We start from the raw sequence: 56078 nt of genomic DNA, 5'->3' as shown, positions 1-56078 counted from the left end.
TCCGTGTCGAAGTGCGCCACCTCGACAACCTCATCGTCGTGCCGGAAGAACGTCTCGTGGTGCAGGCGGCCGTGCAGGAAACCGCTGTACTCCTCGACCACGGACACCCGGCCCTGGCCATCGAACCCGAGTCGCAGGACGTCCACATCCACCGAGGGGCGGGCCTCCAGCCGACGCCCGGGCCTGAGCAGGGCCCGCTCGAAGCGCAGCGGGCGCAGATCGAGGCCCGGCCAGGTGTACCAGTCCCAGACCTCCACGAGTGCGGTCGCTGCCCGCTTCCGGGGCTCGTACTCGTTGGCGAGCTGCGCGAACCGCGCCGCGGCATCAGGCATGCCGAGGATCGTACGACTCACCTCGCCGGGCCCGACCCGACGCGTACATCCGGGTCTGCCACGGTCCGCGCGGCGTGCCTGCCCCCACCCCTCTGCGGGATGTCGTCCCTCGGCCGAGGGACGACATCCGGCCACGCCGGTTCGTAGGGTGGGTGCCCTCGGGAGGGGGAGAGATGGCAGCGACAGGTACGCCCGTGGTGTTCGTCCATGGCATGTTCCTGCACGCCGCATCCTGGGCCAGCTGGGTCGAGCTGTTCCGGACGGCGGGATATGAACCGCTCAATCCAGGCTGGCCGGGTGAGCCGAGCACAGTCGCAGAAGCGCGGCACGAGCCGGACCGGGTCGCTGGCATCGGCATCGACGACATCGTCGCGCACTACGCACAGGTCATCGGCACGCTCGGCGAACGACCGGTCGTCATCGGCCACTCGACCGGCGGCCTGGTGGCGCAGCGCCTCCTCGATCAGGACCTCGCGGTGGCGGCGGTGGCGCTGCAACCTCCACCCATCAGAGGTGTGGCGAACCGCGCGCCGTCGAGCATTCCGGTGGGCTGGCCCCTGCTGCGCAACCCGGCCAACCGGCTACGGGCGATATCGCTGACCGATCGGCAGTTCCGCTACAGCCACGGCAACGCGCTCACCACACTCGAATCCGACCGGTTGTACCGGCAGTGGGTCATCCCCTCACCCGGCAGGCCGGTCTTCGAGCTGGTGTCCGCGAACCTCTCCCGACGCTCACCAGCCACGATCGACGTTGCCAACCCGGCCCGGGGACCACTGCTCATGGTGGCCGGCGGTAGGGACCACAGTGCGCCCGCGGCCGTCGTCAGGGCCACGGTCAAGCGGTACCGCGTCTCCTCGGCGGTCACCGACTACCAGGAGTTTCCCGACCGCGGGCACTCGATGCCGATCGACGGCGGCTGGCGTGCGGTCGCCGACGCCACACTGGCCTGGATGCGACGCCACCTCCGGTGACCGCCATGTCTCCGGCGGGGTCACAGCCGTTCAGACGAGCCACTGACCGGCACGCATCAGGTCCCGACCGGCAAGTTCGTTCTCCTCCCGCCACGCCTGAATCCGGCGAGGCGTCACTCGCAAGTACGCGTAGGGGGTTGTGCCGACCCGAGCGTCCCAGAGCTTCGCGGCGAAGGCGTCGGCCAGATCGACCGGTACGGTCACGCGCGAGAACGTCTCGACGGTGCCATCGATGAGTACCACGTCGCGGGTCGTGCCTACCGACATCCGCACTCGTCCCGAGGCACGCAGATTGCGCGCGGTCGGGCTGGACTCGGTTGTGGCCAGGGTGAGGGTCACGCCGTCCCAGAGGAAGGAGAGCGGCACCAGGTGGGCGTTGCCGTCCCGGTCGGCTGAGGCGACCCACGCGTCCAGGTCGCGGTCGAGGCGGGCGAGGGTGTCCTGCTTGCGCTGCTGTGGAGTGCGCGGTGCGTCGGCTGCCACGTCTGAAATCCTCCCATCGTGCGTGCGGCCCCCGGCGGTCCCGGTGCCGAGCCACCGCACATCGTCCGGCATCGGTGCGCCTGGGTACCGCCGGCCCCGCTCTGATCACTCCAGCCCGGCCAGCCAGGCGTCGCGGTGTGCGTCGAGGTAGTCGGCAGTTGCCAGCCAGTAGGGACCGTCCTCGGTCCAGATCCTGGCCCACGGCTGGCGCTGGTGGCGGGCGCCCTCGCGCAGCAGGTCGTACATGGCTCTGGCGCGGCGGCCCAACAGGACGGCCAGCGCCGGACGGGATGCGTCATCGAGGCCGTAGCCGTCGACGAACGCCCGCAGCCGTGCCGCGGACTGCGGCACCGGCCGGTCTGCGCGGAGGCCGGCCATGCTCTGGACCGCGTACGCGAGGTCCCACAGTCGCGAGCCTGGCGCGGCCCCGTCCCAGTCGATCAGCACCCACCCCCGATCCGACCTGACCAGGTTCCATGGTGCTACGTCGTTGTGGCAGATCATCTCTTCCCGGTCCGGCGGGATGACCTGGTTCCAGCTCGCGCCGGCCGGCGGTACGAAGCTGGCCAGCGCCTCGTGCAGGTGCGCCAGCAGCCGCCCGATCGAGCGCAGTTCCGTGGCGGGGTAGGTGCCGGACTCAGCACCCATCTCGCCCGGGACGTATTCCAGCACCTGCCTGCCCTGCTCGTCCCGGCCCAGCGGGCGAGGGCACGCGGTGAACCCGACGGCGTGCAGGTGGTCGAGCAGCAGGTCGACCATGTCCGTCCAGGGTCCGACGGGCCGTCGAACCGTGTCGCCGACTCGCACGACCCCGCTAGTGACGTTCCCCCGCAACACCTCTTCGCGGTTACTCACCCCGAGATTCTGCCCGGACAGTTGCGGATGTGGACGCCGGCCGAGGCGCGGTTGCTCACCGTTCCGCCTGCGCCGCGGGCTGGGGGTGCCGCTGCCAGGGATCTCCGGTCGCGCCGGCGGCGAGGTGTTCCTCATAGCTGGCCACCTTGCCGTTGACGAGATCGAGGCAGTCGCTCAGCTGCGCGAGCTGCTCGGTGATGTGCCGCTGGTGATCGCGGAGCAGTTCGAGCCGTTCGGCCTCGTTGCCGCTGCCCTCGCGAACGAGTTGGGCCAGGCGGCTGATCGTCGCGAGCGGCATCCCGGAGGCCCGGAACTTCACGCAGTTCGCCAACCACTGCAGATCCCAGGCGCTGTAGACACGCCTGCCGGATCCGTCCCGCCGCACCTCGCTGGCCAGCAGACCCTTGCGCTCGTAGAGCCGTAGCGTGTGCACGCTCAACCCGGTGCGCTGCGCCACCTGTCCGATGCTGAGGTCCCGGTCCGACACAGCCTCGACCGTAGCCGGTAGCCCCGCAGTCCGTTGACCTAGACCACGGTCCAGCACCTAGCGTCGCCGGCATGACCAGCGAGACTACCCACCCCAAATTCGGTGCCCACAGTACGACCGGAGACGTCCTCGACGGAGTCGACCTCACCGGCAGGACCGCCGTCGTCACGGGCGGCTACTCGGGCCTCGGTCTCGCCACCACCCGCGCGCTCACCCGGGCGGGGGCTCGCGTCGTCGTCCCCGCCCGCCGGCCGGACGCGGCGCGGCAGGCGCTCGCCGGCGTGGCCGGGGTCGAGGTCGACCAGGTCGACCTCGCCGACCTCGCCTCCGTCCGCGCGTTCGCCGAGCGGTTTCTGCGCAGTCATTCCGTCCTCGACATCCTGGTCGCGGGAGCAGGGGTCATGGCGTGCCCGGAGACGCGGGTGGGACCCGGCTGGGAGGCGCAGTTCGCGATCAACCACCTCGGTCACTACGCACTGGTGAACCTGCTGTGGCCGGCGCTCGTCGCCTCCGATGCTGCCCGTGTGGTCTCGGTCGCCTCCGGCCGCGACCCCTCATGGCGGATCCGGTGGGACGACGTGCAGTTCGAGCGCGGCTACGACAAGTGGGAGGCCTACACCCAGTCGAAGCTCGCGAACATCCTGTTCGCCCGCCACCTCGGCCTGCTCGGCGGACCGCACCGGGTCCGCGCCTTCTCCGTCAACCCGGGCTACATCCAGACCCCGCTGCAACGACACCTCACGGTCGAGGAGATGGTCGCCGCCGGCTGGATCGACGCGGACGGGACTCCCGCGCCGGGCCTGTTCAAGACCGTCGAGCAGGGCGCGGCGACCCAGGTCTGGGCCGCCACCTCACCTCACCTCGACGGGTACGGCGGCGACTACTGCGCGGACTGCCAGGTCACCGACGGCAGCCCCGACGACAGCAGTACGGCGGCCCGGCTCTGGGCGCTCTCGGCCGACCTGACCGGCCTCGATCTCATCGACCGCGCCTGACCCGTCCCGCCTGCTCGCGCCTCTACCGCAAGGGGAGCTTCCTCCCGGAGTCTGTCGGCGATGCGCCTACTCAGCGGTCGCCAGCTGGTGCGCCAGCCGATCCCGGCCGCTCCTGATCAGCTCCCCGTACTCGTCATCGCCAAGCGCGCCGATCCCCGCCTCGGCATGCTGGAGGTGTTCGCGGGCACGGCCGAGGTCGCCGAGCTTGCGATAGCAATCCGCCAGGTTGAGATGCAACGACGGGTACAGGGCCGCCACGGACATCGGCACGCCGGCCCGCGCGACTCGCGCTTCGGTGAGCAGGTCGGCCGCCACGAGCGCTCGCTGGTCCCAGACCAACTCCTGGTGGGCGTCGTCCTGCACGTCGGCCATCGAGTGTGCGAGGACGCAGACGTGCAGGGGGTCGCCTCCCTCGCCGCCGATGTCGTCCCAGATCTCTGCGAACAGGTCACGAGCGGCTGCACGCTGGCCGTGCTGGTGATGCAACTGCACGCCCTCGTTGATGCGGGTGAGCGTTTCATCGGTGCTCATCAGCCGGTCCTTCCCCGCTCACGTCGCGACCATGGCACGGATCGTACCCGCGCGGGTCGCGGGCCACCGTACTGCCGGACGCGCTGTGGCCATCCCGAGCTGACCCCGCGTGGCCAGGGTGGATGCCCGTTCGATGGAGATCACGCTGGCGGATCATCGCGGTAGCGCCGCCCGTTGTCGGGAATCGGATCGCGCACGTCCATGTAAGCCTTACTTTCACAAACTTCGATGTCCTGGCCCTGGCTCGACGGGGAGCGTCGGTGCGCCGCGGACGGTGGTGGGAGGAGACTTCATGCGCGGACGCAGATGGGCGACCCTGGTGGTGGCGGTGACGCTCGCACTGGGTGGGCTGGTCGGGACCGGCGCCACTCCGGCTGCGGCGGACCCGCAGGGCGGCACGCTGCGCAATGTCTACTCCGACGGCCAGTTCTGCAACAGCTATGGCAGCGAGGGCGCCCGGACCGGCCTGTGGAGCTGGTACTACTGCGAGTACCGGCAGTACGGCCCCAACGCGCCCGGCTTCTACTTCCTCTGGACCTTCACCTACTAGTGCCCGGTCGGACATTCTTGCGTGGCACGCATATTTGCGTGCCACGCAAGAAGTGCTGCCAAGGTGGCGTGTCGGGGCTGCGGGAGCGCAAGAAGGCCGAGACGCGGGCGGCGCTCACCCAGGCCGCGCTGGAGCAGTTCACCCGCGGCCGGCCGGAATGAGAGGCCGCTACCTTCCGGCTGTCCGCCACCCAGACGCAGCTCAGGGGTTGCGGCGTAGTTCGCGCAACACCCCGTGCCGGCGTACGGCCCACACCAGCCGCCGGACGCTCGGATGCCGTACGAACAGCACCGCCACCTGCCGGATCAGGCCGAACCGGTTGTCGCTCACCTGGTTGTCGATCGCCTGCCAGATCAGCTCGCGTACCTTGGCGTTGTCCAGCACGGCGCGCATCTCACGCCGCACCGCGGGATCCTCGGCCGCCGAGGCGATGGCGGCAGCCTGACCGGGCCGGTCCGCAAGCGGCTCCACCGCCGCCGCGACGAGCGGCCGGCGTACCTCGTCCTGCTCCAGCAGCAGCAGTACGGCTTCCCGAATCTCGGTCGTGTCCAGGGCGGACCGCAGCAGGTTCAACAGGCTGCGCTCGACCTCGTGGTCGTGGTCCGCGACGGACAGCGTGGCCAGCAGCAGTGCCACCTCGTCGAGATCGATGAGGTGGCGCAGCCCGCTGCGGAACTCGGGCAGCTCCCAGGCGACCTGGAGGGCCTTGACGAGATTGCGGTTCATGAACCATCCGCTACCCGAAAGCAACAGCCGGCGAAACCCCGCGACCGGTCCGCTCACGGTCCGTGGCGGAGACTTCCTGACATGAGTCGTGTGTCGGTGGATCAGCAGGGTCTGCGGCGGGTCGTCCGGGAATTCGGCCGAGCAGATCGCCGGACCGGTAAACCTCGTGGGCCGACGCGGTGTCTTGCTGGTTGACGAGGCCCGGGAGGTCGGATGAGTGATTCGCGTGGGGCGGAGTTCGATGACTTCGTGCGCACCCGGTCGGTGGTGTTGCTGCGGGTTGCCTTTCTCTTGACCGGGGATCGGCACGCCGCCGAGGACCTGCTCCAGGAGGTGCTGGAGCAGGTGTACGTGCGCTGGCGTCGGGTGCAGAGCAGCCCGGAGGCGTACGCGCGACGTGCGCTGGTCAATCGGTCCATCAATCGGTGGCGTTGGCGTGCCCGGCGTCCGGAACGGGCGCTCGGTGACCACGACGGCGTCGCCCGGGACCACGCCGACGCCGTCGCGGTTCGCGAGCTGGTCGTCGGGGCGCTGCGGGCGTTGCCGGCCCGGCAGCGGGCCGCGGTGGTGCTCCGTTACCTGGAGGATCTGCCGGTCGCCGACGTCGCGGCGGCGATGGGGTGCTCCGCGGGCGCGGTGAAGAGTCACGCGTCGCGCGGGCTGGCACGGCTGCGGGCGGCGCTGGCGGAATCGGGTCTCGCCATGCCCATCACGGAAACCAGGAGTGCGCGATGACAACTAACGACAGTGACGTGCGCGAGATCCTGCGTCGCGCGACGGATGACCTGGTCGTCCCGGCGGAGTTGCCGGCCGCGGCGCGCCGGGGTGGGCGGCGGAGGGTGGCACGCCGCCGGGCCGTGGTGGCGGCTCTCTGCGTGGCCGTGGTGGCCCTCCCCGTGGTCGGCGGGCTCCGACTGGCCGGCGACGGGGGTGAGGCGCCGGCCGCCGCGCCGCTGTTCGACGAGCCCACACGCGGTGACCTGGCCGCCGACGACGGGTACCTGCGGCAGGTCCGCGAGGCGTGGGAACGCCAGCTGGGGCAGATGGGTGAGGGGGCGCGCGGCGAACCGCACGTTGTCTGGGCCGGTAACACACCCGCTGGCCCGGCCGCCTACGTCGCCGGGGACACCACGAACGACACATCGGTGGGGTTCGTCGAACCCACCGCCGACGGCCCGCGCATCGACACCCTGACCCGGGTCGACGATTCCGGAACGGATGGCCTCGAGCAGGCGGCGCTGCTCGGCTCGCAGCGCGACGTGCTGCTCGTGCTCGACTTCGGGCAACAGGTGGAGTTCTCGGCGGACCTGCGGTATCTGCCCGACGGCAAGATCGAGCGGACCTTCACTCCGGTGGACTTCCGGGACGGCGCGGCGGTGCTGTCGGTGCCGCCGCAGCGCACGAAGCTCACCATCGCGCTCGCCCGGACGCCGGTCAGCCGGGCGAACGCGATTCACATCAACAACACGGAACTGATCCTCACGCCGGACAGCCAGGACCGGCCGGCGTCACCGCTGCTCCGCCACACGTTGCCCGGCACCGAGCAGGTGTGGGGAATCGATCCGGCTGCCGAAGAGGTGAGCGCGCCAACCGAAGCCATCGCCGACTACCTCGACCCGGTGGGCGTGCACACGCACAACGGATCACCGCGTCTGACGGTCTACGGAGCAACCCCCGACGGCCGGCGGCTCCTCGTGGAAACCATCCAGTACGACGACGATCCGACCCGCGTCATCGCCCTGCTCGCCGGCAGAAACCTGCCCTTCGAGGCGGTCGCCAGCACGACCGTGAACTGGCAGGCGCCGCTGCCGGTGCGGCTACGACTGCCCGACGACCAGGGCATTCTGGTCGCCGCCGAGGGGTCGGCGTTGAGCTATCGGGTCGGCGACGGTCAGTGGCAGGACGTCGGCCGTAACGCGGCACTCGTACCCGCTGCGGCCACCGACGTCCGTGTCACCGGCGCCGACGGCACCACGACCAGCGTCCCCGTCGGCTCCTGATCCACTGGCATGGCTTCGGTGAAGCCGGGGTGTCCGTCGAGCCCGGACACCCCGGTTTCAGGAAGATCGAGGCGCTGTTCGGATGCACATCCAGGTCAGGGGCGGTTGTGCACGAACCACGCGTCGCCGGCCGCCAGGGCAACGGCGACCTCCCACCGGCTCAACTCGAGGTTCGGGGCGAGCGCCTTGAGTTGACCGGCGGCGGCCCACGCGTCGTCGCCCGGCGTCGGGCGACGACCCACCTGGAACTGGAGCATGGTGCCCCACGACGCGACCAGACGGGCTTCCCACCGGTGCCGCCACTGCGCCAGCACCTCGGCGAGTTCCTGTCGGTCCTCCAGGGTCAGCGCACCGAAGAAGTCCACCCAGTACGCGCAAGCGCGGACGTCGGTGGTCGGCAGCAACATGAGCAGAACGCTGTCCGGCGTGTACCAGTAGTCGAACTGCGTCACCAACCGCACGCTGTCCAGCACCTGGGCATGCAGGTCGGTGTCGGTGAGCAGCCGCTCGTACAGCGTCCGTTCCAGCTCGGGGACCGGAGTCGGCAGCACCACATCCGACACCAGGGCCATCAGGTCGACACCGGCCGCGCCGCGCGCGTGGTGCTCCACCCCGCCCTCGCCGGCCACGTGGTCCTCGCTGTGGCGGCGGTATGCCAGCCAGGGTTCGGAGGACCGCGCGGCCTCGACGAACGCGCGCAGCTCCGACCCCGACGGACCCCGCTCGGGCTCCTGCCGAATTGTCATCTCGTCGTCGACGTCGTCGCTGACCAGGACCGGCAGCCGTCCGATGACCGGCACCAGTGCGTCGGCTGCCTGCCACGCCTCCCGCAGGCGCTCGGGGTCGACGTCGGCGACGAGGACGCTGCCCGACGGGCCGTGCCCGATCGGCAGGCCGGCAAGTGGCGTGCCGGCGAATGCCGCTTCGATCTGGTCGAGGTCGATGTGCACGGCGAGAGTATCCCCGATCCGATGGGGCGCGGATGGCCCTGGCATTCCCCGGTCGCGCGCCTGTTCCGAGCGCGGAGATCCGGTCAGAGGAGCCGGCCGTCGTGGGCGAGCAGGGCTATCTGGGTACGGTTGTCGAGATCCAGCTTGGTCAGGATGTGCGAGACGTGGGCCTTCACCGTCGTCACGCTCATCAGCAGTTCGCCGGCGATCTCGGCGTTGGCGCGTCCCTGCGCGATGGCCAGCACGACGTCGCGTTCCCGGGGCGTGAGCAGGGCCAACCGCTCGCGCGCCCGCTCCTGGGACGCGGCCCCGGACGCGACCCGCTGCATGAGGCGGCGCGTCACGCCCGGAGACAGCATCGGGTTGCCGGCGGCGACCGCGCGGACCGCCTGGCTGATCTGTTCCGGCGGGGTGTCCTTGAGCAGGAAGCCGCTGGCCCCGGCGCGGAGGGCCCGCACCACGTGCTCGTCGGTGTCGAACGTGGTGAGCACGATGATCTCGGGTGGCCGGTGGCGGCGACGCAGGCGCTGGGTGGCGGTGATGCCGTTGACGCCGGGCATCCTGATGTCCATCAGCACCACGTCGGGTGTATGCCTGTCCACCGCGGTGATCGCCGTGGCGCCGTCGGCGGCCTCGCCCACGACGACGATCCCGTCGGCGCCGTCGAGCATCAGCGTGAGCATTCCCCGGACGAGGGGATCGTCGTCGACGATGACGACCCGGATCGGGCCCGTCACGTCGGCCACGGCAGCCACGCGGTGAGGTGAAAACGCCCTGCGGCGTCGACGTGGTGCGTCACGCGACCACCGGTGAGCGCGGCCCGTTCGGCCAGTCCGATCAGGCCGGTGCCAACGCTGCCGGTGGCACCGCTGGCGGGCGTGGTCGGGTTGCTCACCGCGATGCGCAGACCGGAGCCGGGCGCGCCGCCGAGCACCAGCCGGACCGGTTGGCCGGCCGCGTGCTTGCGGGCGTTGGTCAGTGCCTCCTGGGCGATCCGGTACGCGGTGCGGCCCACCGCCGGGGGAATCTCGACCGGCGGGCCGAGCGGGTCGTCGACCTCGATCTGTTGCCCGGCGGCCCGCGCCTCGTCGAGCAGGCGCGGCAGGTCGGCAAGGGTCTGCCCGGGTGGCGCGTCGGTCGGCGACTCGACGTCGTCGCTGCGCAGCAGCGTGATGACCTCGCGCAGCTCGTCGAGGGCGTGCTGCGCGCTGGCCCGGATCACCCCGGCGGCGGCGCTGAGCCGCTCGGGCGCGGCATCCGGCCGGTACTCCATCGCGCCGGCGGCCGCCGCCAGCAGGGACAACCGGTGGGCCAGCACGTCGTGCATCTCCCGCGCGATCCGGCTGCGCTCGGCCGCCCGCGCCTCGACGACCCGTCGTTCCTGCTCCTGCTCGGCCCGCCGGGCCCGATCCCGCAGCGCTGCCAGCAGGGCGTGCCGGGCCTGCGCCCAGGTGCCCCAGCCGAGCAGGGCCGCGTACGCGATCGCCATCAGCAGCAGCCGCCAGCCGTACGGCAGGCTGGGCACCGGCCGCCAGAGCGCCTGCGCCGCCTCGCCCGCCACGCCGACCGCCGCTGTCGTCGCTGCCTGCCGAAACGGCCGGTTGCGGGCGGTGAACAGCACCGCGAAGCTGGCCACCGGCGTGGCCACCGGAGAGAGCGCGACGAGCAGGCCGGCCAGCACGCCACCGATCTCCGGTCGGCGGACGACCACCGGCACGAGGGTCAGCGCGGCCACCGCCAGCGCGACGTCGGTGCCGACCAGAGCGGTGGAGCTGGAACGGACGGCGGACCACAGCATGGTCGCGACGAGGACGCCGATCGCCACGGTCGTCACGCCCACCGGGAGGAAACGCCACCTCCTCGGCTGCGCTACCTCGCACGTCGCCGCATCCATTCGCGCAGGCTACTGGGCTCGCGGCGGGGCGGACCACCTCCTTTGGTAGTACGCCCCACCGCCGGCGGACGTACCCGCCGCGGCGTCCGGACCGACGTGTCCGGCCGACCCCGCTCCACACACTCGGAGCATGACGAACAATGTGCTCCCGCGACGAGCCACGGTGGTGGCCGGCGCGGTCCTGGTGGCGGCGGCCGAGTTCGCGCTCCTGCACTCGGTGGCGGGCGTCGACCTGACGGTCAGGTCTGGCAGTTCGACCCGGCAGATCACCGTGGCCGCGGTCGTCGTGGCCGCCGCGGTCGCGGCGCTGGCCGGTTGGGCGCTGCTCGCGGTACTGGAACGCCGGACCAACCGTCCCCGGGTCTGGTGGACCTCGGTCGCAGTCGCGGTCCTGCTGCTGTCGCTCGTGGTCGGGCCGCCGAGTGGCGTCGGCGGGGAAGCGATGGCGATCCTCGCGCTGCTGCACCTGAGCGTCGGCGTCGTTGTCATCCTCGGCCTGTCCCGGCCGCGCCCGGAAGGGCTGGACCGATGACCGCGCTGCTGAGTAGGCGACGGCGGCGCTTTTTGATCATGATGGCGGTCGTCGGCGCGGGGAGTGGGTGACCCGTCCGCCCGACGACGCGGGCGCGTGCTCAGACGATGCGACGGAGCGCGGTCTCCACGGCGTCGATCAGCGGATCACCTTCGGTCCGTGGGTGCCGTGCGAGGCCGAACTCGACGTCCGGCAGGACGGGCAGGGCATCGGCGTCCCGGCAGATCATGACCGGTTCGAGGTTCGCGGGCATGAGCGCCGCGACGGCGAGCCCGGCCCGTACCGCGGCGAGCACTCCGACCAGGCTGTTGCTCTCGAACGCGACCCGCCAGCGCCGGTCGGCGCGCTCCAGCGTGTCCAGCACGGACGTACGCCAGGAGCAGGGGTTGGAGAACAACACCACCGGCAGCGGATCGGCGGCCACGTCCACACCCTGCCCGGTCGCCCAGACCAGCGGGGACCGCACCGTCCAGCGGGGCGGCCCGGGGATGTCCGGCAACGCGTCGAGGACGAGTTGGACCCGGCCGGCGTCGTAGGCCTCCCGCATGGCGGAGTTGGAACAGCTGAGCACCTCCAGCGTCGCGCCGGGGTGCAGCCGGGCGAGGTCGGCGAGGGCCTGTGGAAGCTGGGACGCGGCGAGGTCTTCGAGTAGCCCGACGCCACAGTGACCGGTGAGCGTACGTCCGGTTTCGGCGAGTGCCTGTGCGGAGAGCGCGAGGATGCGTTCGGCGTACGGCAGGAGTTCCTCCCCGGCCCGGGTCGGCGAGACGCCAGACGACGACCGGTGCAGCAGCGGACGGCCGACGACGCTCTCGAGCTTGCGCAATTGCTGGCTGAGACCGGGCTGGGTATGCCCGATCGCGGTCGCGGCGCGGCTGATGCTGCCCTCCCGCACGGCGGCGACGAACGACCGCAGCAGAGCCGTCTCCAGATCCCTGGCCATAAGGATTCATTATGCCGGCCGCAACAAACTGACGTCTTCTTATGGCGTGTGGAGCGAATTAGCGTCAGTCGGGTGACCGGATACCGGCAGGTGCTCGCCGTGCCAGGAATGGCACCGCTGCTGGGCGTCTCGCTGCTCGCCCGCACCGCGATAACTGCTGATGTGATGGCACTGACGATCTTTGTCGTCCTGGACCTGGAGCTGAGCTACGCGGCAGCGGGTGGAGTTGCCGCGGCCCTGACCGCCGGAGTGGCGCTCGGCGGGCCGCTGCTCGGCCGCGTCGTCGACTCACGGGGCCCGCGCCTCGTCCTGCTGGTGACGGTCACCGTGCAGGTCGTGTTCTGGCTGGGCGTGCCGGTCCTGCCGTACGAGTTCCTGCTGGTCGCCAGCCTGGTGGCGGGCCTGCTGATGGTGCCGGCCCAGGCGGTGGGCAGGCAGGCGATAGCCGCGATGACGACGGCGGAGCAGCGCCGACCCGCGTTCGCGCTGGAATCGGTGCAGGGCGAGCTGTCGTACATCGTGGGGCCGGCGGTGGTGATCCTGGGCGCGGCCACGATGTCCCCCGACGTGGTGGCGTGGGGGGTCGGTGCGGCGATCCTGGCCGGCGGGGTCGGCCTCGCCCTGCTCAATCCACCGATGCACGCCGAGGACGAGGCGGCCGCCGCAGCCGGGGCGCGACCCTCGCGCCGGCAGTGGCTGCGCGCCCCGATGATCGCCGCGCTGACGATGGCGTTCGGCGCCACGACGCTGCTCAGCGGCGTCGACCTCGCCATCGTCGCCACGCTGCGGGACGTCGGTCAGGTGTCCTGGGCCGCCGTGGTCGTGGTGGTGTTCGGCGTCTCGTCCGTCATCGGTGGACTGATCTACGGCACGCTGACCCGACCGCTGCCCACGTGGCTGCTGCTCGGCCTGCTCGGGCTCGTGACGGTCCCGGTCGGGCTCGCCCACGACTGGCGCTGGATGTGCGTGGCCGTCGTAGCCAGCGGGCTCCTCACCGCGCCGACCCTCTCCACGGTGGCCGACGCGGTGAGCCGACTCGCGCCACCTGGTGTGCGGGGCGAGGTGACGGGTCTGCAGTCGTCGGCGCAGAGCGCCGGTTTCGCCCTCGGCTCCCCACTCGTCGGCCTGGCGATCGACCTGACCGTGCCGGCGGGCGGGTTCACGACGGCCGGGCTCGCCGGCCTGGCCGCCGCACTGACCGGGTACGTCCTGTCCCGCCGCCCGTCCGTGCGAACCGCGGATCCAGTCGATCTCAGGTCTGTTGTCCGCGACTGAGTCCGGCTGGCCATCGGGCCGGCGCGTTCCTGAGGGACACCAGCGGCACGGACGCCTCGGGTCAGGATCGCGTCCGGAACGGGGCGAGCACGGCACGGATCTGGTCGGCCGCGCCCCAGTCGTCGTCGAACTGGGCCAGTACGGCGAGGTGTTGTCGCAGCTGGACGATCGGCATCCGGTCCCGCCAGCCGTCGTCGAGCGCGGTCCGGTCCGCGTAGACCTCGAAGAACCGTCGCGCCTCGGGCGGGGGAGAGGTGGACCAGACGTGGGCGAGGTCGACCTCGGCCCACATGTAGGACACCGCCGGGTCGATCAGCGCGGGCCGCCCGTCCGCGGTGGCCAGGATGTTCTGGGTCCACAGGTCGCCGTGCGTCAGGCACGCGGGCCGGTCCGGCAGGAGGTCGGGCAGCCGGTGACAGAGGCGTTCCAGTGCCGCCCGGTCTCCGGCGTCGAGCGCCGACTCCACCCGGGGCTCCCCGAGCCACCGGAGCAGTCGGTGCTCCGCGAAGAACGCGTGGCCGTCGTCCTGCCACGTGTTGACCTGGCGGCGGCGGCCCAGCCAGTTGTCGTGGTGCCAACCGAAGCGGGGATGGGCCGTGGTCAGGTGCATGTCGGCGAGCAGGTGTGCGAGCCGTTCCCAGAAGACCTCGCTGTGCGGCCTCGGGTGCAGCACCGACAACACGAGCAGTCCCCGGTCCGCCAGGAGCACCTCCGGTGTCGGTACGCCGCCAAGCTCGCGCAGCACGGCCAGCCCTTCGGCCTCAGCCCGGAAGACCCCGTCGGCGGGCGTGTCGGCGAACGCCTTGACGAACACCGGCGGCGCGTCCCGGCGGGTGGCTATGCCCGCGACCGCCGCCACCCCGCCGGTCACCGGCTCCACCGTGACGACCTCCATCCCGGCCGCGAGCAGGCGGTCCAGCAGGATCGTCGTCGAGAGCATCGGGCGCACTCCTCAGGGTCGGTGTGTTCAGGTCACCACACCCTAGGTGGCGGCGAACCGTCCTCCGGGTAGCCCGTCGTGGCGCCGGCTTGATTACATCGCCTGACGTCAATACATTGTCGGTGGGCGCCGCCGAGGTCCGGGTGACCGGGCCGTCGGCGACTGACAGGTCCGTCCCGAGCCGGGCACCGCGGTCGTACGCACCGACCAGCCGTTGTGGCGCGTCGCCGCGCCGCACCCAGGGCGCGTTGGCGCGCCGCCTCCGTCCAGGACGCGTGTCGCCACACCGCCACCCACCAGCTCGATGGCAGAAGGACCTCTCATGACGATTCTCCGCGCCCGCCCCGGTCCGACCCTGGCGGTCGTCGCCGCACTGGCGGCCGTGACCGCGACCGGAACGGCCCTGCTCACCAGCCCGGCCGCAGCCGCCCAGGGCTGCCGGGTCGACTACACACCCAACCAGTGGCCCGGCGGATTCACCGCCAACGTGAAGGTGTCTCCCGGCGACACCGCCGTCTCCAGTTGGACCGTCACCTGGACGTACGCCGGGGACGAACGCATCACGAACGGCTGGAACGCCACGGTCAGCCAGTCGGGCGCGACGGTGACCGCCCGCAACATGTCGTACAACGGCAGCATCCCGGCCGCCGGGACCACCGAGTTCGGCGTGCAGGGCACGTACGGCTCCAGTGGCGGCGCGCCGACCGGGTTCAGTCTGAACGGCGTACCGTGCAACGGCACCGGGCCGACCCCGACCGGCGTGCCCACCACGACGGTGCCGACCACGCCGCCCCCCACGAGCGCGCCGCCGACCACGCCGCCGCCCACCAGCGCGCCGCCGACCACGCCGCCGCCCACCAGCGCTCCGCCCACGACGCCGCCGCCCACCACCCCGCCGCCGACCGGGTGCGCCGGGGCGCTGCTCTGCGACGGCTTCGAGAACCAGACCGGCTCGACGCCGTCCGGCGACTGGACCGTGGTGAACCCGGACTGTTCCGGCGCCGGCACGGCCACCATCGACACGGCCACCACCCACAGCGGCAACCGGGCGGTCCGGATCAACGGCGCGGCCGGCTACTGCAACCACGTCTTCATCAGATCCACCAAGAATCTCGGCAGCCTGGGCAGTGTCCGGTACGGCCGCATCTGGGTACGGCACACCACCGCCCAGCCCACCGAACACACAACGATGATGGCGATGACCGACGCCGCGGACGGCAACAAGGACCTGCGGATCGGCGGCCAGAACGGTGCCCTGCAGTGGAACCGCGCCTCCGACGACGCGACCCTGCCCGAGCAGAGCCCGGCGGGGGTGGCGCAGAGCGTTCCGCTACCCACCAACCGGTGGGCCTGCCTGGAGTTCATGGTGGACGGCTCGGCTGGTCAGCTTCGGACCTGGCTGGACGGCACCGCAATCGCCGGCCTCACCGCTGACGGCGTACCAACGCACGACATCGACGGCCAGTGGTACAACCGGACCTGGCGGCCGCAGCTCACCGACCTCAAGCTGGGCTGGGAGAGCTACGGCGGCGGGGCCGACACCCTCTGGTACGACGACGTCGCGGTCGGGTCCAGCCGGATCGGCTGCTGACCCTTCGGTTCGGGTGAACCAGCATGGCGTGGCCACGGAAGGTTGGCCACGCCATGGTGGCTCATGTCCCGTCGCGGCGTGCGAGCGTCCACCGCCGAACAGGGGTCACTGAACCGCCGCCCGCGGTTCACGCCTCGTGGTCAGCCGCGTCGGCCTGCCCACAACGGGCTGTCCACGTAGTGGTTGTCGTAGTGGTCCTGGGTCTCGCCGACGTCCTGCCAGGTGGCTTCGCCCCGGTGCACCTTGTCGAGGAGTCGGTAGTAGTCGAACCGGGGCTTGCCGGGGGTGATCACCACGAGAAAGTCGGCGTCCCGCCCGTCGGCGGGGGCGAAGGCATGCGGGGTGTTCGGCGGTACGAAGAGCGTGTCTCCCGTGTGCAGGGTGTGCAACTGATCGCCGACGAGCATCTCCAGGGCGCCGTCGAGCACGAAGAACAGCTCACCGGAGTGGATGTGCAGGTGTGGTGGCGCGCCAGCGGTGCCGTGCTTGAGCAGCGTGCGGTTGCTGATCAGGGCGCCGTCGGTGTGCTCCGGGTCGAGAAGCAGGGTGATCACGCTGGCTGGGTCACTGTCGAGGACCTCGGCCTGGGCCGCGCGTACCAGTGTCATTGTCGACTCCCTCGATGATCGTTGATTCCTAGACATTAGATGTCCAGAAAGGTTCCGGGCGAGAGAGGGTGACACTCCTCCCAAATCCTGGACAGGTAGAGTCCAGGATCATGCGGATGAGTCAGGGTGTCGAGCGGGCCCTCCACACGTGTCTCAACCTGAGCTGGCTGGACACGCCGGTGCCAACGGGCGCCCTCGCGGCGTTCTACGAGCTGCCGCCGGCGTACCTGAACAAGCTGCTTCAGGCCCTGGTCCGGGCCGGAATCCTGGCGTCGACCTCGGGGCCGCGCGGAGGCTTCCAACTGGCCCGCGCACCCGAGGCGGTCTCCCTGCTGGACATCGTCGCCGCGATCGAGGGCCCGGAGGAGTTGTTCCAGTGCGACCAGATCCTGCGCAAGGGGCCGGGGGAGCATGCGGGTGTCGACTATCGGCAGTCCTGCGCGTTCGCCCAGGCCATGCGGGGTGCCGAGCTGGCCTGGCGGCGGGAGTTGGCCGGCAGGACCGTGGCTGACGTCCGGGCCGACGTCGAGCGCGGGCACCCCGAGGCACCGGCCCGGACCCGGGCCAGGATCGCGGAGTTGCGCTAGCGCTGCACTGTGCCGTTCGCGTCACGTGGCCGTCGGAGGCCTCGGGAGGTGCCGGACCGGACCACGGCCAGGGACGCCGTCGGCGGGCCGCTGTGGCAGCGGCCCGCCGAGCGAGCTGGCCGATCCGGCGGGCGTCAGACGCCGGTGCAGGTGGCCGTGGTCCCGGTGCCGTTTCCGGTGCCCTGGAAGCCGAAACTGGCGGTCTGACCCGCGGCCACCCGTCCGTTGTAGCTCTGGTTCGCGACGGTGATCGTGCCGCTGCTGCCGCTGGCGACGCCGTTCCACACCGAGGTGACCGAAGCCCCGCTCGGCAGGTTGAGGGCGACCCGCCAGCCGGTGAGAGCGGTGGTTCCCGCGGTGACGGTGACGGTGGCGACAAATCCGCCGTTCCACTGGTCCTGAACGGAGTAGACCGCTGTGCACGCGGGGGTGCCGCCGGGTGGTGGCGTCGTCGGTGGTGGCGTGGTGGGCGGTGGTGTCGTCGGGGGCGGTGTGGTGGGCGGCGGTGTGGTGGGCGGCGTGCCGCCGTCGAGGGTCAGGTTCTTCTGCTGGACGCTCCACTGGCTGCGGCACAGACCGCAGTCGGGGCCGACGAAGGCTGCGCCGGCGGTGGTGTCGCCCTTGAGTCGCCACTTGAGGTAGAGCACCGCCACGCGGCCGAACTCGCCGCCGTTGGGCTGGTCGTACGTGCCGCCGTGCCCGACGTTCAGGTTGCCCATGAAGGCGGGCAGGCCGGCGGGCAGCTTGCCCCAGTCGTCGATGGCGTTCGGGTACGCGATGTCGCTGGGCCCGCCGACGAAGTAGGCGATCGGCTTGGTCAGTCTCCGGAGTTGGTAGTCGTCGGCATCGTTCAGCAGACCGCTGCTGAAGATGCCGGTCGTGGTGACGCGCGGGTCGTTGGAGACGGCGTAGGCCTCCAGGCCTCCGCAGGAGAAGCCGGCGACGGCGACCTTCGTCGTGTCGATCCTGTTGTAGTACTTGCTGCCCTGCCGGGAGTTCTCCGCGATGGCCCAGTCGATGGACTGGGTGAGCTGCTGGGAGGTGGTGGAGCCGGATCCGTTCGGTGCCCCGTTGGCGATGGCGAGAAAGCCGTGGGAGGCGATCTCGCGGAGGAAGTTGCCCTGGGAGAGGCCGTTGGCCGAGCAGCCGCCGTTGCCCCAGACGAGGATCGGAAGACGTTCGGACGGGAGTGTCTGCGGGCGGAAGATGGTGTGGTTGGCCAGGGTGGCCGAGGTCTCGTAGTCGGCGGGATAGGGACCGGAACCGCCGACCGCGGCATCAGCCGGTGTCGCGCCGAGCGCCATGATCACGGAGGTGATCGGGACGACGGCGGCCGCCAGTCCCACGCAGATCTTCGATCTCTTCCTCATTGACCCCTCCAGCGGATGCGTCGATCGCGCTCCCGGCGTGGCGGCAGAATGGCTGTGCCTGCCCGTCGACCACGGTGGCAAGCGCCGGCCGCGGGTCAGATCGAGGTGGGCGCGTCGGCCACCCGACCACGGTCCCCGCAGTCGATCCGATGGGAGCTGTAGGCACTTACTATCACTGCGACAACGATAAGTGTCAATGTATGGTGCGCCAGGCCCACTCCCGGCGACGGAAGGGTCAGGTCTCGCGCACGTCCACGTGGACGCCGTAGCTGGCCTGGAAGTCCGCAGCCAGTTCCGAGCCGGCGTACCGGGGTGGATGGCTCTCCCACCACGGCCAGTTGGCGAGGTGGGGGATCGGATCGTCCCGCAGCATCGTCCGGAAGCGCCGGTCGGACTCGGCCACCTGCTCTCGGACCCAGCTCAGCTCGGGATACTCCTGTAGCTCCGGGTGGTTGAGCACCGCCTCCAGCAACCCACGGACGCCCAGGTCGGCGGTGTACTCCTCGAGCGAGTCGTCGTATCCGGCCAGGCAGGCGTCCACCACCGCCCGCCAACAGTCGACCATGCTGCCCGGCAGGTGGCCGCGGTGGCCGTTGGACCCCGCCGTGACCGCCCGGAACCGCGAGACGAAGGCCCCTTCGCTCAGCACCGGTGGTGGAGGATTGTGGGTCGCCGCCGGGGTCCCGTCGGGCTCCAGAACGTGTGGCCGCTCGTCGTCCATTGACCGATGGTCGCATCCCGCCCGGTGCCTGTCATGCTCGGCCGAGGGCTCCCGGTGCGGTGTCGGCGCCTGCCAACGGCTCCGGACGCGACCGGGTGCTGAGGGCGTAACCGGCGGTCGTGACGCCGAGCGCCACCCCCCAGCCGAGGAAGACCAGCAGCGTGGCGGTCACCGCCCAACCGTCCCACACCTCCGACCACGGCATTTCGCCGGAGAACAGTCGGCCGACGAACACCGCGCTGCTCAGCACGCCGTAGGTGACGAGCGTGAGGGCCACGGTCCCGGCCGGGACCACCGCCAGCAGTCGGGGAACCGGTCGACCACCCAGCCCCGGCACCCAGCGCGGAAACTGCTGCCCCCACCGCTGCACCAGCCCGAGAACGAGCAGGCCGGCGAGCGGTGGGACGACGGTGATCGCCACCCCCGTCGGCGTCGAGAGGTCGTTGTGGATGTCGTTCAGTTCCCGTGCGGAGATGCCGAACGGAACCCCGAGCACCCAGAGCCCATGTGGTACGGCCCAGCCGACCACCGGTAACGCGACGGCCACGTACGCCCAGCGGCGCGTCCAACGGGGCACCGGCCGGTAGCCGGAAGTCACCGGTCCGCGGCGGGGACCGGACGCGTTCGCCAGCCCGGCGAACACGATGCCACCGGCCAGCAGCGCGAGCCGGGCGCCGAGGTCGCGCCAGTCCGAGGGGCGCCCCGTCAACGCCGCCGGGACCTCGAAGAGCAGGTGCAGCGGGAACGCGGCGACCAGAAGCAGCGCCGCCGCGAGCCAGCTGCCCGTGGTCGCGGCGCGGCCGGGCAGGCGGACCGCGCCCACGACCACCAGCGCGAGGACGACGCCGACCGTCAGCGCTCCCCAGCCCGCCCAGAACGGCAGCGTCTCGACGCGGTCGGCACCGCATCCCCCGGCCGGATCGACTAGATCGGTCCGGTCGCAGGCGGTGTACGCCCACCGGCCGCCGGCGATCCAGAACAGGCGCAGCGCCACCTCGCCGACGAGGAAGAGGCCGCACGCCAACGCCCACGGTCTCACCCGGTCGGCGGCTGAGGGTCGCTGCGGGCCAACGGTACGGTCGGACATGTCGCTCCTCTACGGACAGTGCCGTGCCTGCTCACCGGCCGAGGGTCGAGACGCGGGCCTTCCGTCTCGGCAACCAGCAGCCACACGCCGGCAGTCATGAGTCGATGATCTGCGGCGCTGGACGACTCCTCCTCCCCGGCGCAGGGGAGGAGGCTCCCCTCCGCGCGGGGGGCCGCCGCTCAGCCGGCCGTGTCGGAGTAGACCTCCACGTCGTAGAGCAGCTGCACGTGGCGGCGGCCGTTGGTGATGCCGACGAAGGTCGGGTCACCGGCCGGGGTGCGACCCTGGCGCCACGACGACCTGCTGTTCGAGGAGGGCCTCGACGGCATCCTCCGGGCCGCGGCGCGGACCGGGCCGCTGCGCTGACCAGCGCGTCGCCGGCGTACACGTGGGGCGCCGGGTCCAGGTACCCGGCTCCGGTGCGCGCCGCGGAGACGACCGTGACCGGCCCCGTCGCCGAGTCCACGGCACCCACCTGTCCGGCGCGCAACCTGGCTGGCACGCGTTTCTGCCGGCACGTCGGTGGTCGCGGAGGTGGGTCTGTCGCCGGTGCCGGCGGCCGGGAGGCCCGGAGCCAGTGGCTCCGGGCCTCCGGTGTCGCCCTGCGCTCAGGGGCTGGTGCAGGTGATGGTGCCGGGCGGGGTGGCGCCGTTGCCGGTGGCGGTGAACCCGAAGGTGGTCGACGCGTTCGGGGCCAACGTGCCGTTGTAGGCGGCGTTCCGGACGGTGACGGTGCCGGTGGTGCCCGTGTTGGTGCCGCCCCAGAGGCTGCTGATGGCCTGGCCGCTGGCCAGGGTCAGGCCGACGGTCCAGCCGTTGACCGTGGCGGCGGCGGTGTTGGCCACGGTGACCTCACCCTGGAAGCCACCCGGCCAGCTGTTGACCAGGCGGTAGGTGGCGGCACAGTCGCCCGGCTGCCCGGTCGGGGGCGGAGTCGTCGGCGGGGGCGTGGTCGGCGGAGGCGTGGTCGGTGGGGGCGTGGTCGGCGGTGCGGTCGTGGGTGGGGTGGTGGACTGGAACTGACTGAAGAATCTCCAGATCTCGCCCGACGTCCAGGTCCTGCTGTCGTTCGGGCTGGACGATCCGTCGACCGGGCTGGGGGTGTGGTCCCCGTCGAACGCGGCCCACTGCACGGGATACCCCGCTCGGCAGCCCGCGTAGGTGGTGGTGATGTGGGTGAGACTGCCCCGAGCTGGCTCGCGCGGGCTCTGCGCGGTGCAGCCGTTGTTCCGCACGAAGGTGTCGCGCAACGACCGGCCCTGGGAGATGTTCAGCACGCTGTCGTAGATGCCGTGGATCCCGAAGTAGGGAACGGCCTGGGTGCCACCGCTACACCCACTGAGATTGGCGCCGGAGAGGACGGCGACCGCGCGGATGACGGTGGGTCGCGCGCAGGCCACGGCATAGCTCATCGCCCCGCCGTAGCTCCAGCCCAGGGCGAAGCGTTGGGTCGTGTCAACGCAGAGGTCGTTCTCGATCTGCCGGGAGATGTCGTCGAAGAGGGTCAGGTCGCGACCGTTGGTGTTGGCCCACCCGGCGTTGATGCCCTGGGGCGCGACGAAGATCGTGGTGTTGTTCGACAGCGGCGCGAGCCCGTAGTAGCCGGCTGAGGCGACGTTGCTGGCCGAGCCGTTCAGCCAGTGGAAGCCGAACACCAGCCGGTAGGGGTTGTTCCGGTCGTAACCGTCCGGGATCCGCAGGATGTAGGTGCGACTCTGTCCGCCGCTCTGAATGGTGCGTGTCCCGCTGGCGAGCGTGGGGGCCTTGCCGCAGCCGGCGGTGGCCGCGAGCGTGCCGTTCGTCGCGGCCACCGCCGTTCCACCCAGGCCGCCGTTCAGTACGCCGCCGGCGGTCGCCGCGAGGAGGACCGCCGCGCCCGCGATGAACGAGAAGAGTTGTCGATGTCGTGTCATTGCGTGACTCCTTGCCACTGGTCGTGCGGTGGTGGTGGGGGACCGGCCCCGACGGCCGCGACCGGCGAGCACCCGGCCGGAGGGGGCTCGTCGGGCGGACGGGGCGGTGAGATGGTGACGGCTGGCGGTGGCGCTCCCGGTGCCGGAATGCGGATCCCCTTCCGTTGCGGGCCGGTGTGCGGTCGGTGCGGCGTGCACGGGTGGCGTGCGGGGCCGTACCGCCGCTGTCGGGGTGTCCGCGACGGGCCTGGGAAGCTGGGGCATCCAGCCGGACCGAGATTGTCCGGCAACCGCGCGGTCGCCTGCGTTGGCGGAGCGGCCCGGACTGGTCACCGACTGGCAAGGGCGGCCGGAGGGCGTCGCCCTCGGCGTGCCGTTGTCGATCGACTCAGGTGATCGGGAGCGTGCCCTGCACTCCCGCGCCAAAAGATAGCATGTCATCGATGCAGTTGTGGCCGCCGACCGGGTGAGATCGGTGCTGAGGGCGTACCGTCAGGACGAACACCTGCGCCAGCTCGCCGACCCGTTGTGGAAGAAGTGGCCGGTCCACGTGTACGAGGCGAGGCTCGCTGACGTCCTGAGGACGGAGGAAGCGAAATGAACGTGGCTACCATCGCCGGCGGCGTTGTCGCGCTCTTCATCGCTGCCGCGGCGTTCGTGCGCCTACGGGGGCGCGCTCCGGCATCCGGTTCCGTGGGTCGGCTACTGAGACTCCTCGCCCTCGCCGCCACGGCCTGGATCGTCATTGCGCTGGCGCCGTTCACCATCGACGACAGCGGCGCTGCCGCCGGCTATCTGCTGGGCGTACCTGTGGTTGCGGCCGTCTGTCCCCTCATCGCGGACCTGGTCCACCGTGCTGTCGCCACGACCACAACGGTCGGGGCGCTGGTCATGCTGGTGTGGGCGCTCCTGCTGGGCCTCGGCATCGGTCTCTGGTTCGTCCTTCCGGCTCTGCTGCTGGGGGCGGCGGCGACAGCGGCCATGGCCAACCGGGGCGCGACGGTGCCGAGGAACCAGGATGCCTGAGGCCGGCTACGGCGCCGGCGGCGCTGACCCGGGCAGATGCCGCCTGACGTCCGTCAGCCGTTCGGTGAGGAAGGCGCGCTCCACGTCGTTGTCGGTAAGGGTCAGCGCCTCTTCGTAGGCCGTCACGGCCTGGGGCCACCTCCTCAGTTGACGCAGGAAGTCGGCGCGCGAGGCGCTCAGATATCCGTAGGTGGACAGGGCCGGATCGGCGAGCATCGGCGTGAGCGCGTCGAGTCCGGCCTCGGGGCCGTCGCGCAGCCCGATCGCGACGGCGCGATTGAGGCCGACGACAGGCGACGGCCACAGCCGGAGCAGGGTGTCGTAGAGCCCGACAATCTGGTTCCAGTCGGTGTCCGGCCAGGTGGGCGCGTCGGCGTGCACGGCAGCTATCGCGGCCTCCAGGGCGTACCGGGTCGGTGGCCGTCGGCGCAGCGCGTCGGTCAACAACGACCTTCCCTCGTCGATGAGCTGCCAGTTCCAGCGTGTGCGGTCCTGCTCGGACAGCAGCACCAGTCGCCCGTCGACGGACACGCGGGTGTCCTGGCGTGCAGCGGTGAGCAGCAGCAGCGCCAACAGGGCGCTGATCTCGGCGTCGGTCGGCATGAGCAGGTGCAGCATGCGAGCCAGACCGATCGCGCAGTCCACCAGGTCCTGGCGTACCAGGTGCGCGCCCACCGGTGCGGTGTGGCCGGTGGTGAAGATGAGATGGACGACCTCGAGGACGGCGCTGACCCGCTCGCCGAGTTGGTCCGGGCCCGGGACCCGGTACGGGATGCGGGCCGTGGCGATCTTTCTCTTCGCCCGGGTGATCCGGGCGGCCATGGTGGTCGGCGGCACCAGGAACGCGCGGGCCACCTCCGGGGTGGACAGCCCGCACACCAGGCGCAGGGTCAGCGCGACCTGCGCCTGCCTGGACAGCGCGGGGTGGACGCAGGTGAAGATGAGTCGCAGCCGGTCGTCGACCAGACCATCCTCGGGGCCCGGTGTCGTCTCGTCCGCGACGAGCAGTGGCATCTTGCGACGGAACACCGACTCGCGGCGCAGGACGTCCCGGGCACGGTTGCGAGCGATGGTGGTGAGCCACGCGCTCGGCCGCTCGGGAATGCCATTCTCGGCCCAGGTCTCCAGGGCCTGGGCGAACGCGTCCTGGGCGCACTCCTCGGCGAGATCGAGGTCGCGGGTCAGTTGGGCGGTGGTGCTGAACACCTGGGCCCAGTCGCGGCGGTGCGCCTGCGCGACCGCCGCGACGACCGTGTCGTTCATCCGTGGTCGACCACCGGACGGATCTCCACACCGCTGTGTGCCGCGCGCACCTCGGGTAGCAGTGCCGCCAGTGACAGCACCTCGTCCAGGTCGGCCGCCTCCAGCAGGTAGTAGCCGCCGAGGGCCTCCTTGGTCTCCAGGAACGGACCGTCGGTCGTGTCGAGCTGGCCGAGTGCGTCCGAGCGCAGCGAGGTGGCGGTGGGCGCCGGTTCCAGCTGGTGCCCGCCGAGGACCCGCGCGCCGGCCTCGGCCACGAACGCTATGTGGGCGGCGTCGTGCGCCTTCCACTGCTCGTCGGTCATCGCGTCCCACTGCTGCGCGTCACCGTAGATCAGGATCATGTACTTGGCCATGTCTCGTGTCCCATCGTGTGTTGGCCCCGTCGGTGGTGGCCCCTACTCTGACGACGAGCCAGCGGGGCTCCGGATCGACAGCCGGGACGACATATTCGGTCCGACGCACCGGCGACGCGGCGTTGCGCCGGTTTGGCTAGGCCGTACCGGTCAGGTACATCCGACGTCGCGGCGGCTCGAACTTCTCGATCGCGTACCGCAGCATGACCCGTGGCATGGCCCGGTAGCGCCCGGCGAGGAACTGCTCCTCCGCCGCCCGGTCCCGGTTGCCCACCTCGCGCAGCATCCAGCCCACCGCCTTCTGCACGAGGTCGTGCGGGTCGTGCAGGAGCTGGTCACCGATCCGGAAGGTCCACTGGAAGTCGCCGGCCCTGATGAAGGCGAACGTGGCCATGATCGCAATCCGCCGGTCCCACACCAGGCTCGACGCGGCCAGCCGGTCCAGGACGCTCCGGTCCCTGTCGAGCAGCCAGGGCCCGACGATGTACGGCGCGGACGAGTCCACCAGGTCCCAGTTGTTGATGCGGTCGGTGTTGGTCAGGAGGATGTCGAAGATCCGGCCCCGCTCCTGGTCGTCGCCCTTGGCGAACTTGCGCACCAGGATGAACAGCGACGTCAGCCTCTCCTCGTGCACGCCGCCGGCCAGCAGGTCCGCCGTCTCGGACAGGGGAAGGTCGCGCCAGTAGCGGGCGGCCACCCTGCGCTGTTGCGGCACGGAGACGCCGATTGCGCGGTCACCCTCGCCGTACCCGCCCGGGATCATCTGGAGGAACCGGCTCGACGCCTCCGCTCGGTGCGGGTCGGCGAGGCTGGCGAGTGCGGAACGGATGTCGGCGGTGGTGGCCATGACTGCCCAACGTACCGGGGCAACAGGTTGGGCCGGGGACCATCGGCCGCGTTGCGGCGGGCCGTCGGCTGCCGGTGGTGCCGCCCCCGCGGATTGCGCGGAGGCGGCCCGACCGGGTGGTGGCGCGGGTTCAGCTACGGGTGGACCACTGCTGGTTCTGTTGTCCGTTGCAGGCCCAGAGGAGGAGCTTGGTGCCGTTCGCGGTTCCGGCGCCGCTGGCGTCGAGGCAGAGCCCGGACTGGACGCCGGTGATGGTGCCGTTGGAGTTGATGTTCCACTGTTGGTTGGTGCCGCCGTTGCAGTCCCAGATGATCACCTGGGTGCCGTTGGTGGTGCCCCGGCCGCTGGCGTCGAGGCACTTGTTGCCGTACACCTGGAGTTGTTTGCCGGCGGTGTGGGTCCAGCGTTGCGCGGTGTTGCCGACGCAGTCCCAGAGTTGCACCTGGGTGCCGTTGGTGGTGGTGCCGTTCGGCACGTCGACGCAGCGGCCGGACTGGCCGCCGACGACCTGGACGCCCTGCTGCGGGTTACCGCCCCCGGCCGGTGCGTACCCGGCGGCGGCGATGTTGGCCTGCACGGCGTCCTCGGTCGCGGCCGTCGGGTAGCCGTAGGTCAACACACCCTCGAAGAAGGTGCCCCGCCCGGTGATGCTGTTGTCGCCGCCGATGCCGAGCAGGATGGCCCCCTCCTTCTTCATCGGGTGGTAGCCGTTGGGGCGACGCCCGTCGAAGTAGGTGGTCAGGCCGCCCGACTGTGCGCTGCCGCCCCGGATCGCCCAGTGGTTCGGCTCGCCCTTGACCATCGCCGTGACGAACCGGTGGTTGATGGGCGCGATGTTGTTGTACCCCGCGTTCACCCCGGAGAACAGCCCCCACTCCAGGTCGGCCATGATCCAGGGTCCGGCGCCGGCGCCGTAGCCCCACTGCTTGTTGGCCCCGAAGTAGACGGTCTCCATGATGGCGCGTTCGTCGGCCAGGTTGTTCGTCTGCGCGTTGCCATAGTCGAAGCAGCACCACTGGTTGTAGTGCGTGCCGTCCACGACGGCGTAGATGCCCTCGGGCTGGTCGCCGGTCGCGACGCCGTTGGTGTTGTTGTTGCGGTAGCCGGTGCCGGGGGCGATGTAGACCCCGTACGCCTTCTGACCGCCGACGGTGATCGGTGCCGCCTTCGCGTCGGCGAGGTTGTCCCATCCGCCGGGAGCGGGGCCGACGAAGTAGCCGGGGGGTGCCTGGGTGAGGCGGTTGTTACGGCCGGACTGGTCGTAGAGGATGGTGATGACGCAGTTGGTGTTGGCGCAGAACGAGTCCTGCGTGGCGGCGTTGACGTAGCCACCCTCGCTCAGCACACCGATGTCGCGGGTGGTGTTGTCCGAGGAGCGCCGGACCTGGTAGAGCGGGCCGTTGTACGCGCCGTACAGCGCGCGGGTGGTGCTGTGCGCGGCCACGCACGGGGTGCCACCCGAGGCGTAGATGTCGCACGGTCCGGTGCCGGCGGCGCGGGCGACTCCCGGCGCGTCCGAGACCACGTAGATGCTGGCGCCGAGGGCGAGAACCAGCATGGTCCCCGCGGCGGCCATCAGGCGACGCAAGCGTCTCTTCACATTCATCGGATCCTCTCGGCGGTGTGGTGGGTGCGGTGATAAGCGACATCACACGTCACACCTTTTTACATTAATGCGCGTTGATGTATTGCGCTACCTGGCGCAGCCGGAATCGTCGGTCGTGCCCGTGCTGGCCGCGGACTTCCTGACGCGGGCCGGCGATCCAGGACGGATATGCTCACCAGCGAACAACGGTGCGTCCCCGTGTCGGGGCAATAATCGATTCGAGGGCGCGGTATGAACATCGGGGAGATCGCCCGTCGGGCGGGGGTGTCCCGCAGCACCGTGTCCTACGTGCTGAGCGGTAAGCGGACCGTGTCGGAGACGACCCGGCAGCGGATCCAGGCGGTCATCGACGAGCTGGACTATCGACCGAACGCCAGTGCCCGCGCACTGAAGGAGGGACGCACCCGCACCCTCGGCCTGGTGATTCCCCCGGCGAGTCAGCGGTTGACCGACATGCAGTTGGGTTTCGTCGCCAGTGTCGTGGAGGCGGCCGCTCGCCACGACCTCGATGTGCTGCTGTCCCCGTCCGGTGGTGACCACGACCGGTCCTTCGAGCGGATCGTCACCGGGCGTCGGGTGGACGGCGTGGTCCTGATGGAGATCCGCCTCGCGGACGACCGGGTGACCCGCCTGACCAGGGCCGGTCTGCCGTTCGTCACGATCGGGCGGATAGCCGAGCCACAGGACATGAGTTGGATCGACATCGACTACTCCGGGTTGATCGCCCGCTGCGTGCACCACCTGGCCGACCTGGGGCACCGGCACGTGGCGCTGGTGAACCGCTCCGCCGAGTTGGTGGCCGCGGGTTACGGCCCCAGCCATCGGGCGCTGGCCGGCTTCCGGGCGGCGGCGGTGGAGCGGGGCCTGACCGGTGTGGAGGTCTGCTGCGGCGACGACACCGCCTCCGGCGAGGCGTGCGTGGAACAGCTGCTCGTGACCCATCCCGACGTCACGGCCATCGCCACCATCAACGAGGCCGCGCTGCCCGGAATGCAGCGGGCGCTGACCGGCGCCGGCCTGTCCGTGCCCCGCGACTTCTCCGTCACCGGTGTCGCCGCCCAGCACTGGGCGGAGGACTTTCGCCCGCCGTTGACCGCCGCGGACGTGCCGATGGTCGAGATGGGCGCCGAGGCCGTGTCGCTGCTGTTGGAGAGCATCGCCGCCCCCGGCGCCGTGCCACGTCACCGGCTGTACAGCCCGCCCATCTCGTTGCGCTCAAGCACCGGTCCGGTGCGGGCTACCCCTTCGTGACCCGCCGTTCCTCCTGACCGGCGGCCAGAATGAGATAACTGCTGGCGGTCCAGGTGTACGCCCGGTCCCGGAGCCCGGCCCCGGTCTCGGCGTCGAAGTTCTCCGCGAATCCGGACTTCTCACACAGCGCCAGGAACCGTCGACTGATCTCGTCGGCGACCCTGGTCTGCCCCGCCCGCCGCAGGCCGTCCTCGACCAGGATGGTGGAGGGTGCCCAGATCGGGCCACGCCAGTAGCCGTCGGCGAGATAGTGCGCCGAGTCGATCGGCTCGGTGGCCAGCCCGTGGGTGGTCAGGTGGGTTTCGACGCCCCGGGCCAGCGCGGCGGCGACCGGAGCGGGCAGGTCGGCGCCGAGCGAGACGGGCATCAGGTCGAGCAGGCTTCGGCTCGCCCGCCGATGGCCGGTGTGCGGGTTGCGGGCGGTGAAGCGTTCGCCGTCCCACAGGTCCCGCAGCATGGCGCCATGGATCCGGTCGGCCTCCCGGGACCACTGTTCGGCGGGCTCACCCAGCTCGCCGGCGAGGTCGGCGAGGCAGCGAAGCTGGGACACCAGGAACGCGGCGAGGTCGGCCGTCTGGAGGACCCGGTTGGCGTCGAAGGTGGTCGCGTTGTCCCAGCCACTGTCGTTGCCGTGCTGGTAGTGGGGCAGCTCCTGGCCGGGGGCCCGGCGGGCGTCGAGCCAGAACCGGGTCCAGCGGGCCAACCGGTCGTACGTCTGCGCCAACGCCGCCCGGTCCGGTGGCTGAGGAAGGCGTCGACGCAGGTGCCGCAGAGCCCAGCCATGGATGGGAGGCTTGACGTAGTTGTGCAGGACCTCGGAGTGCGTGACCGAGTCGGGTAGGGCGCCGGCCTCGTCCTGGTGGTCGAAGGGCAGCTGGAACTGGTGCCAGGCCAGCTCCGGCTCGCCGGCGGCCAGGGCGATCGCGTTGAAGCAGTGGTCCCAGCTCCACACCTTGTCCATCCAGTGCTTGGACATCAGGACCGCGGGCCGGGTGACGAAGCCCGCCGGGGCGACGGTGGCCGACCACAGGACGTAGGCGGCCAGCTCGGCGGCCGGGGTTTCCGCACCCCGCCACGGCGCGACCGCGTCGACGAACGCGCTGAACTCGGCGTCCCGGTCGCGGCACAGCTGGTCGAAGCTGACGGACCCGGTGTACGGGCGGCGGGCGGTGGCGTACTCCTCGATCGCGATCTCCCAGGGCTGGTCACCGGGGAGGTCGACGTACCGGTCCGCGGTGCCGAGAGCCTCGACGCCGTCGGTGCGCCGGAGAGCACCGGAGAGCACGGTGATCCGGTAGCGGCGACCGGTCTCGTACGAGGTGAACACGTGGGAGCCGTCGAGCGGGTCGTGGTAGAGGTAGGTGCCGCTGAACGGGGTGAGGGTGGGCGCGGCCGCGGCCACCCGTAGGCCGAGCCGTCGGCCCCGGATCCGCAGGGTGTCCGGGCCGTCGTAGACAGCCTCGATCCGGTCGGCGCCGTTCCGCCAGGTCAGCAGCGCGGGTGTGGCCACGACCGTGGCGTCGGCCGCCGCGGGGGAGAGCCGCAGTACGGGGTGCAGCCCGGTCTGGTGGGAGACCAGGTGCAGATCGTCGGCGTACGTCTTCTCGGCGACCACCGGGGAGAGGTTGAACCAGGCTCCTCGGTAGCTGAACGGGATGTCCTGGACGGGGAACTCCGGACCGGACGGGGCGACGGTCATGGGTGGCGGGTGCCTTTCTGTGGTGCGGGTGGTCAGTCCTTGACGGCGCCGGCGGTCACGCCCATCGAGACGTAGCGCTGGGCCAGGATCAGCAGCACCGCGGCGGGGATGGAGGCGACGACAGCGGTGGCCATGATGGCGTTCCACTGCTGGTTGTTGTTGCCGATGTAGTGGTAGATGCCGAGGGTGATCGGCTGGTGGTCGCCACCGCCGGCGAGTGTCGAGGCGAAGATGAAGTCCGACCACGACCAGAGGAACGCGAACAGGGACACCGTGACGATCGAGTTGCGGCTGACCGGGAGCACGATCGACCAGAAGGTCCGGAACCGGCCGGCGCCGTCGACCACGGCGGCCTGGAGCAGCTCGTCGGGTATCCCGGACATGAAGGCCGTGAAGATCAGCACAGCGAACGGCACCGCCAGCGTCGAGTCGGCCAGGATCAGGCCGGGCAGCGTGTTCAGGACGCCGAGACTGAGGTAGATGGCGTAGAAGCCCATCGCCATGATGATGCCCGGGATCATCTGCGCGATCAGCAGGACGAAACTCAGTGCCGTGCCGCCGGGTGGCCGCAGCTTCGCCAGCGCGTACCCGGCGGGGGCGGCCAGCGCCACGGTCAGCGCCACCGTGCCGAGACCGACCAGGAAGCTGGTGCCGAGGTACGGCAACTGCTGGTCGAGCACGGCCCGGTAGCCGTCCAGCGTGCCGTTGGTCGGGAACAGGTGTGGGGGATCGGCCCGCATGTCCTGGTCCCGTGTGAACGACACATTGATCATCCAGTAGACGGGGAAGAGCATCAGCCCGGTCAGCACCAGACCGACGACGGTCTTCCACCAGACCCGAGGTGTGGAGGTGGTCATGGCAGGTTCTGCCTCCGCTGGATCCGGATGTAGACGAGCCCGGCGATCAGGGCCATCACGATGAGCAGGTTGCCGACGGCGGCACCCGGACCGAACTCGGGCAGCAGGTTGCCGAAGCCGAGTCGGTAGGACCAGGTCGCGAGCGTGGCGGAGGAGTTGGTCGGGCCACCCTTCGTCATGATCCAGATGATGTCGAAGACCTTCAGCGTGTAGATCAGCCCCAGCAGCAGCGTGATCGCGGAGACGGGGCGCAGCAGCGGAAAGGTGATCCCCCAGAACCGTTGCCAGCTCGACGCGCCGTCCAGCGCGGACGCCTCGTACATCTCGACCGGGATGGCCTGTAGCCCGCTGTACAACACCACCAGGTTGAACGGGATGCCGATCCAGATGTTCGCGATGATCACCGAGGCGAGCGACCAGCCCGGCGAGGTGAGCCAGTTGACCTGGTCGATGCCGACGACACCGAGCGCCGCGTTGACGAGCCCGGAATCGCTGTTGAGAAGCCACGACCAGGTCGAGGCCGAGACGATGAGGGGCAGCAGCCACGGTACGAGGATCAGCGCCCGCAACGTGCCCGACAGGGGGAAGTGCTGGTGGAAGAAGAGCGCCAGGGCCATGCCGATCGTGAACTGGAAGACCAGCGACGCGGCAGTGAAGACCAGGGTGTGCGTCAGCGTGGACCCGAAGGCCGGATCGGTCAGGACCGTCCGGTAGTTGTCGAGGCCGGCGAAGGGCGCGCCACCCTGCACGAACGAGCGGACGGTGTACTCGCGCAGGCTCAACTCGAGATTGCGGTAGAGCGGGTAGGCGTAGAAGGCCACCAGGTACAGGGTCGCCGGGGCCAGGAAGCCCCACGCCAGCCAACGGTTGGGCCGGCGGGCGCGGGACGGCGGAGGGCCGGGTGGGGCGGACTTCGCCGCCTCACCCGGATCCGGTACGGCAGTGGAGCTGTGTGTCGAGGGGAGCATGGTGTCGGTTCGGCGCGGTTACCTGGTCGCGGCCTGAGCGGCGGTCAGCGCGTCCTTCGGTGTCTTCCCACCGCTGAGCGCCGACTGCACCGCGGTCCACAGGGATTCCGAGATCTTCGGGTACTTCGTGCCGAGGTTGTCACCGGTGCGGCCCTTGGCTGCCCGGACCGCCTCCACCCAGACCTTGAGCTTGGGGTCGGCGGCCTGCCGATCCTGCACGGCGGCGACGGGTGCCACGTAGGACAGCGTGGTGTCGGTGGTGAGCAGGTTGTCGGCGTTGGTGAGGCAGGCGACGATCTTCTGCGACGTCTCGTACCTGTCGGTCTTCTTCTGCACCGGGATGGAGACGAACTCACCGCCGGTGGGCGCCGGCGCCGGGCCGCCCGCGCTGGCCGGGATCGCGATGGTGCCGTAGGAGAAGCCGAGCTTCTCCGCGTTGGCCAACTGCCAGGTGCCGTTCTCGGCGAACGCGAAGTCGCCGGTGGCGAACTCCTGCCAGCTCGTGGTCTGGGTGTTGTTGATGACCGAGTTCGGCGCGAGGCCCTGCTTGAGCCAGTCGGTCCAGAGCGTCAGCGCGGACACGGCCTGCGGCGAGTCCAGGCTGGTCAGCTGGGCTCCCGAACCCCAGAACCAGGGCAGGAACTGGAAGCTGCCCTCCTCGGTGCCGATCGCGGAGAAGGTGATGCCCTTCTTCCCCTTGGCCTTGACCGTGGTCAGTGCCGCGGTCAACGACGGCCAGTCCTTGATCGAGGCCGGATCGACGCCGGCGGCGGCCAGCAGGTCCTTGTTGTAGTAGAGAGCGAGCGTGTTCGCCCCGATCGGCACCCCGTACGTCTTGCCCGCGCTCTGGCCGGCGCCGAGCAGGTTCGGCGCCATGGCCGAGACGTCGAGCTTGTTGTCGTCGGTGGTGGTGAGCGCGCCGGCCTCGGCCAGTGTCGAGATGACCGGGTTGTCCACGATCAGCACGTCCGGGGAGTTGCCCTGCTGGGCGGCGAGCAGGGCCTTGTTGGTCAGGTCGGTGGTGTCGTAGCCGGTCCGCTCGACGCTCGCCGCCCCCGCCGAGGTGCCGCACTTCTTGAGCAGTGCGACCCACTCGGAGTCGGCGGCGAACTGCGGATACGGGTCCCAGACGAGGTAGGCGCCGCCGTCGCCGGGTCCGTCGCCGGACGACGATGAGCAGGCGCTGCCGGTCACCGCGGCGAGCGCTATCACGGCGACGGCGGCCAGGCGCCGTCGACGACTGAGTCCTGTCATGTGTTGCCTCACTTCAGTCGATCGTCAGGGTGGGGTGTGCGGGTTGACCGTCGCGGGTCGGACGACGTCCGACCATGAGGCGAACCGATTCGACAAATCGGTTCGCACGAAGATAGGTCCGTCGTTGCCGGCTGGTCAAGAGATGATCGGGTGTTCTGAAGGTTGCGCTGTGAAACGCCACCTTCACCGCGCCGTCACTTCATTGACATCGTTCAGTTCCTGGTCCTACGATCCCAGCGAATCGATTCGCAAGCGCAGCCCTCCGGAGAGCGTCCCCCGCGCCCCACCAAGGAGCCGCCCGTGAAAACCCCGTCCCCCGGCAGGTCAGGACGAGCGCACGCGCTCGTCGCCCGACTCGTGGTCGGCCTGCTCGCCGCCACCGCCGCCGTAACCGTCGCCGCGTCCCCGGCCCAGGCCGCCGACGAGTCGATAAGCGTCAACTTCGCCACGGACAACGGCACGCCGACCTACCGCGCGTCCGGCTGGATCTACGGCATGACCGAGAACGCCAGCGGTCCGGCCGACCACTTCTACCGAGACGTCAAGTTCCAGTCCATGCGTGCCGGCGGTGCGCAACTGCCGGGCAGCGGCTGGGTCGGCGGCACCTACGACCGCCGGTGGAACTCCACAGTCGCCCAGGCACGTCGGACCACGGCCCTCGGCGGGAAGTTCATCATCCTGCCGCACGACCTGTGGGGTGCCGACGGCGCCGGAATCTCACGCTTTCCCGGCGACAACGGCAACTGGACCGACTACGACAACTTCCTGACCCGGCTGATCACCGACGTCCGGGCGTCCGGGCTGAACGTGCAGTGGGACATCTGGAACGAACCCAACATCACCATCTTCTGGAACCGCCCGATCTCCCAGTACCTTGAGCTGTGGCGCCGCACCTACCAGCGCCTCCGGGTGGAGTTCCCCAACCAGCTCATCGTCGGGCCGAGCTGTGCCTGCGTCCCGTCGACCAACCACGCCTTCTGGAACCAGTACCTGGACTTCGTCCGCTCGACCAACACGGTGCCGGACATCATCAGCTGGCACTCGCTGCCGGGCGACCCGGTCGCCAACGTCGCCGCCGCCAACGCCACCCTCGACCCCCGTGGCATCCCCCACCCACGGCCCTACCAGATCAACGAGTACGGCGCGCCCGACGAGCAGAACCCGGCCGACGGCGCCTGGTACATCGCGCGGCTGGAACGCGCCCGGGCCGACGGCCTGCGGGCGAACTGGGCCAGTGGGGGCAGCCTGCACAACGACCTCGGCAACCTGTTGATCCGCAACTCGGCCGGGCAGCACCAGCCCAAGGGCGAGTGGTGGAACTACCGCTACTACGCCTCGCAGACCGGACAGATCGCCGGGGTCACGCCCAGTCAGTCGTACGACGCGTTCGCCACGAAGGCGACCGGCACGGCGAAGGTCCTCATCGGCGGTGGTCGTACCACCGGGAACCTGACCGTCAACCTGCAACGCCTGGACACCACCAGCGGCATCGTGGCGAACAACCAGGTCCGGGTCCTCACCCAACGCATCCCACACAACGGTGGCGGCGCCGTGCCGGGGCCGATCACGGTCTCGAACAGCGTGGTCAACGTGTCCAACAACAACGCCACCGTGACCGTGCCGTACACCAACCAGACCGACACCTACACGATCACCCTGCTGCCCCCGTCGGACGGTGGCTTCCAGTCGGTGGCGGTGGCCCAGCACTCCCAGCAGTGCCTCAACAACGTCGGCCTGAGCACCGCCGACGGCAACGTCCAACAGCAGAACTACTGCGACGGCGGCGACCAGCAGCTCTGGAACTTCCGTCCGGTCGCCGGCGTGGCCAACACGTACACAGTGGTCAACCAGCAGAGCGGCAAGTGCCTCGACGTCAGTGGCGTGTCCACCGCCGACGGCGCTGCCGTGCACCAGTGGACCTGCCTGAACAGCTCCAACCAACAGTTCACTCTTCGCAAGGTGACCTACTCGGGCAACGACTCGCACGACTACCAACTCGTCGCGCGACACAGCGGCAAGTGTGTCGATGTCAGTGGCGTCTCCACGGCGGCCGGCGCACTCGTCCACCAGTGGACCTGCAAGGCCGTCAACCAGGGCAGCACCCTGAACCAGACGTGGCGGATCCTGGGGCGGTAGTCCTCCCGGGAGATGACGCGCTGGCTGTCCCGCCCAGCAGTCAGCGCGTCACCCGGCACCACATTCATTGACATGAATAAAATAAAGGTCATACGATTCGCTGCGATTCGCCATGCCACCACCCGCCCGTGGCGCGTCGACGATTCCCCCGCACTTCCCCGACTCCGAGGAGCCACCTCGTGCGAACCCCGTCCCGCAGCGGGCCAGACACAGCCCGCGACCTCATCCCGAGACGTCAACGCGTCCGACGTCTGACCCTCCTGGCCGGTGTCCTGGCCGGGGTGCTCGTCGTCGTGGGCATCGGCGTCGGCACCACCCCCGCCAGCTCGCCCTTCGCCGCCGAGGTCGCCGCGGCGGCCACCATCCAGCCGGGGCAGAGCACCCGGATCGTCGGCACGCCGTCCGGCCGCTGCCTCGAGGTGCCCAACTCCAGCACCACCAACGGCACCCAGACGCAACTCTGGGACTGCAACGGCGCCGCCGGCCAGACCTGGACCTGGACGTCGAGCAAGCAGATCCAGGTGTACGGCAACAAGTGCCTGGACGCCTCCGGCCGGGGCACCACCAACGGCACGCAGGCGATCATCTGGGACTGCAACGGCCAGAACAACCAGCAGTGGAACGTCAACAGCAACGGCACCATCACCGGCGTGCAGTCCGGGCTCTGCCTCGACGCCAACGCCGCCGCCACCGCGAACGGCACCAAGGTCATCCTCTGGGCCTGCAACGGTGGCGCCAACCAACAGTGGGCCTCGCCGAACACGCCGCCGACCTCGGTGCCGCCGACCTCCGCACCGCCGACCAGTCCGCCGCCGGGCGGTGCGCGCCCCTGCGACATCTACGCCTCCGGCGGCACTCCGTGCATCGCGGCGCACAGCACGACGCGGGCGCTCTACGGGACGTACACCGGCAACCTGTACCAGGTCCGGCGCTCGTCGGACAACACGACCCGCGACGTCGGGCTGACCGGCGCGGGCGGCACCGCCAACGCGGCGACGCAGGACTCGTTCTGCACCGGCACCACCTGCGTGATCACCGTGGTCTTCGACCAGTCCGGGCGCGGGAACGACCTCTGGTACCAGGGGTCGAGCGTGGTTCCGGGATCGCCGCAGAGCAGGCCGGCGATCGCGACGTCGGAGTCGCTGACCGTGGGTGGCGCCAAGGCGTACTCGCTCTACATCAACCCCGGCAACAGCTACTGGCGCGACGGGCACCTCACCGGGGTGCCGACCGGCGCCGCCCCCGAGGGCATGTACATGGTCACCAGCGGCACCCACGTCAACAGCGGCTGCTGCTTCGACTACGGCAACAGTGAGACGACCCGCAAGGCCGACGCCGCCGGTGCGATGGACGCCATCAACTTCAGCAAGCAGTGCTGGTTCGGTGGCTGCTCCGGCAGCGGGCCCTGGGTGCAGGCGGACCTCGAGTGGGGTCTCTTCCCCGGTGGCAGCCAGAGCTGGAACCCGAACCAGCGCGCCTTCACCAGCAAGTTCGTGACCGCGACCCTCAAGAACAACGGCACGTCCCGCTTCGCCATCAAGGGCAGCGACGCCACGTCCGGCAGCCTCTACACGCTGTACGACGGCTCGCTCCCGCCGGGCTACAGCCCGATGAAGAAGCAGGGTGCGATCATCCTGGGCAGTGGCGGTGACTGCTGCAAGCCCGACGGCGGCGCGAACCTGAGCGCCGGCACCTTCTACGAGGGGGCCATGGTCGCCGGCTACCCGTCCGACGCGACCGAGGCCGCGGTGCAGGCCAGCATCGTGAGCGCCGGCTACCGCTGACCCTGGCAGCGGCGTCTGAACGACACGTGCGCCGGTCACCACCGCGGTGGTGACCGGCGCACACTTTCGTCGACGCCCGCCGGCTCAGGTCGGCGGTCACGGCCGGCGACGCTCCGGGGAGGTACGGGTGCGTGCCGTCCCCGGAGTGCCGTTCGGTGTCAGGCCACCGAGCAGGTCGCGCCGTTGAGCGTGAACGTGCTCGGCTTGGCGGTGTTACCTGTGTGCGTGGCCTGGAAGCCGACGGTCACCGATCCGTTGGCGGGTATGCCGGCGTTGTAGGCGACGTTCCTGGCCGTCACCTGCCCCGAGTTCGGGGAGTAGGAGGCGTTCCAGCCCGAGGTGATGCTCTGACCGCCGGGCAGGGTGAACACCAGGGACCAGCCGTTGACGGCACTGGTGCCGGTGTTGGTGACGGTGATGTTCTCGGTCAGCCCGCTGTTCCAGGCGTTGACCGCGACGGTCACCCGGCAGGCGCCGGAGTCCGGCGGCGGGGTGGTCGGGTTCGGCGGCGGGGTGGTCGGGTTGGGCGGCGGGGTGGTCGGGTTGGGCGGTGGCGTGGTCGGGTTGGGCGGTGGCGTGGTCGGGTTCGGGGGTGGCGTCGTCGGGTTGGGCGGGCTGGTCAGGCCGAAGAACCCGATGGCGGACGCGGCCATGCCGCTGGCGGGCAGACTGTGCCCGGCGCCCTGGATGCTGTACGCCTCGACCTGAACCGTGCCGCTGCTGTCGGCGTACCTGCGCCGGTTCCAGTTCGGCTGCGGAGTGTCGGTCGAGGTGGGCGTCTGGCTCAGCCCGAACACGTTCGTCCACTGCTCGATCGACTCCTGCAACAGCGAGTACGGCACGAGGGTGTCGTTGGTGCCGTGCCACAACTGGATGCGCGGGCGGGGTCCCGAGTGTCCGGGGTACGCCTGGCGGACCGCGTCACCCCACTGCTGCGGCGTCCGGTTCATGTTTCCGCCGGTGCACTGGCTGCTGGTGGGTGGGAAGTCGGCCGCGTTGGCGAAGCAGTTGAACGGCACCCCCATGAACGCGGCGCCGGCCTTGAACACGTCGGGATAGAGGGCCAGCATGTGGTTGGTCATCATGCCGCCGGAGGAACTGCCGGTGGCGTAGACGCGGTCCGGGTCGGCGGCGTACTGCTGTTGCACGTGCCGGACCATCGAGACGATGGACACCGGGTCGCTGCCGCCGCCGCGCCGCTTGGCCGCGTCCGACCAGACGTCGAAGCAGTTGCCGAACCCGGCCTGCTGGGTCGCGGACGGGTAGATCACGATGAATCCGTAGCGGTCGGCCAGGCCGGCGAACTCGCTGCCGGAGTAGAAGCCGGGGCCGGACCCACCGCAGCCGTGCATCGCCACGATGGTCGCCGGCCGGGCCGGGCGGTTGTCCGGCACGTAGACGTGCATCCGCATCCGGCCCGGGTTGTCACCGAAGCTGGTCACCTCGGTCAGCGACGCCGCGTACGCGGGTTGGATCGCGGGGACCGCCAGGCCGGCCGCCAGCAGCGACACGGCCAGGGTGAGCAGCAGTTTCCTTCTGATTCTCAACGGACGACTCCTTCGATTGCCTGTGCAGGCTGTGGATGGCCGCACGATCTGCGTCGCGGGGATGCCCGAGGCCCGCGGTGATCGCGCGATGCCCGCTACCGGTGGCTCGCCCTGCCCGACTCCGGACCACATCGCGTGGCGATCAGTGTTCTCCTCGGACCAACAAGTGTCAATCGAAGGTCTTCTATCACTTGTCGACCGCGACGCTCGTTCGGCGGCATTCCGTCTACAGTCGTCACACCGTCCCTGAAGAGCACGGAGCGCCTGTGGCAAGCCCGTTCGACATCGACGAGATCTATCCCGACGACGGAGACCGACCGCTCCGGCTGCCCCGGCGGCAGGTCGGCAACTCGCCGCAGGGCGTGGCGGTGACCCTGCTGGCTGATTACACCCTGCGGACTCGTGCCGCGATCCCGTCCGCCGCCATCGTCGCGCTGCTCGCGGAGACCGGGGTGAGCGCGGCCGGCGCGCGTACCGCGATCAGCCGGCTGGCCCGTCGCGGCGTCCTGGAGGGCAGCCGGCTGGGGCGGCGCAGCTCCTACCGACTCAGCCGCGCGGCCGCTGCCAACCTCTCCGCCGGCGGCCACTGGATCCTCGCCTCGACCAGCTCGACCGTGCCCTGGGACGGGTGCTGGACGGTCGTCGCGTTCTCGCTGCCGCAGGACCGGAGTGCCCAGCGCCGGGCACTTCGTGCCCAACTGCGGTGGCTCGGATACGCGCCGTTGTACGACGGACTGTGGATCTCGCCGGACGAGCTGACCCCTGCTGCTCGCACCCAGCTCGACCAGCTCACCCTCGGTGCCGTCACGGTGTTCCGCGGACGGCAGACCGCGATCGGGTCCACCATCCACCGCGCCCCGATCGAGGCCTGGGACATCGCCGAGATCGGCCGGAGCTACCAGGCGTTCCTCGCGCACTGGACGGGGGTGTTGCCGGCGGTGGCGGCGGGGGAGATCGACGGAGCGGCCGCGGTGCGGGCGCGGACCGAGGTGATGGACACCTTCCGGCGTTTCCCCGTCCTCGATCCGCAGCTGCCCCTGGAACTCCTGCCGAAGAACTGGCTCAGGAGGCCGGCGCGGGAGTTGTTCGAGGCCGTCTACGACGGCCTCGCGGTACCTGCCGAGCGGCACGTCCGGGCTGTCGTCTCGCGGTTCGCCGACCGCGAGCCGCCCGGCATCGAGGCCCACACCACCGCCGACATCCTGGCCGGAGTACGTCCCGACGTGAGCCCCGCGGAACCGCCGCACGGCGGATCCGCCTGGTGACGGCGGCCCGTTCCGCCGTGGTCCGGTTGGCTGCCGCGTGGTCCGGTCCGGGTGGGCCGCAACCGGTCCGAGGGTGACCGCAACCCCATCCGCCGGGTGGCCGCGGCCCGACCGATCGCGGTCCTGTGAGCGATAACAGGGCCGGCCTGGTCGGCGCGTGCACGAGGTGCGGCAGGCACTACCCGATATCCACCAGGGCAGCGCGTCAGGACGACGGTGACGAGGCAGGCTTCGGCGGAACCTGAGCTCGGCAGCATCGATACAGGCTTATGTTACGTCTTGACGAACGGCATGTTATCGCTCACCCTCGATATCGAGGAAGACAGCACCTGTGGCTCACCGGGCGAGCCGCTGTCGCACCTCACGATCACGACGTTCCCCAGGGCATGCGGACGTCGATCACGCACCTCGGCAGCGGCGTCAGCCGGCCGGACGACAGGTGCCGGCACGCGCCGGCGCACGATGCTCGTCCCGGTTCCTCGCCCCAGGAGGATCATGACTTCGTTTTCGGCGCGGGCTCAACCGTCCCCGGTCAGGTCGGCCATCGACACGGTCGACACCGCTACCAGACCGCGCCGAGCGCGTCGTGATCCACGCCAGATCTCCCGGTCCGTCTCTGGCAAGAGAGTGGCACGTCACCACCACCGTTGCGACCACCACGGAAAAGGAACGACATGAAACCCAAGAGAACTCTGCTGGCGGCGGCGTCCCTCGCCGTCGTACTCACCGCGGGCATGACGGCGGTGCTCGCCCCCACGGCCAGCGGCGCCGGCACGACCCTGAAGGCGGCTGCGGCCGAGAAGGGTCGCTACTTCGGCGCGGCCGTCGCGGGGCAGAAGCTTTCCGACAGCGCGTACGTGACGATTCTGAACCGCGAGTTCAACAGTGTCGTGGCTGAGAACGACATGAAGTGGGATGCGACCGAGCCGCAGCAGGGTCGGTTCAACTACACCGGTGGTGACCGGTTGGTCGCGCATGCGCAGGCCAACGGTCAGAGTGTGCGGGGCCACGCGCTGTTGTGGTATCAGCAGCAGCCAGGTTGGGCGCAGAACATGTCGGGCAGCGCGTTGCGTAGCGCGATGATGAACCATGTCACGCAGGTCGCGACCCACTTCAAGGGCAAGATCCATTCGTGGGACGTGGTGAACGAGGCGTTCGCCGACGGTAACAGTGGTGCGCGGCGTGACTCGAACCTGCAGCGCACGGGTAATGACTGGATCGAGGCGGCGTTCCGGGCGGCGCGGGCGGCGGATCCGGGTGCGAAGTTGTGTTACAACGACTACAACACCGATGGGATCAACGCGAAGTCGACCGGGATCTACAACATGGTGCGGGACTTCAAGTCCCGTGGTGTGCCGATCGACTGTGTGGGGTTCCAGTCGCACCTGGGCACGTCGTTGTCCGGTGACTACCAGGCGAACCTGCAGCGTTTCGCCGATCTCGACGTGGACGTGCAGATCACCGAGCTGGACGTGATGGGTGGTGGCAACCAGGCCAACATCTACGCCGGGGTCACCCGTGCCTGCCTGGCCGTCTCGCGGTGCACCGGTATCACGACGTGGGGTGTGCGCGACTGTGACTCGTGGCGTGGGTCGGACAACGCCCTGCTCTTCGAGTGCAGCGGCAACAAGAAGGCCGCGTACACGAGCACCCTGAACGCCCTCAACGCCGGCTCGACCACGCCCACCACGCCCCCGCCGAGCAGCGGGGTGGACACCAGCGCCTGGTACGTGTTGCTCAACCGCAACAGCGGCAAGGCGTTGGACCTGTACGCCTCGGCCACCACCGACGGCGCACGGATCAGCCAGTGGTCGCGGAACAACGGCACGAACCAGCAGTGGCAGTTCGTGGACTCCGGCGGCGGCTTCTACCGGTTGAAGTCCCGGCTCTCCAGCAAGGTGCTCGACGTCAGCGGCTTCTCCACCGCGGACGGCGGGGCGATCGTGCAGTGGTCCGACCTCAACGGGACGAACCAGCAGTTCCGGCTCGCCCAGTCGGCCGACGGTTACCAGCGCCTGATCAACCGCAACAGCGGCAAGGCCGTCGAGGTGCAGGGCGCGTCCACCGCTGACGGGGGAAACATCGTCCAGTACGCCGACTGGGGCGGCACCAACCAGCAGTGGCAACTCGTCCGCATCGGATGACGACAGCCATGAACTAGCGGGATCGTAGCGGCCCGTCCCATCCATCCGGGGCGGGCCGCTACGACCGTCAGCGGACCTCGTCCATGGACTGTGAGCGATAACAGGACAGTCGCCAGGTCGTCCCGGATCGCCGAGGCTGTGGGTTTTCCGCCAGCCACCCGAGCCCCTGCTGGCGGCCGTCGTGGCCGTGTCGGGCAACGGTTTCGATAGACGTCGGTCGTTTGACGTATGACGTCGTTAACGCTAATTTTCCACACGCGTGCGGCGCGGCGGCAAGGTCGATCGCTGGCCCGGCCGGGCCCGTGTTCCGGCGGCCGCACCCCGCCCACGCACCCCCGACGTGCCGACGCCACCACCAGACGCTGGCACACCCCCAGGGCACGCGCGTGCGTTCTGCTCGTGGGTGACCCCGATCGAAGGAGTGGACCATGAAGGCCATCGGTGAGGTTCGTTCCGCCTCTCCACCGAGACGTCGTTGGCGGTCAGGGTTGGCCGCCGCGGCGGCCGCGATCATGGCGGCCGGCACACTCGTCGCGGTCAACGCGGCACCCGCGGCGGCGGCGACGGTGGACACCAACGCCTGGTACGCCCTGGTGAACCGCAACAGCGGCAAGGCGCTGGATCTGGTCTCCTCGGCTACCACCGACGGCGCCCGGATCAGCCAGTGGTCGCGGAACAGCGGCGCGAACCAGCAGTGGCAGTTCGTGGACTCCGGCGGCGGCTTCTACCGGTTGAAGTCCCGGCACTCCGGCAAGGTGCTCGACGTCAGCGGCTTCTCCACCGCTGACGGCGGGGCGATCGTGCAGTGGTCCGACCTCAACGGGACGAACCAGCAGTTCCGGCTGGCCGACTCGGACGGCGGCTATGTCCGGCTGATCAACCGAAACAGCAACAAGGCCGTGGAGGTGCAGGGCGCATCCACCGCCGACGGCGCCAACATCGTGCAGTACGCCGACTGGAACGGCTCCAACCAGCAGTGGCAGCTCGTACGCATCGACGGCAGCAACCCGCCGCCGTCGGGTGGCAGCGGGTGTGGCAAGGCACCGACGCTGGCCAGCGGCACGCACACGATCCAGAGCAACGGCAAGACCCGCACCTTCATCCTGCGGGTGCCCGCCAACTACAACAACAGCAACCCCTACCGGCTGATCTTCGCGTTCCACTGGCGCGGCGGCACGATGCAGGAGATCGCCTCCGGCGGCACCAGCGGGACCCCGTGGTCCTACTACGGGCAGCAGGAGCAGTCGAACAACAGCGCGATCCTGGTCGCGCCCCAGGGATTCGGCAACGGCTGGGGCAACGCCGGCGGTGAGGACATCGTCTTCGTCGATGACATGATCAGCCGGATCGAGAGCAGCCTCTGCGTCAACCCGAGGCAGCGGTTCGCCCTCGGCTTCAGCTGGGGTGGCGGCATGAGCTACGCCGTCGCCTGCGCGCGGGCCAACGTCTTCCGCGCCGTCGCGGTCATCTCCGGTGGGCAGATCAGCGGTTGCAGTGGCGGTACGCAGCCCATCGCCTACTTCGGGCTGCACGGCATCTCGGACAACGTCCTGGGCATCTCCGGTGGCCGGGCGTTGCGCGACACGTTCGTCCGGAACAACGGCTGCACCGCGCAGAGCCCGCGCGAGCCGGCGGCCGGCAGCCGCACGCACGTCACGACCACGTACTCGGGCTGCCGGTCCGGTTACCCGGTGCAGTGGGCCGCGTACGACAACGGCCACATGCCCGGCCCGGTCGACGGCACCTACGCCGAGAGCGGCATCACGACCTGGACCAAGGGTGAGATCTGGAGGTTCTTCGCCCAGTTCTCCTGACCCGCGTCGCCGACACGGTCGGCCTCTGGCGGCGCCTGCCCCCGTACCCCGGGGGTGGGCGCCGCTTCGTCGTTCGGCCGGTCAGCGCTGCAGACGAACCGGCTTGCCGGAACCGCTGCGGCGGACCAGCCAGGCCTCGGTGATGTGGGTGAACATCGCGGCGGCGGCACCCTCGGAGTCGTGCGCCGCGATGCGCTCGTAGATGCGCCGGTGGCCCCGGTTGGACGCCACGCACAGGGAGCGTTCGGTCCGGCCCATGTAACGGGCGGTGTTGATGACCTGACTCTCCAGTGCCCGCACGACGCCGCGAGCGATGCGGTTCCCGGACGTCTGCATGATCGCGTCGTGGAAGGCCCGGTCGTGCTCGTGGTAGGTGACGTGGTCGTCGACGAGCTGGTCCATCCGATCCACCATGGCGCTCAGCCGGTCGATGGTCTGCGCGTCGGCGAGCCGGGCGGCGACGTTCGCCATGTCGGATTCCAGCACGCGCCGGGTGACGACGAGATCGTCGAGGATGGCGAGGCTGTCGTCCTGGGCGATGGTGGCCCCGAGGACGAGCTCGTCGAGCATGTCCCACTGCGCTGCGGGGGTGACCATGGTGCCGGCGCCCTGGCGCACCTGCACCAGCCCCTTCTCCTGAAGGATCTTGACCGCCTCCCGGACGACCGTCCGGCTCACCGAGAAGGTCTCGCAGAGGATCGGCTCGGGCGGCAGGGATGTCCCGGACGGGTGTACGCCGCGTACGATGCGCTCCACCAGTTCGGCGGTGACCGCTCGGGCCAGGTTGGTAGGCCGACGCACCCATGCCGGTGTCACCGGGCTGTTCAGGGCCGTCTCCTGCGATGCCGTCATGTCCCCTCCGAAAAGCTCGCCGTGGCACGACGTCTGGCTCAGTGTACGGCTGAGTATTGACGTCACACGTCATACGAGTTACGTTCCGGGCAACATTGGCACGGCGGCGCGTCCGCCGGCCACCCCACTTTCTGAGGTGACAACTGATGAGACAGCGCGCAATATGGTCGGCCGTCCTCGTTGTGGGCCTGGCCCTGGCCGGTTGTGGAAGTGCTAGCGATTCAAGCTCGTCAAGCGGGTCGGACAGCAAGCTCGTCGTGTGGGACTGGAAGTCCGGCGAGTCGTTCGCCAAATCCTATCTGGACAAGGCTAAGGCCGACTTCAAGAAGAAGCACCCAAAAGTCGAGGTCGAGTTCGTAGCGCAGCCCTTCGACCAGTACTACACGCTGCTCGGTGCGGCGATCCAGTCCGGCAAGGGCCCGGACGTCATGCTGTTCAACGGCGGTGGCCAGATCCGCGACCGGGTTGACGCGCTGGTGCCGATCACCGACTACGTGGCCGAGGACAAGCAGCGGCTGGCCGGGTGGGACGCGTTCACCAAGGACGGCAAGGTCTACGCCGGTCCGGTGACGCTGCAGGGCTACCCGATCTACTACAACAAGGAGATCTACCGCAAGGCCGGCCTCGACCCGGCGGCCCCGGCCGCCACCTGGGACAAGTTCGTCGCCGACTGCGACGCCATCTCCAAGGCCGGCTCCAAGTGCTTCGCCCTCGGCAACAAGGAGGGCGTCGGCATCCAGTTCTGGCTCTCCAGCATGGGGTCGGTCACCCTCACCGCCGCGGAGTACGACGCCTGGATCACCGGCAAGCGCGACTGGAACTCCCCCAACGTCAAGCGGATCTTCCAGCTCTGGAAGGAGACCGGCGACCGGAAGATGAACAGCGACGGGGCCAACTCGACCGCGATGTTCAACGACTCCTTCGCGTACTTCCAGTCCGGTAAGGCCGCCCACGTCATGGGTCTGATGTCGGACGTCGGGCACTGGAAGGACTTCAACGAGTTCCTGACCGCGGAGAAGCTCGGCGTCATGAAGCCTCCGGTCGTCACCGCCGGCACCACCCCGAGCCTCCCGTACGACGGTGGTATCGGCTACGGGGTCGCCAAGTGGACGAAGGACCCGAAGGTTGCCGCCGACCTGGTGCGCTCCCTGACCTCGGCGGACGCGCTGAAGGCCTTCTACGCGGACGCCGGCGCGATCGTCGCCGACACCACTGTCGACGTGTCCCAGAGCGGCCCGGCCGTCTCCACGATCGTCGGCGAGCTCAAGACCGGCAAGCCGGCTCTGCACGTGGCGCTCTCCTCGAAGACGATCGACCTGATGGGGCGGCTGTCCCAGCAGCTGCTCAGCGGCTCGATCACCGTCGACGAGGTGGTGAAGCAGTTGGCCGCTTCCGACCAGGCGGGCTGACCCTCGTGTCAATTGGAAACACGCAACCGTCGGTCCGTCTGGCTCAGGCCGGACGGGCCGGCGGGGCGGCGCCCACCCCCGCCGCACACCGGCATGACGCGCAGCGTCGCCGCGGCCGCAGCGGCCGGCGGGCCGAACGCTTCGCCCCCTACATCCTGGTCGCTCCGGCCGTCCTGATCATCGTGGTGCTGCGGCTCTATCCGCTGCTCCTCGGCGTCAACTTCTCCTTCACCGGCGACGGTGCGCAGAACGGGACGGCTGTCGGATTCGGCAACTACCGCGAGCTGTTCCACGATCCGCTGTTCCGGACCGCGCTGAGCAACGTCGGGCTGCTGGTGCTGCTGCTCCCGGTGGCGGTGGCCATCCCCGGCCTGCTCGCGACGTTCATCTACCTGCGGGTGCCCGGCCACCGCTTCTACCGCAGCGTCTACTTCTTCCCGGCGGTGCTCTCGCCGGTCATCGTCGGCGCGATCTTCAACCTGCTGCTCGCCTTCGACGGCCCTCTCAACGCCATCCTCGGGTCGATCGGCATCAGTCCGGTGGACTGGCTCGGTGACCCGGACCTGGCGATGTTCATGGTGGTGGGCGTGCACATCTGGGCCACCTTCGGGATGGCCCTGGTGGTGTTCCTCGCCGGCTTCGCCACCCTGGACCCCGCGCTCCTGGACGCCGCCCGCGTGGACGGGGCGTCGCTACGCCAGGTGGTCTGGCACGTGATCATCCCGAGCCTCTCGCGCACCATCCAGTTCGTCTTCGTGACCACGATGATCGGGATGCTGACCTCGATGTTCGGCCTGCTCTTCGTGATGACCAGCGGCGGGCCGGAGGGTTCGACGTACCTGCCCGAGTACTACATCTGGATCCAGCAGGGCCAGATGAACCGGCCGGCGCTCGCCTCGGCCGCGTCGACGATCCTCTTCATCATCATGCTGGTGGTGGGGATGTTGCAGATCAAGCTGCTCGAACGATCCGGAAAGGAGGATTGATGTCTCGGGCCCGTCTGGGATGGTGGCTGCTCGCCGTCCCCATGTCACTGCTCGCGCTGGCGACGATCTACCCACTGCTCTTCACCGCCAACGTCGCCATGAAGACCCGGCGTGACTACATCCTCGACCGGTTCTCCCTGACCGACGCCCTGCGCTGGGAGAACATCAGCACGGCGTGGAACAGCGTCGGCATGGGCCGCTACTTCGTCAACTCGCTGCTCGTGGTGACGGTGTCGGTGATCCTGCTGCTGCTGCTCGGGTCGATGGCCGGCTTCGCGCTGAGCCAGCTACGGTTCCGTGGCTCGTCGGCGTTGTTCCTGGGTTGCCTCGCGGGGCTCTTCATCCCGTTCCAGGTGGTCATGGTGCCGCTGTCCCGGATCATGGCCGACACGGCGCTCATCGACACGTACCCCGGTCTGATCCTCGTCTACGTGGCGCAGTTCCTGCCCTTCACGGTCTTCCTGATGACGAGCTACTACCGGGGCATCCCGTCGGAGATCGTCGACGCCGCCCGGATCGACGGCAACACCGTGTACGGCGTCTACCGCCGGATCATGTTGCCGCTGGGCACCCCGGCACTGCTGTCGGTCGGCATCCTCAACGCGCTGTTCTGCTGGAACGACGTGCTCATGGCGCTGGTGATGATGCCCTCGGCCGAACACCGGACGCTGATGATCGGAGTGACCTCGTTGCGGGGGCAGTACTCCGAAAACATCCCCACCTTCGCCTCCGGGGTGCTGATCGCCGCCATTCCCGTCCTGTTGGTTTACCTGTTCCTCCAGCGCCAAATTGCCGACGGTGTAGCCGCCGGTTCCACGAAGGGTTGACATGCGGATCACGGGATATCGGACGCTCTCCACGGTCCAGGAATGGGGGCGGCCCGTCGGTGACGCCAACGGGGTGTTCCCCGACGGGGTGGTTCCGGTCTCGATCGTCATCGTCGACACCGACGAGGGCATCTCGGGAGTCGGCCTCGGGCCGCACGTCGAGATCGAGCGGATCTTCGCAGCCATCGAGGGCGAAGACCCCCGTGCCGTGACGACGCTGTACGACCGCATGTTGCGGCACACCTTCAAGGCGGGCCACGCCGGCCCGGTGTTCGGCACCATCGGCGCACTGGACACCGCACTCTGGGACATCAAGGCGCAGGCCGCCGGCGAGCCGCTGTGGCGGCTGCTGGGCGGACGTGACCGGCGGGTCAACGCCTACGCGTCCGGCCTGGACATCGGGCTCACCGACGACGAACTCGTCGCGGAGTACGAGGTCTACGCCAGCCACGGCCTGCGCGCCGCGAAGCTCAAGGGCGGTCTCGACATCGAGCGCGACCGGCACCGCCTCACCCTGGTCAGGGAGGTCCTGACCGAGGCGGGCCACGGCCGGCGGCCGGGTCTCATGCTCGACGTCAACGAGGCCTGGACCCGCAAGCAGGCCGTCCGGCACGTCTGCGAACTCGAACGCTCCCTCGACCTCATCTGGATCGAGGAGCCCGTCCGACGTTGGGACGCCGAGGGCCTCGCCGCCGTCAGCCGAGGAGTCTGCGCGTCGGTCGCCACCGGGGAGAATCTCACCGGGCTCGAACAGTACCGTCCGCTGCTCGCCGCCGGCGCGGTCGACGTCGTCCAGATGGCCGCCGTCTGGGGGGTCACCCACTTCCTGCGGGCGTCCGCCCTGGCACACGCCTACGACCTGCCGGTCAGCCCGATCGGCAACAGCCCGATCGGACTGTTGCACGCCGCGACCTCGGTGCCGAACCACCTGACGAGTGAGCTGCAGGACCTGCATCCACCGGTGGGAATCTCCGTCGACCTGCACGTCGAGGACGGCGCCTTCATTCTCGGCGACGCACCCGGGCTGGGTGTCCGCATCGACGAGGAGCGGATCCGGACGGCCAACCACCGCCCGCAGGCGCAGACGGCCGAGAGCCCCAACGTCCGGCCGGAACGGGCCGGTCGGCGGCTGCTGGGCGGAGTCGACGGGGTCGTCCCCGCCCGCCAGGTGCCCGTCGTGCCGCTGAACTACCGCAACGAGGTGTCGCCCACCGGGCGGCACTGAGCTGACCGCCAGAAACAGGGAACGCGTGGGTGCACCGCCATCGCGGTGCACCCACGGCCATGTCCGGTCGGCACGAACGACGTGCCGGCCGTCGAGACGGAGGATCGATGAAGGCAGTCGTCTACCGGGGGGCGCGAGACCTCGGAATCGAGGATCGCGACCCGGTCCCGCCGGGTCCCGGCCAGGTGCGGATCGAGGTGGCGTACACCGGGATCTGCGGCACCGACCTGCACATCTACCACGGCGACATGGACGCTCGGGTCGGTGACTCCGCGATCATCGGGCACGAGATGTCCGGCCGGATCGCGGCCGTCGGGCCGGACACCACCGGCTGGAGCATCGGACAGCCCGTCACCGTGCTGCCGACCCGGCCGTGTGGAACGTGCGCTGCCTGCCAGCGCGGGCACTCCCACGTGTGTCACGCCATGAACTTCCTCGGCATCGACTCGCCGGGTGCCATGCAGTCCTACTGGACCGTGCCGGCGGAGCTGGTCCTGCCGCTCCCCGAGGACCTGCCGCTGGACCACGCGGCGCTCGTCGAGCCGGTCGCGGTCGCGGTGCACGACGTCCGCCGGGGGAACGTGGCGGCCGACGACCAGGTGGTCGTGGTCGGCGGTGGGCCGGTGGGGGCGCTCATCGCCGTCGTCGCGCAGGGTCGCGGCGCGAGGGTGCTCCTCGTCGAGCCGGACCCGTTCCGTCGGGAGGTGGCGGCCGGGATCGGGATCGAGGCCGTCGACCCGGGCGCGACAGATGTCGTGGCACTGGTCAACGAGCGCACCAACGGCGCGGGCGCCGACATCGCCTTCGAGGTGTCCGGCTCCGCCGGAGGCGTCACCACCGCGGTCGACGTCCTCACCACCCGCGGTCGGCTGGTGATGGTGGCGATCCACCCCCGGCCCCGCGAGGTCAACCTGCACCGGTTCTTCTGGCGTGAGCTGGAACTGCTCGGCGCGCGGTTGTACCAGCGCGACGACATGGTGGAGGCGATCCGGTTGGTCGCCTCGGGCGAGATCCCGGCGCGACAGCTCATCTCCCGGGTGGAGCCGGTCGAGGCGGCCAGCGCCGCCTTCACGGCCCTGGAGGGTGGCGGCGTGATGAAGGTGCTGCTCGATCTGCGGGAGGTAAACCAGTGACGGCCCTGTTCGACCTGTCCGGACGCGTCGCCGTGGTCACCGGCGCCCGGCGCGGTATCGGCCTCGCCATGGCCGAGGCCCTGGCGCTGGCCGGCGCCGACATCGTGGGCGTCTCCGCCCAGCTCGAATCGGATGGCAGTGAGGTCGAACGCCGGGTGCGCGCCGCCGGCCGCCAGTTCACCGCGTTGCGTGCCGACCTCGGCGACCGGAGGGCCGTACACCAGTTGGCCCGGGATCTCACCGCTCTCGGGCCGATCGACATCCTGGTGAACAACGGCGGCACGATCGCCCGCACACCGGCAGCCGAGCACCCGGACGAGATGTGGGACCACGTCATCGAGGTGAACCTCAGCAGCCAGTTCGTCCTCAGCCGGGAGATCGGCCGGACGATGGTGGAGCGCGGCCGTGGGAAGATCATCTTCACCGCCTCGTTGTTGAGCTTCCAGGGCGGCATCACCGTCCCCGGCTACGCCGCGTCGAAGTCGGGCATCGCCGGGCTCACCAAGGCGCTGGCCAACGAGTGGGCGGCCCACGGGGTGAACGTCAACGCCATCGCCCCCGGCTACATCGCCACCGACAACACCCAGGCGCTGCGCGACGACCCCGACCGCAACCAGGCGATCCTCGCCCGGATTCCGGCGGCCCGGTGGGGTCGCGCCGACGATCTCGGCGGTGCCACGGTGTTCCTGGCGTCCTCGGCGTCGGACTACGTCAACGGGGTCGTGCTACCCGTCGACGGCGGTTGGATGGGCCGATGACGGGCGGGCCGGTGCCCCTGGTGAGCGTCGGCGGCGAGCCCGTTCGCCGCGTACCCGGGCTGGTGGCGTCATGAGGACGAGGGCGCTGCCGCGTCGCCCGCAGGTGCGTCTCACCGAGCTGGGGTTCGGCGCGGCCCAGGGCGGCAACCTGTATCGGACGACGACGGACGAGGAGTTCGCCGCGGCGGTCGACGCGGCGTGGGCGGCGGGTGTCCGGTACTACGACACCGCGCCGCACTACGGACTCGGGCTGTCCGAACGCCGCCTCGGCGCCGCGTTGCGTCAGCGGCCGCGCGACGAGTACGTCGTGTCGACGAAGGTCGGACGACTGCTGGTGCCGTCACCCGAGATCGCGCACCAGCGGGACTCCGAGGGGTTCGACGTTCCCGCGAGCCACCGCCGGGTGTGGGACTTCAGCCGCGACGGCGTTCTTCGCTCGATCGAGGCGAGCCTCGAGCGCAGCGGGCTGGACCGGATCGACATCGTCTACCTGCACGACCCCGACGAGCACTGGGAGCAGGCCGCGCACGAGGCCGTGCCGGCCCTGCTCGACCTGCGTGACCAGGGCGTCGTGGGTGCCATCGGCGCCGGGATGAACCAGTCGGCGATGCTGGCGCGGTTCATCCGGGAGACCGACGTCGACGTGATGATGTGCGCCGGGCGGTACACCCTGCTCGAACAGGGTGCGGCGGACGAACTGTTGCCGATCGCCGAGAACCGGGGGGTGGGCGTGGTCATCGCGGGCGTCTACAACTCGGGGTTGCTGTCGCGGGACCAGCCGCCGGCCGACGCCGTCTACAACTACCAGCAGGCCCCACACGAGGTGATCGAGCGGGCGCGACGGATCGCCGCGGTCTGCGAGACGTACGGGGTGACCCTGCCGCAGGCGGCACTCGCCTTCGTCCGCAGGCACCCGGCCGTGGTGTCGACGGTGGTCGGCGTCCGCACCGAGGCGCAGGTGACCGAGACGGTACGACGGTCCGACGTCGCCGTACCGGAGGAGTTGTGGGGCGCCCTGACGGCGGCCGGGTTGCTCGCCGTTGCGCCCGCTCCGGGCACGGCGGACCAACCGAACTGACAAAGACGTCCCGGCCGGGACCGGCTCCGATTTCCGGACACCGGTCCCGACCGGGACGTCATCTGTTACCGCGACAGATCACACCGCGGTGAACCGCCACTGCTGGTTGGCCGCGCTGTGGCAGGTCCACTGCAACAGTCGGGCGCCGTCGGTGGTGGCCGCGCCGTTGACGTCGACGCAGAGGCCGCTCAGCACACTCTTCACCGTGTACACGCCGGAGGTTCCCGTCGCGGTGGCGGTGAACTTCTGCTGGTTGCCGTTGTTGCAGGTGGCCTGCTGGAGGAAGGCACCCGCCGCGGTCGAACTGCCGACCACCTCGACGCACTTGCCGCTGTGCACCGCCTTGAGGTAGAGCGCGCCGTTACCGGCGTCGACGGCCTGCCACCTCTGGTTGTTGGCCCCGGTGTTCGCCCACTGGGTGATCTGGGCGCCGTCGGCGGTGGAGACACCGCTGACGTCCATCAGCTTGTTGCTGTGCTGCGCCGTGACCGTGTAGGTCTTGCCCGCCAGGCCACCGCCGGTGCCGGTGCCGGGTGTCCCGACGCCGTTTCCGCCGAAGGTGTGCGAGTCCAGATCGAACGAGTTGCTGCTGTTCTTGAACACCATGTAGAGCGTCTGTGTCCCGCTGAGCGCGGCGACGCTCACCGGTGTCGTGGACTGGTAGTTGTCCCAGCCGCCCGTACTGGGCACCGTGGTGGTGGCCAGCAGGGTGCCGGTCGGCGAGCCGGCGCGCAGCTCGATCGAACCGCCGCCGGAGGGCGACGACACCCGGTAGCTGACCGTCGAGATGCCCGACAGGTTCATCGGGTTGAACGCGATCCAGTCGTTGGTGGAGATGTCACCGATGCGCTTGGTGCTCTCCGCCGCCGCCTGGTCGACGACCCGGATGCCGGACTGGCTGCTGAAGTACTCGGACTGCTTGTGCTTCGGCTGGAGGATCGCCTGTGCGGTGCCGGTGAGCGGGGACCCGCCGCCCGAGCCGCCGTTGTCGGTGTACCGCGCGTTCAGCACGTAGAACAGGTTGGCGCCATCGGGGTGCCCACCGAGCAGGTCGGTGGAGATGGTGCCCGAGCAGCCCGGGTATTCAGTGGTCTCGTGCGCGTGGTCGTCGTGACCCAGCGCCGGGTTGAGGATGACCTTCGAACAGTCGACAGTGCCGCCGTCCGGATCGGTCACGGTGATCTGGTACGACACCTTGTCGCCGAAGGTCAGCATGCCTCCGTTGCCCGGTGTGGTGATGGTGACCACCGGGGCGCTGTTGCCGACGGTGATCGGGACGTTGGCGAAGCCGGTCTTACCGGTGCTGTCGGTGACCTTCAACTGGGCCGTGTAGTTGCCGTTGGAGGTGTACGTCTTCGACGGGTTGGCCGCCGTCGAGGTGGTGCCGTCGCCGAACGTCCACAGGTAGCTCAGCGTGTTGCCGTCCGGGTCGGACGTGCCCGCGCTGCTGAACTGGACGGTCAGCGGCGAGGAGCCGCTGGTGGGCGTGCCGGTGGCCTTGACGATCGGTGACCGGCCGCCCTGGATGTAGTCGATCCGGTAGAGCCCGGAGTCGCTGTTGCCGCCGCCGAAGTTGGTGCCCCACTCCAGCAGGTAGAGCGAGCCGTCCTTGCCGAACTCCATGTCCATCGGCTTGTTGAACCCGCCGCTGGGCAGGAACGGGTTGGTGCGGGTCACCGCCGTGGAGGAGTCGAAGTGCACCTCCTTGATGTAGTTGCGCGACCACTCGTAGAAGAAGTGCACGCCGTCGTAGTAGGACGGGAACTTCGTCTGGGACGGGTTCGACGCGTCGTAGCGGTAGACCGGGCCGCCCATCGGGGCGGAGCCGCCGGAGCCAAGCTCCGGGAAGGTCGTCGAGGTGGGGTAGCCGTACCAGATATTCGGCATGACGACCGGCTTCAGGCTGGTCAGACCGGTGTTGTTCGGCGAGTTGTTGACAGGTGCCGAGCAGTTGAACTTCGAGCCGACGACGCCGGTGTCCGGGTTGTACGGCGCGTAGGGCTGGTTGTTGCCGTGGCAGAACGGCCAGCCGTAGTTGCCGGGCGTCTTGATCACGTTGAGCTCGACCAGGCCCTCGGGACCACGGTTGGTGGTCGGCGGGTTGCGGTCCGGTCCGTAGTCCGCCAGGTAGACCCAGCCGTTGGCGGGGTCGATCGAGAAGCGGAACGGGTTGCGGAAGCCCATGGCATAGATTTCCGGCTTGGTCTGCGCCGTGCCCTGGGGGTAGAGGTTGCCGCTCGGGATGGTGTAGCTGCCGCTGGCCCCGGGACGGATACGCAGCAGCTTGCCGCGCAGGTCGTTGGTGTTGCCCGCGGTCCGCGCGGCGTCCAGGTTGGACTTGCCCGAGCGCCAGTCCAGCGGGGCGTAGCCCTGCCAGTTGGGGTCGAGGTTCGGCGGCGTGTCGTCGCCGGTGCCGATGTAGAGGTTGCCGTCCGGACCGAACTCGATGTACCCGCCGGTGTGGCCGGGCTCCGGGAAGGTCCGGTCCCGGTACGCCGGGATGTCGATGATCGTCACGCCGCTGGACGTGTTCAGCGTGTCACCGCTCATCGTGAAGCGGGAGACCCGGTTGACGTCGGTCGAGCTGCTCGCCGGCGAGTGGTAGAGGTACACGTACCCGTTGGTGGCGAAGTTGGGGTCCAGCGCCATGCCGGTGAGGCCGTCCTCACCGCCGGTGTAGACGCTCAGCGTCCCGGCGGTCACCGTGCTGTTGGTGGAGGGCTTGAAGATCTTCAACTGCCCGCCGCGCTGGGCGTAGAACACGCGCCCGTCCGGGGCCACCGCCATCGCCATCGGGTCGACGGTGTTGTCGTCCAGGGTGCGCTTCTCGAAGTTGCTCCAGACGGTGCCGCCGCAGTCGCCGGGAAGGTTGCCGGCGGCCCACTTGATGCCACCGAGGACGTGGTTCTGGAAGTTCGTCTCGCTGTAGGAGGCGATCGCGTGGCCCATCGCGGTGGCCCACACCCGCCCGCCGCCGGTGTTGCGGCACCAGGAGATCGGGTGGTCCGGGCCCATCGCCCGGGAGCCCGGGTTGTAGGTGCGCTCGTCGGCGGTCACCAGTACGTGCACCTTGCCGCGCGGGTTGGAGTCGAAGTTGTACCACTCCTCGCTGCGGTTCCACCGGTCCGGCAGACCGGCCGTCGACGGGTGCTGCTTGTCGGCGACGATGGCGGTGCCGGGCAGCACGCCGGGGGAGTGCTCCGGCATGTGGGCGCCGCCGTTGATGGTGTTGTCCCACCACGGGTATTCGGTGTCGATGCCCATGTCGGTGGCGTTGTGGATGGCCACGATGCCCTTACCGCTGGCGAGGTAGCCCTCCACCGCCTGGCGTTGGGCGGCCGAGGTCCAGACCATGCCGGAGGTCTGGAGCATGACGATCACGTCGAAGGTCGCCAGGTTGGCAGCGGTGAAGACGCTCGAGTCCTCGGTCGCCACCACCTCGAAGTTGTTCGCTGCGGCCTGCTGCTGGATCATCGAGATCCCGGCGGGGATCGAGTCGTGCCGGTAGCCGGTGGTCTTGGTGAACACCAGGGCGCGGAAGGCCGGGGCAGCCGACGCCGGTGGGGCGAGTCCGAGAGCCAGTAACAGGCCCGCGATCACCGAGATGATCATCGTATTGCGACGCATGGCGTCTCCTAGGTTGGACGGGCAA

52 protein-coding genes (1 of these 52 only partly in view) are annotated in these 56078 nt (G+C 69.9%); 24 read left to right on the top strand and 28 right to left on the bottom strand.

The genetic code is table 11. The annotated features are described in order from the left end of the window. On the bottom strand, positions 1 to 332 hold the beginning of the coding sequence (locus AB0C25_RS26605; RefSeq protein ID WP_357376948.1) for a hypothetical protein. It extends 766 nt beyond the left edge of the window; only the first 332 of its 1098 coding nucleotides appear in the window; it begins with the start codon at positions 330 to 332; the stop codon falls past the left edge of the window. A gap of 173 nt (positions 333 to 505) precedes the next feature. Here AB0C25_RS26605 and AB0C25_RS26600 point away from each other — a divergent pair, with 173 nt between their 5' ends. Beyond that, complete coding sequence (locus tag AB0C25_RS26600) at positions 506 to 1306, top strand: alpha/beta hydrolase (protein ID WP_357376947.1); 801 nt, start codon at positions 506 to 508, stop codon at positions 1304 to 1306. A 30-nt stretch (positions 1307 to 1336) separates the two neighbouring features. On the opposite strand, the gene AB0C25_RS26595 is transcribed toward AB0C25_RS26600, so the two are convergent. The 3 genes from AB0C25_RS26595 to AB0C25_RS26585 form a co-directional block, all read right to left on the bottom strand. After that, positions 1337 to 1789 (bottom strand): pyridoxamine 5'-phosphate oxidase family protein, encoded by a 453-nt coding sequence (locus AB0C25_RS26595; protein WP_357376946.1) that lies wholly within the window; start codon positions 1787 to 1789, stop codon positions 1337 to 1339. A 105-nt stretch (positions 1790 to 1894) separates the two neighbouring features. Then, positions 1895 to 2644 (bottom strand): phosphotransferase, encoded by a 750-nt coding sequence (locus AB0C25_RS26590; RefSeq protein WP_357376945.1) that lies wholly within the window; start codon positions 2642 to 2644, stop codon positions 1895 to 1897. Between the two features lie 55 nt (positions 2645 to 2699). Beyond that, positions 2700 to 3131: a MerR family transcriptional regulator gene (locus AB0C25_RS26585; protein ID WP_357376944.1), complete on the bottom strand. Its 432-nt coding sequence runs from the start codon at positions 3129 to 3131 to the stop codon at positions 2700 to 2702. Between the two features lie 71 nt (positions 3132 to 3202). Here AB0C25_RS26585 and AB0C25_RS26580 point away from each other — a divergent pair, with 71 nt between their 5' ends. Further along, positions 3203 to 4126, top strand: coding sequence for an oxidoreductase (locus AB0C25_RS26580; RefSeq protein WP_357376943.1), 924 nt, complete (start codon positions 3203 to 3205; stop codon positions 4124 to 4126). A gap of 66 nt (positions 4127 to 4192) precedes the next feature. Here AB0C25_RS26580 and AB0C25_RS26575 read toward each other — a convergent pair whose 3' ends face one another. Further along, entirely contained in the window at positions 4193 to 4657 is a 465-nt protein-coding gene (locus tag AB0C25_RS26575) for a hypothetical protein (protein ID WP_357376942.1), read from the bottom strand. 292 nt (positions 4658 to 4949) lie between these two features. Here AB0C25_RS26575 and AB0C25_RS26570 point away from each other — a divergent pair, with 292 nt between their 5' ends. Next, positions 4950 to 5207, top strand: coding sequence for a hypothetical protein (locus AB0C25_RS26570; protein ID WP_357376941.1), 258 nt, complete (start codon positions 4950 to 4952; stop codon positions 5205 to 5207). 38 nt (positions 5208 to 5245) lie between these two features. Continuing rightward, a complete protein-coding gene (locus tag AB0C25_RS26565) occupies positions 5246 to 5368 on the top strand; it encodes a hypothetical protein (RefSeq protein WP_357376940.1) in 123 nt (40 codons plus the stop codon). A 40-nt stretch (positions 5369 to 5408) separates the two neighbouring features. On the opposite strand, the gene AB0C25_RS26560 is transcribed toward AB0C25_RS26565, so the two are convergent. Next, positions 5409 to 5933 (bottom strand): hypothetical protein, encoded by a 525-nt coding sequence (locus AB0C25_RS26560; RefSeq protein WP_357376939.1) that lies wholly within the window; start codon positions 5931 to 5933, stop codon positions 5409 to 5411. 213 nt (positions 5934 to 6146) lie between these two features. On the opposite strand from AB0C25_RS26560, the gene AB0C25_RS26555 reads away from it, so the two are divergent. Continuing rightward, on the top strand, positions 6147 to 6668 hold the full coding sequence (locus AB0C25_RS26555; RefSeq protein WP_357376938.1) for a SigE family RNA polymerase sigma factor: 522 nt from the start codon (positions 6147 to 6149) through the stop codon (positions 6666 to 6668). After that, complete coding sequence (locus tag AB0C25_RS26550; RefSeq protein ID WP_357376937.1) at positions 6665 to 7933, top strand: hypothetical protein; 1269 nt, start codon at positions 6665 to 6667, stop codon at positions 7931 to 7933. The genes AB0C25_RS26555 and AB0C25_RS26550 overlap by 4 nt, the downstream gene beginning before the upstream one ends. Before the next feature lie 95 nt (positions 7934 to 8028). Here AB0C25_RS26550 and AB0C25_RS26545 read toward each other — a convergent pair whose 3' ends face one another. From AB0C25_RS26545 to AB0C25_RS26535, 3 genes are all read right to left on the bottom strand, one after another. Then, positions 8029 to 8883 (bottom strand): DUF4253 domain-containing protein, encoded by an 855-nt coding sequence (locus tag AB0C25_RS26545; RefSeq protein ID WP_357376936.1) that lies wholly within the window; start codon positions 8881 to 8883, stop codon positions 8029 to 8031. An 83-nt stretch (positions 8884 to 8966) separates the two neighbouring features. Further along, complete coding sequence (locus tag AB0C25_RS26540) at positions 8967 to 9629, bottom strand: response regulator transcription factor (protein WP_357376935.1); 663 nt, start codon at positions 9627 to 9629, stop codon at positions 8967 to 8969. Then, positions 9617 to 10777: a histidine kinase gene (locus AB0C25_RS26535; protein WP_357376934.1), complete on the bottom strand. Its 1161-nt coding sequence runs from the start codon at positions 10775 to 10777 to the stop codon at positions 9617 to 9619. Before AB0C25_RS26535 ends, AB0C25_RS26540 begins: the two co-directional genes overlap by 13 nt. A gap of 130 nt (positions 10778 to 10907) precedes the next feature. Here AB0C25_RS26535 and AB0C25_RS26530 point away from each other — a divergent pair, with 130 nt between their 5' ends. Continuing rightward, positions 10908 to 11309, top strand: coding sequence for a DUF6069 family protein (locus AB0C25_RS26530; RefSeq protein ID WP_357376933.1), 402 nt, complete (start codon positions 10908 to 10910; stop codon positions 11307 to 11309). A 100-nt stretch (positions 11310 to 11409) separates the two neighbouring features. Here the strand turns inward: AB0C25_RS26530 and AB0C25_RS26525 are convergent, their stop codons facing one another. After that, on the bottom strand, positions 11410 to 12252 hold the full coding sequence (locus AB0C25_RS26525) for a LysR family transcriptional regulator (RefSeq protein ID WP_357376932.1): 843 nt from the start codon (positions 12250 to 12252) through the stop codon (positions 11410 to 11412). Positions 12253 to 12324: 72 nt separating this feature from the next. Between AB0C25_RS26525 and AB0C25_RS26520 the strand changes: the two genes are divergently transcribed. Further along, positions 12325 to 13527: an MFS transporter gene (locus tag AB0C25_RS26520; protein WP_357376931.1), complete on the top strand. Its 1203-nt coding sequence runs from the start codon at positions 12325 to 12327 to the stop codon at positions 13525 to 13527. Positions 13528 to 13588: 61 nt separating this feature from the next. Here AB0C25_RS26520 and AB0C25_RS26515 read toward each other — a convergent pair whose 3' ends face one another. Then, positions 13589 to 14467, bottom strand: coding sequence for a fructosamine kinase family protein (locus tag AB0C25_RS26515; RefSeq protein ID WP_357376930.1), 879 nt, complete (start codon positions 14465 to 14467; stop codon positions 13589 to 13591). Between the two features lie 322 nt (positions 14468 to 14789). Between AB0C25_RS26515 and AB0C25_RS26510 the strand changes: the two genes are divergently transcribed. Continuing rightward, entirely contained in the window at positions 14790 to 16058 is a 1269-nt protein-coding gene (locus AB0C25_RS26510; RefSeq protein WP_357376929.1) for a cellulose-binding domain-containing protein, read from the top strand. Between the two features lie 140 nt (positions 16059 to 16198). Here AB0C25_RS26510 and AB0C25_RS26505 read toward each other — a convergent pair whose 3' ends face one another. Then, positions 16199 to 16666, bottom strand: a complete 468-nt coding sequence (locus AB0C25_RS26505; protein ID WP_357376928.1) for a cupin domain-containing protein — start codon at positions 16664 to 16666, stop codon at positions 16199 to 16201. 110 nt (positions 16667 to 16776) lie between these two features. Between AB0C25_RS26505 and AB0C25_RS26500 the strand changes: the two genes are divergently transcribed. Next, a complete protein-coding gene (locus AB0C25_RS26500) occupies positions 16777 to 17253 on the top strand; it encodes an Rrf2 family transcriptional regulator (RefSeq protein ID WP_357376927.1) in 477 nt (158 codons plus the stop codon). Between the two features lie 134 nt (positions 17254 to 17387). Here AB0C25_RS26500 and AB0C25_RS26495 read toward each other — a convergent pair whose 3' ends face one another. The 5 genes from AB0C25_RS26495 to AB0C25_RS26475 all read right to left on the bottom strand — a co-directional run bounded on the left by AB0C25_RS26495 (position 17388) and on the right by AB0C25_RS26475 (position 22344). Continuing rightward, entirely contained in the window at positions 17388 to 18623 is a 1236-nt protein-coding gene (locus AB0C25_RS26495; protein ID WP_357376926.1) for a cellulose binding domain-containing protein, read from the bottom strand. Positions 18624 to 18858: 235 nt separating this feature from the next. Then, positions 18859 to 19344 (bottom strand): hypothetical protein, encoded by a 486-nt coding sequence (locus tag AB0C25_RS26490; protein ID WP_357376925.1) that lies wholly within the window; start codon positions 19342 to 19344, stop codon positions 18859 to 18861. Positions 19345 to 19375: 31 nt separating this feature from the next. Continuing rightward, positions 19376 to 20431, bottom strand: coding sequence for a hypothetical protein (locus AB0C25_RS26485; RefSeq protein ID WP_357376924.1), 1056 nt, complete (start codon positions 20429 to 20431; stop codon positions 19376 to 19378). A gap of 179 nt (positions 20432 to 20610) precedes the next feature. Then, positions 20611 to 20760 (bottom strand): hypothetical protein, encoded by a 150-nt coding sequence (locus AB0C25_RS26480; RefSeq protein WP_357376923.1) that lies wholly within the window; start codon positions 20758 to 20760, stop codon positions 20611 to 20613. 279 nt (positions 20761 to 21039) lie between these two features. Beyond that, the gene (locus AB0C25_RS26475; RefSeq protein WP_357376922.1) at positions 21040 to 22344 is read right to left on the bottom strand and encodes a cellulose binding domain-containing protein; all 1305 of its coding nucleotides are present in this window, start codon (positions 22342 to 22344) and stop codon (positions 21040 to 21042) included. 597 nt (positions 22345 to 22941) lie between these two features. Here AB0C25_RS26475 and AB0C25_RS26470 point away from each other — a divergent pair. Then, entirely contained in the window at positions 22942 to 23370 is a 429-nt protein-coding gene (locus tag AB0C25_RS26470; RefSeq protein ID WP_357376921.1) for a hypothetical protein, read from the top strand. Between the two features lie 6 nt (positions 23371 to 23376). On the opposite strand, the gene AB0C25_RS26465 is transcribed toward AB0C25_RS26470, so the two are convergent. The 4 genes from AB0C25_RS26465 to AB0C25_RS26450 all read right to left on the bottom strand — a co-directional run bounded on the left by AB0C25_RS26465 (position 23377) and on the right by AB0C25_RS26450 (position 27439). Then, positions 23377 to 24633 carry a sigma-70 family RNA polymerase sigma factor gene (locus AB0C25_RS26465; RefSeq protein WP_357376920.1) on the bottom strand — a complete coding sequence of 419 codons (1257 nt, stop codon included), beginning with the start codon at positions 24631 to 24633 and terminating at the stop codon, positions 23377 to 23379. After that, the gene (locus AB0C25_RS26460; RefSeq protein ID WP_357376919.1) at positions 24630 to 24986 is read right to left on the bottom strand and encodes a YciI family protein; all 357 of its coding nucleotides are present in this window, start codon (positions 24984 to 24986) and stop codon (positions 24630 to 24632) included. Before AB0C25_RS26460 ends, AB0C25_RS26465 begins: the two co-directional genes overlap by 4 nt. 136 nt (positions 24987 to 25122) lie before the next feature. Then, positions 25123 to 25833, bottom strand: coding sequence for a DNA alkylation repair protein (locus tag AB0C25_RS26455; RefSeq protein ID WP_357376918.1), 711 nt, complete (start codon positions 25831 to 25833; stop codon positions 25123 to 25125). Between the two features lie 130 nt (positions 25834 to 25963). After that, a complete protein-coding gene (locus AB0C25_RS26450; RefSeq protein WP_357376917.1) occupies positions 25964 to 27439 on the bottom strand; it encodes an arabinofuranosidase catalytic domain-containing protein in 1476 nt (491 codons plus the stop codon). Between the two features lie 231 nt (positions 27440 to 27670). Between AB0C25_RS26450 and AB0C25_RS26445 the strand changes: the two genes are divergently transcribed. After that, positions 27671 to 28690, top strand: coding sequence for a LacI family DNA-binding transcriptional regulator (locus AB0C25_RS26445; protein ID WP_357376916.1), 1020 nt, complete (start codon positions 27671 to 27673; stop codon positions 28688 to 28690). Here AB0C25_RS26445 and AB0C25_RS26440 read toward each other — a convergent pair. The 4 genes from AB0C25_RS26440 to AB0C25_RS26425 are packed head-to-tail and all read right to left on the bottom strand — an operon-like array spanning position 28677 to position 33468. After that, positions 28677 to 30389: a trehalase family glycosidase gene (locus AB0C25_RS26440; RefSeq protein WP_357376915.1), complete on the bottom strand. Its 1713-nt coding sequence runs from the start codon at positions 30387 to 30389 to the stop codon at positions 28677 to 28679. The two genes, AB0C25_RS26445 and AB0C25_RS26440, sit on opposite strands and share 14 nt — an antisense overlap. Before the next feature lie 32 nt (positions 30390 to 30421). Then, entirely contained in the window at positions 30422 to 31246 is an 825-nt protein-coding gene (locus AB0C25_RS26435; protein WP_357376914.1) for a carbohydrate ABC transporter permease, read from the bottom strand. Continuing rightward, complete coding sequence (locus AB0C25_RS26430) at positions 31243 to 32214, bottom strand: sugar ABC transporter permease (RefSeq protein ID WP_357376913.1); 972 nt, start codon at positions 32212 to 32214, stop codon at positions 31243 to 31245. The genes AB0C25_RS26435 and AB0C25_RS26430 overlap by 4 nt, the downstream gene beginning before the upstream one ends. Positions 32215 to 32232: 18 nt before the next feature. Further along, positions 32233 to 33468, bottom strand: a complete 1236-nt coding sequence (locus AB0C25_RS26425) for an extracellular solute-binding protein (RefSeq protein ID WP_357376912.1) — start codon at positions 33466 to 33468, stop codon at positions 32233 to 32235. 300 nt (positions 33469 to 33768) lie between these two features. On the opposite strand from AB0C25_RS26425, the gene AB0C25_RS26420 reads away from it, so the two are divergent. Next, positions 33769 to 35604 carry an RICIN domain-containing protein gene (locus AB0C25_RS26420; protein ID WP_357376911.1) on the top strand — a complete coding sequence of 612 codons (1836 nt, stop codon included), beginning with the start codon at positions 33769 to 33771 and terminating at the stop codon, positions 35602 to 35604. A 179-nt stretch (positions 35605 to 35783) separates the two neighbouring features. Next, complete coding sequence (locus AB0C25_RS26415) at positions 35784 to 37388, top strand: arabinofuranosidase catalytic domain-containing protein (protein ID WP_357376910.1); 1605 nt, start codon at positions 35784 to 35786, stop codon at positions 37386 to 37388. A 158-nt stretch (positions 37389 to 37546) separates the two neighbouring features. Here AB0C25_RS26415 and AB0C25_RS26410 read toward each other — a convergent pair whose 3' ends face one another. Beyond that, the gene (locus tag AB0C25_RS26410) at positions 37547 to 38935 is read right to left on the bottom strand and encodes a PHB depolymerase family esterase (RefSeq protein WP_357376909.1); all 1389 of its coding nucleotides are present in this window, start codon (positions 38933 to 38935) and stop codon (positions 37547 to 37549) included. A gap of 266 nt (positions 38936 to 39201) precedes the next feature. Between AB0C25_RS26410 and AB0C25_RS26405 the strand changes: the two genes are divergently transcribed. From AB0C25_RS26405 to AB0C25_RS26395, 3 genes are all read left to right on the top strand, one after another. Further along, positions 39202 to 40200: a PaaX family transcriptional regulator C-terminal domain-containing protein gene (locus AB0C25_RS26405; RefSeq protein ID WP_357376908.1), complete on the top strand. Its 999-nt coding sequence runs from the start codon at positions 39202 to 39204 to the stop codon at positions 40198 to 40200. 674 nt (positions 40201 to 40874) lie between these two features. Then, entirely contained in the window at positions 40875 to 42344 is a 1470-nt protein-coding gene (locus AB0C25_RS26400; protein ID WP_357376907.1) for an endo-1,4-beta-xylanase, read from the top strand. Positions 42345 to 42772: 428 nt separating this feature from the next. Beyond that, positions 42773 to 44158, top strand: a complete 1386-nt coding sequence (locus AB0C25_RS26395) for an RICIN domain-containing protein (protein ID WP_357376906.1) — start codon at positions 42773 to 42775, stop codon at positions 44156 to 44158. An 81-nt stretch (positions 44159 to 44239) separates the two neighbouring features. On the opposite strand, the gene AB0C25_RS26390 is transcribed toward AB0C25_RS26395, so the two are convergent. Further along, on the bottom strand, positions 44240 to 45010 hold the full coding sequence (locus AB0C25_RS26390; RefSeq protein WP_357376905.1) for a FadR/GntR family transcriptional regulator: 771 nt from the start codon (positions 45008 to 45010) through the stop codon (positions 44240 to 44242). Between the two features lie 257 nt (positions 45011 to 45267). On the opposite strand from AB0C25_RS26390, the gene AB0C25_RS26385 reads away from it, so the two are divergent. From AB0C25_RS26385 to AB0C25_RS26355, 7 genes are all read left to right on the top strand, one after another. Continuing rightward, on the top strand, positions 45268 to 46419 hold the full coding sequence (locus AB0C25_RS26385) for an extracellular solute-binding protein (RefSeq protein ID WP_357376904.1): 1152 nt from the start codon (positions 45268 to 45270) through the stop codon (positions 46417 to 46419). A gap of 5 nt (positions 46420 to 46424) precedes the next feature. After that, positions 46425 to 47405, top strand: coding sequence for a sugar ABC transporter permease (locus AB0C25_RS26380; protein ID WP_357376903.1), 981 nt, complete (start codon positions 46425 to 46427; stop codon positions 47403 to 47405). Then, positions 47405 to 48232 (top strand): carbohydrate ABC transporter permease, encoded by an 828-nt coding sequence (locus tag AB0C25_RS26375; RefSeq protein WP_357376902.1) that lies wholly within the window; start codon positions 47405 to 47407, stop codon positions 48230 to 48232. The genes AB0C25_RS26380 and AB0C25_RS26375 overlap by 1 nt, the downstream gene beginning before the upstream one ends. Position 48233: 1 nt before the next feature. Continuing rightward, positions 48234 to 49457: a mandelate racemase/muconate lactonizing enzyme family protein gene (locus tag AB0C25_RS26370; RefSeq protein ID WP_357376901.1), complete on the top strand. Its 1224-nt coding sequence runs from the start codon at positions 48234 to 48236 to the stop codon at positions 49455 to 49457. Positions 49458 to 49564: 107 nt separating this feature from the next. Beyond that, positions 49565 to 50590, top strand: a complete 1026-nt coding sequence (locus AB0C25_RS26365) for an alcohol dehydrogenase catalytic domain-containing protein (protein ID WP_357376900.1) — start codon at positions 49565 to 49567, stop codon at positions 50588 to 50590. Continuing rightward, positions 50587 to 51348, top strand: a complete 762-nt coding sequence (locus AB0C25_RS26360) for an SDR family NAD(P)-dependent oxidoreductase (RefSeq protein WP_357376899.1) — start codon at positions 50587 to 50589, stop codon at positions 51346 to 51348. The genes AB0C25_RS26365 and AB0C25_RS26360 overlap by 4 nt, the downstream gene beginning before the upstream one ends. A 70-nt stretch (positions 51349 to 51418) precedes the next feature. After that, positions 51419 to 52426: an aldo/keto reductase gene (locus AB0C25_RS26355; protein ID WP_357376898.1), complete on the top strand. Its 1008-nt coding sequence runs from the start codon at positions 51419 to 51421 to the stop codon at positions 52424 to 52426. 78 nt (positions 52427 to 52504) lie between these two features. On the opposite strand, the gene AB0C25_RS26350 is transcribed toward AB0C25_RS26355, so the two are convergent. Beyond that, entirely contained in the window at positions 52505 to 56053 is a 3549-nt protein-coding gene (locus tag AB0C25_RS26350; RefSeq protein ID WP_357376897.1) for a ThuA domain-containing protein, read from the bottom strand. Positions 56054 to 56078 lie beyond the last annotated feature (25 nt).

Origin of the sequence: Micromonospora sp. NPDC048839, from assembly GCF_040649915.1 — a bacterium.
In the GTDB taxonomy this organism is placed as follows: Bacteria; Actinomycetota; Actinomycetes; order Mycobacteriales; family Micromonosporaceae; genus Micromonospora.
Note: the sequence above shows the minus strand (reverse complement) of the source record. Positions and strands in the feature narration are given on the sequence as shown.

Bases quoted from the DNA above. Each gene is read 5' to 3' on its own strand.
- AB0C25_RS26600 (WP_357376947.1), top strand. From the start codon at position 506: ATGGCAGCGACAGGTACGCCCGTGGTGTTCGTCCATGGCATGTTCCTG.
- AB0C25_RS26580 (WP_357376943.1), top strand. From the start codon at position 3,203: ATGACCAGCGAGACTACCCACCCCAAATTCGGTGCCCACAGTACGACC.
- AB0C25_RS26575 (WP_357376942.1), bottom strand. From the start codon at position 4,657: ATGAGCACCGATGAAACGCTCACCCGCATCAACGAGGGCGTGCAGTTG.
- AB0C25_RS26570 (WP_357376941.1), top strand. From the start codon at position 4,950: ATGCGCGGACGCAGATGGGCGACCCTGGTGGTGGCGGTGACGCTCGCA.
- AB0C25_RS26560 (WP_357376939.1), bottom strand. From the start codon at position 5,933: ATGAACCGCAATCTCGTCAAGGCCCTCCAGGTCGCCTGGGAGCTGCCC.
- AB0C25_RS26555 (WP_357376938.1), top strand. From the start codon at position 6,147: ATGAGTGATTCGCGTGGGGCGGAGTTCGATGACTTCGTGCGCACCCGG.
- AB0C25_RS26550 (WP_357376937.1), top strand. From the start codon at position 6,665: ATGACAACTAACGACAGTGACGTGCGCGAGATCCTGCGTCGCGCGACG.
- AB0C25_RS26535 (WP_357376934.1), bottom strand. From the start codon at position 10,777: ATGGATGCGGCGACGTGCGAGGTAGCGCAGCCGAGGAGGTGGCGTTTC.
- AB0C25_RS26530 (WP_357376933.1), top strand. From the start codon at position 10,908: ATGACGAACAATGTGCTCCCGCGACGAGCCACGGTGGTGGCCGGCGCG.
- AB0C25_RS26525 (WP_357376932.1), bottom strand. From the start codon at position 12,252: ATGGCCAGGGATCTGGAGACGGCTCTGCTGCGGTCGTTCGTCGCCGCC.
- AB0C25_RS26515 (WP_357376930.1), bottom strand. From the start codon at position 14,467: ATGCTCTCGACGACGATCCTGCTGGACCGCCTGCTCGCGGCCGGGATG.
- AB0C25_RS26510 (WP_357376929.1), top strand. From the start codon at position 14,790: ATGACGATTCTCCGCGCCCGCCCCGGTCCGACCCTGGCGGTCGTCGCC.
- AB0C25_RS26505 (WP_357376928.1), bottom strand. From the start codon at position 16,666: ATGACACTGGTACGCGCGGCCCAGGCCGAGGTCCTCGACAGTGACCCA.
- AB0C25_RS26500 (WP_357376927.1), top strand. From the start codon at position 16,777: ATGCGGATGAGTCAGGGTGTCGAGCGGGCCCTCCACACGTGTCTCAAC.
- AB0C25_RS26495 (WP_357376926.1), bottom strand. From the start codon at position 18,623: ATGAGGAAGAGATCGAAGATCTGCGTGGGACTGGCGGCCGCCGTCGTC.
- AB0C25_RS26490 (WP_357376925.1), bottom strand. From the start codon at position 19,344: ATGGACGACGAGCGGCCACACGTTCTGGAGCCCGACGGGACCCCGGCG.
- AB0C25_RS26485 (WP_357376924.1), bottom strand. From the start codon at position 20,431: ATGTCCGACCGTACCGTTGGCCCGCAGCGACCCTCAGCCGCCGACCGG.
- AB0C25_RS26480 (WP_357376923.1), bottom strand. From the start codon at position 20,760: ATGCCGTCGAGGCCCTCCTCGAACAGCAGGTCGTCGTGGCGCCAGGGT.
- AB0C25_RS26475 (WP_357376922.1), bottom strand. From the start codon at position 22,344: ATGACACGACATCGACAACTCTTCTCGTTCATCGCGGGCGCGGCGGTC.
- AB0C25_RS26470 (WP_357376921.1), top strand. From the start codon at position 22,942: ATGAACGTGGCTACCATCGCCGGCGGCGTTGTCGCGCTCTTCATCGCT.
- AB0C25_RS26465 (WP_357376920.1), bottom strand. From the start codon at position 24,633: ATGAACGACACGGTCGTCGCGGCGGTCGCGCAGGCGCACCGCCGCGAC.
- AB0C25_RS26460 (WP_357376919.1), bottom strand. From the start codon at position 24,986: ATGGCCAAGTACATGATCCTGATCTACGGTGACGCGCAGCAGTGGGAC.
- AB0C25_RS26455 (WP_357376918.1), bottom strand. From the start codon at position 25,833: ATGGCCACCACCGCCGACATCCGTTCCGCACTCGCCAGCCTCGCCGAC.
- AB0C25_RS26450 (WP_357376917.1), bottom strand. From the start codon at position 27,439: ATGAATGTGAAGAGACGCTTGCGTCGCCTGATGGCCGCCGCGGGGACC.
- AB0C25_RS26445 (WP_357376916.1), top strand. From the start codon at position 27,671: ATGAACATCGGGGAGATCGCCCGTCGGGCGGGGGTGTCCCGCAGCACC.
- AB0C25_RS26440 (WP_357376915.1), bottom strand. From the start codon at position 30,389: ATGACCGTCGCCCCGTCCGGTCCGGAGTTCCCCGTCCAGGACATCCCG.
- AB0C25_RS26435 (WP_357376914.1), bottom strand. From the start codon at position 31,246: ATGACCACCTCCACACCTCGGGTCTGGTGGAAGACCGTCGTCGGTCTG.
- AB0C25_RS26430 (WP_357376913.1), bottom strand. From the start codon at position 32,214: ATGCTCCCCTCGACACACAGCTCCACTGCCGTACCGGATCCGGGTGAG.
- AB0C25_RS26425 (WP_357376912.1), bottom strand. From the start codon at position 33,468: ATGACAGGACTCAGTCGTCGACGGCGCCTGGCCGCCGTCGCCGTGATA.
- AB0C25_RS26400 (WP_357376907.1), top strand. From the start codon at position 40,875: ATGAAACCCAAGAGAACTCTGCTGGCGGCGGCGTCCCTCGCCGTCGTA.
- AB0C25_RS26395 (WP_357376906.1), top strand. From the start codon at position 42,773: ATGAAGGCCATCGGTGAGGTTCGTTCCGCCTCTCCACCGAGACGTCGT.
- AB0C25_RS26390 (WP_357376905.1), bottom strand. From the start codon at position 45,010: ATGACGGCATCGCAGGAGACGGCCCTGAACAGCCCGGTGACACCGGCA.
- AB0C25_RS26375 (WP_357376902.1), top strand. From the start codon at position 47,405: ATGTCTCGGGCCCGTCTGGGATGGTGGCTGCTCGCCGTCCCCATGTCA.
- AB0C25_RS26370 (WP_357376901.1), top strand. From the start codon at position 48,234: ATGCGGATCACGGGATATCGGACGCTCTCCACGGTCCAGGAATGGGGG.
- AB0C25_RS26365 (WP_357376900.1), top strand. From the start codon at position 49,565: ATGAAGGCAGTCGTCTACCGGGGGGCGCGAGACCTCGGAATCGAGGAT.
- AB0C25_RS26355 (WP_357376898.1), top strand. From the start codon at position 51,419: ATGAGGACGAGGGCGCTGCCGCGTCGCCCGCAGGTGCGTCTCACCGAG.
- AB0C25_RS26350 (WP_357376897.1), bottom strand. From the start codon at position 56,053: ATGCGTCGCAATACGATGATCATCTCGGTGATCGCGGGCCTGTTACTG.